The organism is Providencia sp. SP181, from assembly GCF_050446505.1.
Lineage (GTDB): Bacteria > Pseudomonadota > Gammaproteobacteria > Enterobacterales > Enterobacteriaceae > Providencia > Providencia vermicola.
In genome coordinates, this window is record NZ_JBBPXM010000011.1 from 57,672 (window position 1) to 115,342 (window position 57,671).

The window sequence follows — 57,671 nt, forward strand, 5'->3', positions numbered from 1 at the left end:
AAAAATTACACTGACCGCATTCCAATTGGTCGCATGGCTAATCCCGATGAATTTAATGGTGCTATTGTCTTTATGCTTTCTAACGCATCTTGCTATATGACTGGCGCAAACCTTGTTATTGATGGAGGCTGGACAGCATGGTAAATCAACAGCAAGACAAATGGGCTAAATTTCGCGGGATTATGTCTGCCATTGTGACCCCAATGCATGACAACGAAGATATAAATACGACAGCATTAGCCATGCTTGTGGAGCACCAAATCGCCCGTGGTGTTGAAGGGTTTTATTGCTGCGGGTCATCTGGTGAAGGTCCACTGTTACATTTAGATGAACGAAAACAAGTCCTTGAAACCATTATCACTAGCAGTAAGGGAAAAGTGCCTGTCATTAGCCACATTGGAGCCCCGAGAACTCAAGATGCCGTCGAATTAGCAAAACATGCGCAAAGTGTGGGGGCGAGTGCCGTTTCTTTAGTCCCTCCTTACTATTATAAATACAGTAATGAAGCGATCATTCGGTATTACCAACGTATTTTAGATGAAACATCGCTGCCAGTTATTTTGTATAACATTCCTCAGTTTACAGGGGTCGAGCTAGACCTTGAAATGGCAAAGACGTTATTTAGCAATGAACAAACATTGGGGGTGAAGCATACCTCTCACAACCTTTACGCCTTAGAACGTATGGTGGATAAGCACCCTGAAAAAGTTTTCTTTAATGGTTTTGATGAAATTTTTCTTTCCAGTTTGGCGGCAGGGACCACGGCAACAGTGGGGACAACCGTGAATATTCAGCCTGAACTTTTTCTCGCGGTTCGCCACTGTTTTGCTAAAGGGGATTTTTTCACTGCACAAAAACTGCAGCATCAAATCAACGATGTCGTTGAAACCATGGTCAATAACGGTATTTTTCAATCAACAAAATACTTGGCAGGACTAGAGCTCGACTATTTAGGCCCTGTAAGAGAACCGTTTATCCCACTGAATGTACAACAAAAACAAGCACTCGATAGCTTGAATTCCCGTTTACAAGAATATATCCACGCAGCACGTGCCTTAATCTAGTGAATCAATGAGCCCTTATTCTCGGGGCTCAGTCTCCCTTAGATATCCCTAGCGACCGATAAAGGCCGATAAATTAACGTCATTGGCACTGTTATTTTCACATTGCTCTTATCACCTTGAAGCTTATTTTGCATTAGATGAAAGGCATGTTGTGCCCATGCATCTTCATTCTGCCCCATGGACCAAACCGCATTTGGTAAAAAACCGAGCATGTCGCTTTCATCAAAAGTACCTATCGGAATTTCCTGAGGAATAAACCCATAAACCTGACGGAGTGCGCTCAATGTCCCTTCTAAGATAGGCAATGACGAAGTAATGAAAGCGGAGGGTGGTTGCTTATTTTTCTTTAAGAATTCATGCATTAAATGTTGCCCATCTTCTTTACGATTATGGCGCGCAGTTAAAACCCAGCTCTGCCGCTCTGGCATTTCATTTAAATAACCTTGTAAACGGCTCTGAATTGACGGTTGTTGGGTATCACCCGCAATAAAAAATAAAGGCTCAACGTTGACGGCCTTTTTAATGGACTGAACTAATGTTTTACTACCGCTATAGTTGTCACTTAGCACCAAAGGAACGTCCATTTCGCCGAAGTCTCGGTCTAAAAATATAATAGGCCGCTTACGGGCTAATTTTCGATGATGTAGCTGAGTTTCTAAAGAAGAAGGGACAATAAATAACCCATCAACATTGCGTTCTAACAAGCTCCGAACGACTTCTTTTTCGTGTTTAGGGTCACTATAAGAACAAGCAATAATCAGCTGATATCCTGCTTTTTGACAACAGGTTTCAAGTTTTTCAGCTAAAGTTGAGAAAAATAAATTCGATAACCGAGGAACAACAAGAGCAAGCGTGTCAGTTTTGTTTAGTTTCAAACTGCGAGCCGCGTAATTAACCACCAGTCCATGGGTTTCAACATAAGACTGAATCCGTTCTTGGGTCGCTTTGCTAATACGGTATTGCTCCGCTTTTTGACTTAAAACTAACCGAACCGTCGTCACTGATAGGTTTAAATCGTTCGCAATTTGCTCAACAGTTTTTGCCATAAGTTCGCTATAATCATTTATAAATAAATTTAAGTATAAACTAATTCGAGTTAGCAATATAGACTAGGCATACAACTGTTAAACTGAGTGCACGAAAAAACACATAAATGACCACGCACGCTGACACCTTCCTTTTGAGCAAAACAAGTCAATATACTGACGATAACAGCAATTGAGTATAAGGGTGCTTTGGTTGCGTAAAAATCGCATCAACGCTGCCCATTTCCACAATTTTTCCTGACTTCAGTATCACAATGCGGTGGCTAATATGCTGTACCACCCCCAAGTCATGGGAGATAAACACCATCGCCAACCCCAGCTTTTGCTGTAACGAAGACAACAAGTCCAACACTTGAGCTTGCGTCGTCACATCAAGGGCCGAGACAGGCTCATCACAAACGAGGATATCGGGTTCACAGGCCAATGCTTGGGCAATTGAGATACGTTGCCGTTGCCCGCCAGACAATGAGGCGGGCCTACGTTTCAATAGCTGACTATCGAGCGAAACTAAAGATAACAGTTCATTTATTCGCTGTTGTTTCTGCACAGCGGTGAGTGTCGAATGCAGTTCAAGCGGCTGCAACAGCACTTGCTCCACCGTATGTTGCGGATCAAAAGAACTTAATGGGTCTTGCACAATCGTTTGAATTCGCGGACGAAGCGCTCTACGCTGACGCTCTTTTAGCGTACTCCACGGCTGGTTAAGTAACTCAATACGGCCATTATTCGGTGTTTGCAATGCTAAAATCAGTTTGCCTAATGTCGTTTTGCCTGAACCTGATTCGCCAACAATACCGAGTGTTTCCCCCCTTTTAAGGGTCAAGGAAATATTATCAACCGCCTGTAATTTTTGCCCATTTGGTAATCGAAAAGCACGAGAGACCTGCTCAACGGATAACACCGTATCAGGTTCTGCACCCACTGATGATGAGGTCGCGGGTTCTGACCAATTTGCTAGAGGATCACGCCCTGTCAGCCAAGTTCCTCGTGAATGCCGGGTAGGCACAGATGACAATAATTTTATTGTGTAAGGGTCCTGGGGAGATTTAAGCACCTGGTGAACATCCCCACTTTCTCGCGGCCGCCCATGCTGCATCACTATCACTCGGTCGGCGATATCGGCGACGACCGATAAATCGTGAGTGATTAATAAAATGCCAATCCCTAACTGCGCTAATGATTTAAACTCTTCCAATATTTGCTTTTGAATAGTGGCATCCAACGCAGTCGTCGGTTCATCCGCAATTAATACCCGCGGTTGTCCCGCCAATGCAGATGCGATTAGCGCCCTTTGACGCAACCCACCCGATAATTCATGGGGGTACATTTGTGACCGATTAAGGGGGTCAGGTATTACAACCATCTCGAGTAAGGCGTTAACTTTTTGGGGGATTTCGCTACGTGACGCTAATCGATGAGCCAGTAGTGGCTCTGCAATTTCTTGACCTATTTTGCGTAAGGGATCTAAAGACGTCAGAGCATCTTGTAACACAAAACCAATTTCTCGTCCGCGTATCTTTCGCCAGTTAGATTGGCTTTGATGGCGTAAATCAATTTCATGGCTTGCCCCTTGAGGGTCAGTGTGAAGCAGTGCTAAGCGTTTAGCAGAGACCTCTGCGTTATCCCCCGTAAGGCCGACTAACGTGCGAGCTGTTACGGATTTTCCTGAGCCCGATTCCCCAACTAATGCAATAATTTCACCCGCATGTAATGTAAAAGAGACCCCAGAAACTGCGTGAAAATTTTCATTTTGCGATAAAAAACGCACATGCAAGTCTTCAACCTGCAAAACCGCTCGGCCTTGTTCCGTGATGTTAGGATTCATTAAAATTCACCTCGCGCAATCAATCGCTGTATGCGTCTTCCCATCAATGTAATGGTGATCACTGATAATGCAATCACCGTTGCTGGCATTAAACTTATCCATGGCGCACTGTCTAAATAGTTTCGGCCATCCGCAAGTAAAGCCCCCCATTCTGCGGTTGGCGGGGTAACTCCCAACCCTAAGAAACTCAATGCCGAAGCGGCTAACACCGCATGACCAACACCAATGGTGGCTAATATGAGTAACGGGCGCAGTGTATTGGGAATAATATGTCGAAAAATAATACGGTTTGCTGGCATTCCGAGTGCAACAGCATGCTCAACATAACCAGAGGATTTCACCAGTAAGACTTGCGAACGGACTAGGCGCGCATAGCCTGCAATTGCCGCAATCCCAACCGCCAGCAATGTATTTTCGGGCCCACGCCCTAATACCGCTATCACTAATAACGCCAGCAATAAATCTGGAAAAGCCAACATGATATCGAGTAAACGCACCAGTGGTGTACGGATAAACCTCGGGGTCAATACAGCCGCATTGCCTAGTAAGATGCCGCCTAAACATGCAATTAATGTGGCACCTAAACCAATACTGAGTGATAGCGAAGTACCATAAACCACCCGTGTATAAACATCTCGGCCTAATTGGTCTGTGCCAAACCAGTGTTCAGTACTCGGAGGTTGCAAAATAGCCGTTAAATCAACCTCATCCGGTGCATAATGAGTAAACCAAGCTGGGAAAAACATCGCGAGCAACAATATCGTCAACACCATACTTGGTAACAATAGGCCACGATATTTCATTACAAATTGGGAGAGCACCCGCGGCCGCGCCACATTGATTCCATATACATCACTACTCATCAGATAGCCTCCTGTTTACGTAAGCGAGGGTCGATTAACAAATAAAGGCCATCAATCAATAAATTAATCACAACAAATAAAAAAGCAGAAAACATCACGAGCCCAAGTACCAACGGCATATCCCGATTTTCGATGGCGCCTAACATAATTTGACCAATGCCCGCTCGCCCAAAAACCGTCTCCGTTAATACAGAACCTCCTAGCACCGACGCTAGCAATGTGCCGGTTAAGGTTGATATAGCCAATGCCGCATGGCGCAAGACATGACGAGCCCGTAGCATAAGTTCACTGACTCCCCGCATCCTAACCGTCGTGGCAAAAGGCTGAGCTAATGCCTCTTCCATACCATCACGCAGTACCTGACTTAACACGGCAATTAACGGTAGACTCAACGTAATCACCGGCAATACCAGTGATATCACCCCTTGATTGCCAGTGACAGGAAACCACTGCAATGAAAAACTAAAAATACTGAGCAGTAAAATACCAATCCAATACACTGGGGTACTCAGTAAAATGAGTTCTAAACCAACAATCAGGTCTTTCGCTTGATGCCGACGTCCTGCGGTTAAAACGGCATTAATAATCGAAACCAATAACGCAAAACCTAATCCGCCCAATGCTAAAGGCAAGGTCTCTTTTAACCCATTACCAATCACTGAAATAACAGGTTGACGGTATAAATAACTCTGACCTAAATCCCCTATCAATGCATGCCCTGAATAACTTATGTATTGCTGCCACAAGGGCTTGTCTAAACCAAATTGATGAATAATCTCCGCTCTGACGGTTTCATCAACTACCCCTTCGCTACCCGTTATGACACTAACTGGGTCACCCGGTATAAATTTAACCACCGCAAAAGAGAGTGTTGCCGCGCCCCAAAGCACGGCAATAATCATCAATAAGCGATAGCTAACTAACCGGAACTTACGGTTTAATCCATGCATCATAGAAATTCGGCTTCGCATTAGTCGCCCAGTTAATACCCTGAACTTGTTTAGAGACACCAAGCTGATAAGCTGGGATATAAAGTGGTACAACATAAGCTTGGTCAATAATTTCACGTTGGATTTCATGATATAGACGCTCCCGCTCTGCATCATTCGTTCCTACCGCCTCAGATAATTGCTTATCCAATGTATTCACACGAGCGTGGTTGTTACCTTGTGGTGGTGTAAATGCAGAATGGAATGCGGTACGCAAAATATCGGGTTCAGGGCGAACAAAGAAGTTTGATGCAATATCATAATTACTCGTCGCTGTTCGCTCATTGAATACCCCCGCATCAACAGGGTCAAATTGCAGGTTAAAACCCGCTTTTTTGGCCTGCTGCTGAACCGCTTGGAACAAGGTGACGTCTGCGGCTTCTACGTTCGTGGGTACATAGGTAAAGCGCACAAGCAGCTGCTGGCCATCTTTCGTGCGATAGCCCTCTTTATCTCGTTGGCTCCAACCCGCCTCATCTAATAAACGTCCTGCTTTTTCAGGGTCATAACCCCATAAATTACGTACGGATGGGTCGTAATACAGCGTTGCTGGCCCTAACACATTATCGGCGGCACGTAATGAACCAAAAAAAGCCGCATTCACCGCGACAGAAGGGTCAATCGCACTTTGGAATGCCTTACGTAATTTCACATCTGAAAATACGCCCTTACCTGTATTCAAATACAATACGCGGTTAACACCAGGATTTTCATAAGTGATCACATTCAGCTTGGGGTTATTTTTAACTTGTTTAAAATTCACTGGAGGAACTGCATCAATGGCTTGAATTTGACCGCTGTTTAGTGCTCCCAAACGAACCGAGGCTTCTGGCAAATATTTAAATTCAATGTGATCTAAATACGCGGGGCCTTGATGAGTCGCATAACCAGGCCCCCAATTATAGTCAGCACGCTTGGTTAACTTGCTGCCACTTCCCTTCACAAATGAATCTAAGAGGAATGGCCCCGAGCCCACCAAAGTGAAACTGGTATTTGGGGTATTCTTCAAATATGTCGGCGATTGAATGCCAAGGTACGGTAAGCTTAAGCCTTGTAGTAACGGTGCAAATGGTTCGTCATAGCGAATCACCACCGTATACTCATCAGGGGTAGTAATGGAAGTAATGGGACCTAATAATGATTTTGAATAATGGGAAATTGTTTTAGGGTCTAAAATACGCTCAAAATTGTACTTAACCGCCTCTGCATTAAACGGCGTGCCATCACTAAACGTGACATCTTTGCGTAAATGGAATACATATTCTTTATTGTTATCGTTGATTTCCCAGCTGTCCGCTAGCCACGGTGTAAAGCGGTTGTCCTCTGCTTGGCCCACTAATGAATCTAGCACATTTCGTGACACCACAGCGGCAACTGAATACGCTGTCAATGATGGATCAATAATTGGAGTATCACTGCCTAAGCCCACGGTTAGCGTTCCACCACTGACGGGGGTTTCTGCTGCGGCAAAACTTAAAGGTGCTGCCAATAGACTCAGTGCAACGGTGGCCGTTGTTAAAATATTGGCATTGTTTTTTTCAAAATAGGTATGTCGTTTACTCATCCTTTATTCCTTTTCAAATGGTCGCCGCATAAATTGCGTTAGCTCTACTCTATGAATAGGAATTTAAAGAGAGAAAGAATAAAAAAAACTGAGTTATTTATTTTAATTATAAGGCAATTAAAAAACCGAACTAATTAATCACAATCAAAAACTCATTTAATACAATAAAATCATGTAAACTCAACTTATATCCATTAATTATAGCTAACTAAAAATAGTTATATATCATTTTCATCATTGATTAAATTTGTATTTTCTATTTTAAACGTCTATTCCCCCATAACCAGAAGAAATTATCAATCAACGATAAAACCCAAACAACAAATTGATAAGTAAACATTTTTATATTTTATAAAGATTCAATAACCCTCAATGAATTATATTACCTCAATTAACATTCACACTTTCAATATAACTTATATTTTTTAATTCTTATCGTTTTATAACCACGGTGATATTTTATGAAAAAATCATCTTGTTAAATAAATTTAGTTATAAGGCAGAACAAAATGGCCTCACATCTTATCGACTTTATATTAATTGGTAATAACTTTGGCACTGAAGAAATGCGTCATGTTTGGTCGGAACATAACCGATTAAAAAGCCAAGTAGCGGTTGAAGTGGCACTGGCGAAAGCCGAAGGCGAACTCGGTTTGATCCCTACAGAGGCGGCGCAATATATCGAACAACACGCAGATGCAGATAAACTGAATATTGAAGAAATTGCAAGCCAAGGCGCGCAAATGAAGCATTCCTTAATGCCAACATTGATCGCGCTGCAAAAACAATGTGGTGAGGCGGGTGAGTACATTCATTATGGTGCAACCACGCAAGATATTGTGGATACCGCCACCATGCTACAGTTAAAGAGCGCATTTAATATCATCGAGCGTGATGCAAAAGCACTCGTTACCGCTCTAGCCAATAGCGCCAAACGCTACCAAAACACGCCGATGGTTGGCAGAACCCATGGTATGCAAGCACTTCCAACAACCTTTGGTTTTAAAGTTGCCGTTTGGTTAGATGAATTTTTACGCCATCACCAACGCCTAAATGAAATTAAATCACGCGTATTAACCGGAAATATCAGTGGCGCCATCTGTACTTATGCCGCATTTGGCGAAACAGGCCCCGCTGTCGAAAAACGCACATTGGATATTTTAGGGCTAAGCACCCCGACTATCGGGTGGCAATCTGCGCGCGACAGGTTTAGTGAGTTTGCCTCTGTTTGTGCCTTAATCAGCGGCACGTTAGGGAAAATCGGGAACGAACTATACAACCTAATGCGTACTGAAATTAATGAAATTGAAGAGCCATTCTCTGCGGGGAAAATTGGTTCTACTACCATGCCTCATAAGCGTAATCCAGCAGCATTGGAAGGCTTGGCGAGCTTGACGCATCCGCTATTAAAGAGCGTCTCCCTCATTTATGAATCCATGCATGTTGAACATGAAAGAGATGCCATGAGCTGGCGCGCAGAGTGGATAGCCTTACCTGAAATTTGTATCTACCTCTCCGCTCAGTTGAAAAATGCCCTTGCGGTTATTGAAGGTGTCACCGTCAACGAAAAGCAAATGCGCCGTAACCTTGACCTACAAGGTGGCTTATTACTGTCGGAAAAAGTGATGTTCGAATTAGGCACCAAAATTGGTAAACAAACCGCACACCACATTGTGTATGAGTGCGCGATGCAAGCCTATGAAGAGCAACGTACATTTAAAGACGTATTACAGGCCAATGAGCAGCTAGCTGGATTCATTTCTGAGCAAGAACTCGATGCATGGTTAGACCCGATTAACTATTTGGGTTCAGCACCTCAAAAGGTTGACCAAGTGATTGCCCACGCGAAAACACTTGGTTTATTAGCGGATTAAGAACGAGGTCGTTATGTACCAATACCGTCAATTACTGGCTACCGATGCAACTGCGTTTTACCAATTACTTCATCATGCTTACGCAGAAATTAAGCATCTGGGTATTCGTTTTGATGCGGCGACCGCTGATTTAGCCGCGATGACTCAACACCTCAATAACCACGCCGTTTATGGGATGTTTGAAGACGGTATTTTAATTGCCTCCGTCACCTTGCGTTACCCATGGAGCAAGCAACCCGGCCCATTTGGTTTACCTCATATTGGCTGGTTTGCAACCGCACCAACACATCGAGGCCAACAACTGGGTAAAAAAATATTGGCTTGGTTTGAAGATAACATTTTATCACAACAACTGCGTGCGCCAGCTTATTCACTGGGTACGGCACAAAGCCACCCGTGGTTAGTGGATTACTACCAATCTTTGGGCTTTCAGACTGTTGAAAAAAGGGACTTAGGCAAAGGCCACATCACTATTTTTATGCGAAAAATCATTGATCAACAACGTTATACACAATGGTTAGCAATTTCTAATCAACCGGAGAAAACACGATGAAAAAATATATTACGCTGATCGCAGGTCTCGTCGCGGCAACGACTTTGCTGACCGCTTGTGATAACAAAACAGAAAAAACGTCTGAAACACAATCTAGCCAAGAACTACGTATTGGTGCCACGGGGCTCAGCTTCCCCAGTGCCTATAAAAAGGATGGTAAGCTCACGGGTTTTGACGTTGAACTGGCAGAAACCATTGCGAAAGATCTCAATTATAACATTGTTTGGGTCACCTCTGACTTTAGCGGCTTAATGGGTCAACTTGAGGCGAAAAAGCTCGATACTGTCGCGAATGTAGTGTCAATTACACCTGCTCGCCAAGAAAAATACGACTTCACCGCACCTTATAGTTATTACGGCAGCCAGCTCGTGACCAATAAATCAAATGAAGACATTAACACTGTCGATGATTTAAAGGGGAAAACGATCGCTGGGGTTTTAGGTTCTAACCACCTTGTGAACTTGAAAAAAACCTTTGGTGACAATGGTGTCACGATCCGCACCTATGAAAGCCGTGACGCAGCTATGAATGATGCGATTAACAACCGCGTTCAAGCTTACGTCAACTCTCGCCCTATCTTATTAGCCGAAATCAAAGAGAACAACCTGCCATTAAAACTGGTCGGGGAGCCTTTAGTGATTGAAGCCGTCGGTTTCCCTTTCCAAAAAGATGAAAAAGGGAAAGAGCTGAAGGCGGCATTTGATAAAGAGCTAGAGGTATTACGCCAAGATGGCCGTTTAAAAGCACTGTCAGAAAAATACTTTGGTGAAGATATCACCGCTAAAGCAGCCAACTAATTAGTCTAGGCGCTGACCGGCCTTTGGGAACTCAGGCCGGCCAATATTGTAAGGCATGAATGATGAATTTAGATTTCGACTATATTGTGCGGATCTTTCCGCAAATTTTAAGCTACCTACCTGTCACGCTATTTCTTGCTATTGTTTCAATGGTTTGTGCGATGACATTAGGGTTGACGCTTGCACTACTGCGGATTACGGGTATCAAGGCGGTTGTTAAAATCGTCGATTTATACGTCTCCATATTTCGTGGAATTCCAACGCTGGTACAGCTGTTTATTATTTATTTCGGCTTACCTCAAGCCTTTCCCATTTTTAATGGGATGGATGCGTTTACAGCGGCAATTATTGGCTTTAGCCTGAAAAACTCTGCCTATATGGCCGAAATTTATCGTGCTGGATTGACCTCCGTCGACTTTGGGCAGATGGAAGCAGGCTTATCGATTGGTATGCAAAAGCGCCAAATTTACCGTCGCATTATTTTGCCTCAAGCAATGCTGAACACACTGCCTGCAACGGGTAATACCTTTATTTCATTGATTAAAGATACCTCTGTGGCCTTTGCGCTTGGTGTCACAGAACTGTTCGCAGAAGGCAAAATGATCGCCGCTGAATCATTACGTTACTTCGAAACATTCATTGTTGTTGGGCTCATTTACTGGCTCACCGTGCTTATCTATAGCCGTTTACAAACGGTGCTAGAAAAACGCTTAAGCCAATCATTACAACGGTAAGGAATGATGATGATCCGTGTATCGCAACTGAATAAAAGCTTCGGCACCAATACGGTTTTAAATAATATTTCCCTCGATATCCAAGAAGGGGAAGTGGTCGCCATTATCGGCCCTTCTGGCTCTGGGAAGTCCACCTTATTACGCTGCCTAAACCTGTTAGAACACCCTGAATCCGGCATTATACAAATCGGCGATGTCACCTTAGATACGCATAAACATAGCGTAAATGATGCCTATGCATTACGCCGTCAAACCGCCATGGTGTTTCAAAATTACAACCTGTTTAAAAATAAAACAGCACTTGAAAATGTGACGGAAGGATTAATCACCGTTAAAAAAATGGCGAAAAGCGAAGCCGATAAAATCGGTTTAGCGCTGTTGGATACTGTCGGCCTAGCTGAACATAGCCACAAATACCCAGTCACGTTATCGGGCGGGCAACAACAGCGAGTGAGTATCGCCCGTGCCCTTGCCGTCAACCCTTTAGCCATTTTATTTGATGAGCCAACCTCGGCTCTCGACCCAGAAAGAGTATTTGAGGTGCTTCAGGTGATTAAATCCCTTGCTCAGCAAAAAACCACCATGGTGATAGTGACCCATGAAATGGAATTTGCCAAAGAAGTGGCTGACCGCGTGATTTTTATGGCGGATGGACAGATTGTTGAACAAGGCCCCGCAGAGCAAGTTATTCGCTTCTCTGAAAACCCACAAACACGCCGTTTTTTACGTCAATTGACTAATATCGAGCCAATCGACGAATTCAATATATAACCAAAAAAATCCGTAGGCACCTGCGCCTCAATGGGGAGAAACTTAATGAACATTAGCAGCCATGAGCAAGCACTTGCAGATAAAATTCAAGCATTTCGCCACGAAATGCACCGTTTTCCTGAATTATCGAATCAAGAACACCAAACAACGCAGCGTATTCGCGATGCGTTAACGGAAGCTGGGATTACTATTTTACCCCTTCCGTTAGCAACTGGGTTAGTCGCAGAGATTAAAGGCCAACAAGACGGCCCCTTAATCGTGTTACGTTCCGATATTGATGCGCTACCTATTGAAGAGGAGTCTGGTGTTGATTTTGTCTCTGAAAACAAAGGGGTAATGCACGCTTGTGGTCATGATTTTCATGCTTCCGCCGCACTGGGTGCCGCGATTTTGCTGCAACAAAATATCGCCAATTTAAAAGGTACCGTGCGAGTTCTCTTCCAAGCCGCAGAAGAAACTGGCCAAGGTGCACCAGATCTACTTGCTACAGGGGCATTAGATGGTGCTCTGGCGATATTTGGTATTCATAATGACCCTACTTTGCCAGTCGGTGTAATAGGCAGTAAAGAAGGCGCGCTTACCGCTGGGGTTGATCGCTTCGAAATTAAAATTGCCGCGAAAGGGGCTCATGCTGCGAAGCCACATGAAGGCAATGACCCACTAATTATCATTGCTCAGATTATCAATGCGACGCAATCCATTATCAGTAGAAATGTTTCTTCTGATCAAAACGCCGTGGTGTCGATTACACAAGTTCACAGTGGCAGTACATGGAATGTGATCCCTGATACCGCTTATTTAGAAGGCACGGTGCGTACCTTCAAACAAGCCACCCGAGAGCAAATTGAACAGCGATTACGCCAAATTATCGCGGGGATCGCTGCCACATTTAATGCACAAATCGAATTAATATGGCATCCTGGCCCACCTTCGGTGGTTAACACTGGGGAATGGGTCGATTTAGCCCTGATCCAAGCTGAAAAATCTGGTTTTGAGGCTATCAGAGTCGAAGCAAGCCCGATTGGTGAAGACTTTGCTTTCTACCAACAAAAAATACCAGGCGCATTTATGATGATTGGCTCAGGTGGCCCCTATGCTTTACATCATCCAAAATTCCGTGTCGATGATAAAGCCTTATACCCAACCGCACGTTACCTCGCTCAATTAGCGGAAACAGTACTCAATGAATATCATGGTAAGGCGCAATGATTAGCGAACTAACCACGAGTTTGGCGGAGAAAATCCTTGGGGCCTCTCCGCCTCCTTCAGCCCAGCTCGCCGCAAAAAACGGCATTAAGGATTACCTCGCCGTCACACTCTCCGTGACGGAAGGCCATATTAATGATGCGGGGTGGCAACAACTGAGCGCTCTTTGGCCTGAGCGCGATCCCCGCAGTGTCGCGCTATTACTTGGGTATGCAGGGCATGCTCTCGACTTTGACGATTTTCACGCTAATTTTCGCGGCCACCCATCAACGGTTATTTTACCCGCACTATTCGCTTTAACACCGCAGCAAAATGAGCTTGATAACATACGGTTCTTAAATGCTTACTGTGTTGGTGTCGAAGTTGCGGGTCGATTAGGGCTAGCCATCACGAATCAGCATTACCAACTTGGTTTTCACTCAACAGGAAGTTTAGGTGCCATCGCCGCCACCGCGGCGCTATGTTATTTATTTGCCGCCGATTTAGAAACCACTACCTGCGCACTCGGCCTTGCCGCGACACAATCAACCGCATTGCGTGCCCAATTTGGTTCTGCGGTAAAGCCACTTCATGCGGGACTGGCTGCACAATCCGCGGTCATCTCATTTCAATTAGCGTCGAGCGGTTTTTCTTCCCGCCCACATGGTGTGATTGATGCTTTTTTAGAAGCAATGAGCCAGCGACAAGCCATGCCTGAACTGCTTATCAAAGATTGGGGAAACCCTTGGCGTATTGAGTCACCGGGGCTTGAATTTAAGCCTTATCCAACGTGTGCAGGTACGCACTCCGCTGTCGCAGTGACTCAGGTGTTACGTGAACGCTGGTTAAGTAGCGGAAAGCCATTAACCGCTCTTCTCGATAACCTTCAACGTATCGATATCGCTTTCCCATTGGGGGGAGATATTGCAGCCAATATCAGGGTGCCAGAAAATGGTATCGAAGCACGTTTTTGCCTTGAATACATTATTGCTGCCATGCTGATTAAAGGGGAGCTGCATTTATGTGATTTTACCGAGCCTGAGCTAGACCCACACATTATGGCGTTAGCTCAACGTGTTAACCGTAACCCTGATAGAAGTGTTCCCCCTGATGTGCTTGCCCCTGAAAAACGTTTTCATCAAGTCACACTGTTTCTTGCGGGTTCAACCCAGTTAAGCCACCGCTTAGACCGCCAGCAGTTTCTCAAATTACCCGTTGATTTAAGGCAAAAATGGCAAAACTGCCTGACAAATGCCACTTACCAAGAAATCGAAGCATGGCTAGAGCTCTGCCTTTTTAATACCCCGCAAAGTACGTCATCGATTAGAAACAAACTCATTGCAAGTTTGAATTAACTTTTTATATCAGGAATACGGCTTAGCATTCCTGATATTAAAGCAAATGATTAGCAAATGCGTGGTAAAGGCTCGCTGTGAGGTAAATCTAATAGCCTTGATGTCCCGAAGATCCCAACTAATTTGACTTGTTTTTGCTCTGTCACACAGCCAATGGTTGCGGCATTTTGGCCTAGAGGATGGCTGTGCAATGCGGCTAACACTGCGCTTTCCGCTTCAGGTTTTACCACAATCACTAGTTTACCTTCATTGGCAAAATTCAGTGGTTCAAGGCCGAGCAATTCACATACGCCCCTAACCGCTGAGGCAACGGGTAAGTCAGCCTCGTTAATCGCCATTCCGCAGCCGCTTGCCTGCGCAAACTCATGCAAAATCGCCGTCACACCGCCCCGAGTGGCATCCCGTAATGCACGTACGCCCTCAATATTACGCAGTGGCTCAATTAATGGCGTCAATACCGCGCAATCGCTACTGAGTTGCGCCTCTAAACCAAGCTGCTCGCGCAGGTTTAAGATGGTCGCACCGTGATCACCTAACGTACCACTGACGATCACTTTGTCACCTGCTTGAATTTGCTGAGCTCCCCACTGAATTTCGCTTGGGATAACCCCGATACCCGCTGTGTTGATAAACACTTTGTCCGCAGCACCACGCTGCACCACTTTGGTGTCCCCCGTGACAATCTGCACCCCAGCCGCTGCAGCCGTTGCTGCCATTGATTCGACGATGGTGGCGAGCTCGGCTAACGGAAAGCCTTCCTCTAAAATAAACCCGCAAGACAGATATTTAGGGACTGCACCACTAACGGCAACGTCATTCACCGTACCGCAAACCGCTAATTTACCGATATTTCCACCGGGGAAAAAAATCGGGTCAATCACATAACTGTCGGTGCTGAACGCAAGGCGATCCCCTAATGTGGTGAGTTCCGCCAGCGAAAGTCGCGCTTGGTCTTCGCGCTCATTCAACGCTTGGTTAGCGAATGCTTTTAAAAATAGTTGTTCAATTAACTGTTGCATGGCCTGCCCACCGCTGCCGTGGGCCATCAATACCACATTGTTCGCATCATTGCTCATCTATGCCTCCCGACGATATTGATAATAAGCCGCACAAGCCCCTTCCGAAGACACCATTAAGGCACCAAAAGCGGTTTGTGGTGTACAGCGAGTGCCAAATAGTGGGCATTCATTGGGTTTACAGCGCCCCGTCAACACATTGCCACACCGTGCTTGCGGGTCATCCGCCACTTGGTGTGGTTGTACGTGAAAACGGCGCTCGGCGTCAAAGGATTGATAAGCGGCGCTAAGCTGCACACCTGAGCCTGCAATCTCCCCTAAACCGCGCCATTCGCTGGTTTCTTTTAACTCAAACACTTCATCTAATGCCTTGAGTGCTAACGTGTTGCCTTGGTCAGCGACAATACGCTTATATTGGTTTTCCACCTCACAACGTCCATCCGCTATCTGATTCACTAGCATAGATATAGACTGCAAAATATCCAACGGTTCAAACCCCGTTACCACCAGCGGTTTATGGAAGTCGTCAGTAATAAACTGGTAAGGGTGTGCCCCAATCACCATACTGACATGCCCTGGAGCTAAAAAGCCGTCGATGCGAACATCTGGCTGTTCTAATAGGCTTTTTAAGGTTGGGATGATGGTAATGTGCTGGCAAAATACCGTGAAATTGTTCAGTTGACGGCGTTTAGCTTGTTGCAAGGTAATCGCCGTGCTTGGCATCGTAGTTTCAAACCCCAAACCAAAGAAAACGATTTGTTTATCAGGATGTTGCTCTGCTATCCCGAGGGCATCCAAAGGAGAGTAGACAATCCGCACATCTGCCCCACGGCGTTTTGCATCAAGTAAAGAGCCATTTTTACCAGGGACACGCATCGCATCCCCATAGGTACAAAAAATCACATTTGGCTGCTCAGCAATTTCGATACAACCGTCGATTCGCCCCATTGGTAAGACACAAACGGGGCAACCTGGGCCATGAACAAATTCGATTTCTGGCGGTAAAAGTTGGTCGATACCAAATTTAAAAATCGCATGAGTGTGCCCGCCGCACACTTCCATTAACTGCAATGGGCGCTGCTTAGCCCGTGGAATGTCATTCACACGTTGGCGGATATTCGCCAATAATACTTTTGCTAAAGCAGGGTCACGAAATTCATCGACGTACTGCATCTGTAGCCCCTGCATTTAAACCACTAAAATCGCCAACCTCATGGTCAAGCTGGCTCATCGCCGCTAAGGCATCTAATGTCGACTGCGCTTCTTCTTCGTTGATGATACTCATGGCGAAGCCCACGTGAACCAGCACCCATTGGCCTAATAACTCACTGGTTTCCCCTTCACAAATCAGGCCAATGTTAACGTCTCGCTTCACGCCACAGACATCCACTTGTGCCAGTTGGTGAATATCTTCACCCACCGCCACGATTTTTCCTGGAATGCCTAAGCACATAGCTGAGTCTCCAGCCATGCGAGCCATGCATCCATACCGTCTCCTTGTGTCGCTGAGACTTTAATCACTTGGATGTTTGGATTGACTTGTTTGGCATTAGCAATGCAGGCGTCCACGTCAAAATGCAGGTACGGCAGTAAGTCGATTTTATTGAGCAACATAATGTCTGCCGCGGCAAACATATGCGGGTATTTTAAGGGTTTGTCTTCCCCTTCGGTCACGGACAAAACAGCCACTTTATGGCGCTCGCCTAAATCAAAGCTTGCAGGGCACACTAAGTTCCCCACATTTTCGATGAATAACAAGCTATTATCATCCAAACCTAAGCGTGAGACCGCATCGTGTATCATCTGTGCATCCAAGTGGCAGCCTTTACCTGTGTTCACTTGGATAGCAGGCACCCCCGTTTCGCGAATACGCTGGGCATCGTTGGTGGTTTGCTGGTCGCCTTCCACCACCGCACAGTTAATTTTATCGCGCAGACGTAGCAAGGTTTCCGTTAATAGCGTGGTTTTCCCAGAGCCTGGGCTGGAAACCAGGTTTAACGCTAAAATATTCTTTTCTGCAAACGCTTCACGGTTATGTTCTGCTAAGTGATTGTTTTTATCTAAAACGTCCATCTCAATTTGCAGCATACGCTTTTGGCTGATCCCCGGTGCGTGTGTGCCAGCTTCACCCTGCCCGTAATCCAAATCATGGTGTTCGCCCGCAGGTTTAAAGCTATTTTCCGCCATGGCGTAAACGTGCTTATGCTTATGCTTGTGTTTCTGTTTTTTGGTTTTACCCTCAACAAGCGCAGGATCATATTGGTGATAATGGTTATGCACATCGCCTTGGTGGTAATAATGGTGATGAATAATGACGGTTTGGCCTTGGTTTTCATGGTCATGATGGTCATGATCGTGGTGGTGATCGTGCCCATGATGATGGTCATGCGCCTTTTCATGATCGTGATGATGATCATGGCCGTGATGGTGGTCATGGTCGTGATGATGGTCATGGTGATGATGACTGTGCTCATCACCCTCGATTCTGCGCTCTCCCGATGCGCATCCACATGTACTACACATAAGTTTCACTCCCAACCGCTAAATAGTTAAATTAGATTAATACATAATCAAAATCGCAAGGTTGATGCACCTCAAAGTCACTTTGAAAACTATTCGACCTCTAATTCTTTGATGCGCAAGCTATCGCCACTTTCCACTTTTAAATTCAAACTTTGGCATTGTGGGCAAACGGATTGGTGGCTATCAATTTCCACCATTTCACTGCAATCCCAGCACCAAGCTTGTGCGGGACGATGCACCATATGCAATTGGCAACCTTGCGCGACAGTACCGCGACAAGCGATATCAAAACAAAAGCGAAATGCGCTTTCTTCAACACAGGAAAGCGCACCTATTTCTAACCAAACTGCCGTGACTTTTTTCACGGCGTTTTGCTTGACTTGCTGTTCAATTATTTCGAGTGTGCTTTGGCACAATGAAACTTCATGCATTATGCTTCCTTCAAGTGGCGTGCAAATAACGCGCGGCGTGCTGGCGATTGAGGTACATTTGGGTCACTTACTGGCAGCGACAGCAAAATACGGCGGCAATCATCCGCAAGGTGAATACCTTGCTCAGGACTCAAACTTTTATCTAATGGCGACATTAACGAACAGGCTAAATATTGTGTTAGTCCGTCAAGTTCCCCAACGGTATAGGTCATTTCCCCATACGGTAAAATCAAGCCAATTTTGTCGCCGACAGTACGCTGCTCCCAATACTGGTCAGGCCCAGGTAAAATGAGGGCGCTGAGCATCCACGGGGTGATAACCGCACCAACCCATTGATTTTCAAACAAAGCGAACTCACTGGCGTAGACGGGCATCGAGGGGTGGAGAAAAGACAAATCGTGCATCGATTGCTCCGCCACCCGTTGAAATGCGGCCTCAACGAGAGGCCGTGGGTTACTTTGATAACCGTTAATGTCATCAGGCATGTAAACTCTCTTCTTTTGCCGTAATTTCCAAACCTTCACTTCGCAGCACGTCTACCACTTTTTGCAATGCAGGCTCTAACGCAGCTTGCCCTGTTGCGGTTAAACCAATGTGTGGCTCTAAGGACTCAGGTACGACGCCCACTAAGGTCAAACGTTGTGGAAATTCATCCGTTAAATGCAGAGCAGATAACACATCAGATAATCCTAGCTGGTGAGGGGAGATTTTACGGGTAAACAACGCAGGCACCTCGCCATCACGTAACACTAATAACGAGCCAGGTTGCTGGCTCGATAACACCACATCTGCAATAATTAAGTGGTCACGGGAGGCCATTGGGCCGATCAATTCCATTCCCGCAGTACCGCCATCAAGCACTTCCACACATTCAGGCAAGTGATAACGTTCTTCCAATGCTTCAACAATGCGCACGCCAATCCCTTCGTCGCTCAGCAAAATATTGCCAACGCCTAAGACTAAAATTCGCATTACAGCACCTTAACCTTAGTGACTTCCCCACCCTCAGGATCCACAATGTGCACCGCACAAGACATACATGGGTCAAATGAGTGGATGGTTCTCACTACCTCAAGTGGTTTAGTTGGGTCAGCAACAGGCGTTCCTACCAACGCTTGCTCATAAGGGCCTGGTTCGTCATTGAAATTACGTGGGCCAGAGTTCCATGTAGATGGCACAACAGCCTGATAGTTTTCAATTTTACCGTCTTTGATAACTACCCAGTGTGAAAGCAGCCCGCGAGGTACTTCCCCAAATCCAACCCCTTTAATCGTTGCGTTTTCTGGGAAATTTGGTTTTACAAAGGTAGTAAAGTCGCCTTTGCCAATGTTATCCACCAGTGCTTGCCACTGAATTGACAGTGTTTCATTCAGCACACAGCAACGCACGCTACGACCAATAATACGGCCTAGGGTGGAGTGCAGCTGATCGATACCAATGCTGTTACCCGTCAGTGTTTGATACAGGTTCACCACATCGTTAAAATGTTTTTCCGTTGGCTCGTGTTTTGCCGCCAGCTTGCACAGTAAGTCCGCTAATGGCCCCACTTCGACGGTTTTGTCATAGAAGGTCGGCGCTTTCACCCATGAATATTTACCGTCATCGTCCCAACCTGTGTAGTCAGGGTTTGTAGTGCCTTCCCACGGTGCTTGTGGCTCGTTTTCTTTGTACCACGCATGCTTGCTACTTTCTTTGATACCGTTGATCAAATACTCGTCCATGTGGCTGGTAATTGGGCGATAGGTACTGAAATCGCTATTTTCGAGGTAGCCACCTGGCAATAAGAAACTGCCATTTTTGCCGTCCATCGGCATTTCAGGCATACACATGTAATGCTTCGCCCCTTGGCCGACTTCTAACCATTCTGGGTAACCCGCTGCAATCACTGCTGCATCGATTTTGTATACTTGCTCGATAAAATCCCCTAAACGGTCGATAAAGGATTTCACATACATTAAACGCTCAAGGTTAAGAACACCCACGCCATCAAGGTTAATCGGGTTCGCGACACCGCCCACGGCGAGGTTTTGGATGTGTGGTGTTTTACCCCCAAGCAATGCCACAATGCGGTTTGCATCCCGTTGGCATTCAAGGGCTTGCAAATAGTGCGCAACCGCAATCAAGTTCACTTCAGGCGACAATTTCATCGCTGGGTGACCCCAGTAACCATTCGCAAAAATCCCTAATTGCCCGCTCGCCACCAGTTTTTTGATTTTGTCTTGTACGCGAGTAAATTCTTCTGCGCTATTGAGTGGCCATGTGGAAACCCCTTTGAGGATTTCTGCTGCTTTGTTTGGGTCTGCATTTAACGCGGAGGTGATATCTACCCAATCTAGCGCCGATAATTGATAAAAATGGACAATATGGTCTTGAATGGTATGCGCCGCTAAAATCATATTACGGATGTATTGCGCATTAACGGGCACATCAATATTCAAAGCGCTTTCAATGGTACGTACAGATACAATGCCGTGAACAGTGGTACAAACCCCACAAATACGCTGCATAATCATCCATGCATCACGAGGGTCTTTCCCTTTGACGATTTCTTCCATACCGCGCCACATGGTGCCTGAAGCCCAAGCCTTGGTGACCTTTCCATCTTCAATTTCACAATCAATGCGTAAGTGACCTTCGATACGAGTGACTGGATCTATTGTTATACGTTGGCTCATGCTTTACCTCGGGCCTCTGAATGGCTCATCGTTGTTTTTTTCAATGCTGGAATAACGGGTAGTAGGCGGATCAGCAAGATATACGCGCAGACCTCAATTGCCACAAAACCCATTGAAATTAAAAGTTCTTCTGATGTTGGGAAGTAGTCGTAACCGCCCCCAGGATTAAACGCGACAAGGGAATAGCTCATTCGCCACATTGCCGCCCCGATTAACATGCTTAATCCGCTGATATATAACCAACGCGAATCATTTCGTAGCGATGGCATGCGGAAAATAATTAATGGGATCACCATTAACACGGTTTCTATCCAGAACATCATGGCGTAGAAGTCGCCATTAAAGATGTGGTGCAGTTTTTCGCGATAAATCAACTCGCCAAATCGACACACTAAGAACAACACTAAAAGCACTTGCAGAATTTGCGTTAGCCGCACAAACAGTGGCCGTTCATCTGCCCCCTGCCCTTTTAAGGCAGCTTGCAACAATGAGCCTTCGAAAATGACAATCGAGAAACCCATAATAAACGCGGTCAACAGCGAGAGCAGCGGCAACATTTCATAACTTTGCCAAATTGGATGTACCTTGTATCCCGCTGAAATCATTAATGATCCCATTGAGGATTGGTGCATCATTGGTAACAATGCCCCTAATGCGATGATAAAAAACATCGCTTTATTCAAGCGTTTTAATGAGACTTTCCAGCCAAAACGTTCACACAAGGCTGGGGCAAATTCTAACGCCATCACACCAATGTAAATCGTCATACACACGGCGGTTTCGAACAGCACCGAATTGGTGTTGAAGAAGCCTGGAATATAAAAATACGGCAAATTCCAGTAACGCCCCACGTCGATAGTGATGGATAAACCACCTAGGGAGTAACCAAATAAACTGGCCAGTAATGCAGGGCGAACCAGTGGGTGATATTCCCCGCGGTTAAACACATACACCGCCCACGCCAGTGCCCAGCCACCACAGGCAAAACCTGTCCCTATCAGCAAGTCAAAGGCGATCCAAATCCCCCACGGATAACCGCCGTTAAGATCAGAAACCGAACCTAAGCCGAAAACTAAACGTTTGATAATCAGAATGACGCAAAGCAACACCAATGGCCCAAAGACCATAATTGGCCAACTGACTAAACGCCCGCCTAGCGGCTTTTCTTTATGATGCGTCGTCATTTGAGTCATCTCCTTCGTGTTTGTCATTCTTGGTATTGCGATACACCAAGAAGCTCAGCCCTGCTAGCGCCGCTAACGGCAACACCATGCCTTTGTATAGCGTGTGTTGAACATATTCAGAGCGCGCACCTGTCGAAAGCTGCTCTAATTCAGGCAAGCCAAGATGTTGATATGGCACGCCAGAGAGCACAATGACCTGCGTTCCACCGCCTTCAAGCTCGCCATACACATGGTTTTCATACTTCGGCACTTTGATGACATTTGGATCATTACTATGCAGGGTTTGACGTGGGAAGCCATATTCATCCCCCACTTTGAGTGTTAAGCGTTTTTTTGCTTCGGCGAGCAACTCTTCCCGCGTACCGAAAATCACCGCCCCAGTTGGGCACACTTCCACACAGCCAGGTAAACCGCCTTTATCTAAACGCTCAACACCTTTTTGATTACATAGCTCGCACTTATGGATAGCACCAAACTTATCATCGTAAGCATATTTTGGAATGTTGAACGGACACGCCACCATGCAGTAACGGCAACCCGTACACACACTTGCATCGTAATGAACGATGCCCGTTTTCGGGTCTTTTTTCAGTGCTTGAACAGGGCAAACAGAGACGCAATTTGGGTCAACGCAATGCATACACTGCTTTTTAATGTAGGCGTAGCCGTCTTTTTCCTGATCTTTATTCACCCCCGTGCCGCTACTCCAGACCTGAATAATGTTGTTGGTGTATGGGGTAAGCTTGTCGTTGTTCGACCATGTTTGCTCCCCGACAGGATTACGCTCTGGGTGGTTGATATCTTGGCATTTTGTCACGCAGGCCTGGCACCCAACACACAAAGTTGAGTCGTACAGCATGCCAAGGGAGTTTGGAATTGGCGGTCGGTTTTCCGCTCCCGCCAAGCTTGGTGAGCTGCCCGCAAGGAGCGCTCCCCCTGCGGAGAGTTTAAGAAAATTTCGTCTATTCACGGTTATTCTCCCCGTGAGTCATGGTCTTGCTGGCGTTTTTGGCGACCTAATTCACGTACCGCCATCACACTCACCCCAGCGACTAACCCCACAACACCACCAATTAAGCCAACGGCGGTTGATGATATTTGCCCGCCTTCACGGTTATTTAAATCAGGTTTATCCGCCCGTGGCGTTGGATTTTCCACACTCGCAAGTTGGTGAATCGCTTTGTGGAAGCCGACGTTTTCTTCGTTACAGCCATAACAAGGGTGGCCAATCGCCACAGGCCATACACCGCCAACATCGCAGAACTGCAATGTTGAACAGTTGCCGTAAGTTTCAGGGCCCTTACAGCCTAAGTGATATAAACACCAACCTTCACGGTGACCATCATCGCCAAACTCTTTGGCAAAACGGCCTGCGTCAAAATGAGGGCGGCGCTCGCAGTGCTCGTGAATTAATCGACCATAAGCAAACATTGGACGGTTTTTGCTGTCCAGTGCTGGCGGGCGATTAAACGTAATTAAGTGTGCAACGGTCGCAAGGAAGTTATGTGGATTTGGCGGGCAACCTGGGATATTAATCACCGGCTTATCTTTGATAACTTGGTTTAGCCCAACAGCGCCCGTTGGGTTATCACCCGCCGCTGCAACACCGCCCCAAGAGGCACAAGAACCGATTGCAATCACGGCAGCGGCATGTTCAGCCACTTCACGGATATGCTCAACAATCGGTTTTCCTGCAACCATGCAGTAAATACCGTTGTCTTTCAGCGGGATAGAACCATCAACGACAAGAACATATTTTCCTTTGTATTTTTCTATCGCATTATGCTTATTCTGTTCAACTTGTTCACCAAAAGCGGCAGATAACACCTCATGGTATTCCAGTGAAATTGTATCCAGAATTAAGTTTTCGAGGGTTGGATGGGTAGAACACAGCAGGGACTCGGTACAACCCGTACACTCTTGTGCGCCAATCCAGATGACAGGCGGACGAGCTGGGTCGCTAATAGATTCAGCAATTTGGGCCGCTGCTTTCCCGCTTAGCCCCATCGTTGCTGCCAACGCTGTACATAACTTCATAAAATCACGGCGGTTAATACCGTGAGGAGAATTAATAGAGTTATCTCCTATCATTCTTTTTTCCTATTATTATGGGTGGCTTAGAACCTATTCATTAAACAAATTTCGTTGATTATCCTTGCGTTAGAGATGCCACAAAACCCGACGTGCTAAATACGCTTACGCCTTACGCTTGTATCATTGCAATTCAAATTGACAACAAAACTTAGCTTAATGAAATAAATTCTTATTTAAGTAACCTGGTGCATATATATAAAATAGGATCCTATTCCTACCGATTTTTAATCACTTGATCTTCATCAAGAGGAAATAAGAAATTTCATCTTTTTTATATATTTGTTAGAAAAATCGATTCAGTTACTGGGAGGTAAAAGTGATACCTAAAATAAAACTCCATCGTTTATTATTCAATAATGCGCTATATATCACATTAATTTAAATATAAATTTCATTAATTATCATTGATATATAGGAATTCATTATTTGTTTATCATTTAATTAAACGAAATTAGAGTATTATTAATAACCAATCCATTAATATAATTATTAATTATCTAAATAAGAATCAATATCAAAAAAAGAATATTTTAATTAAAAATTAAAATATACAAAAATCAGCCTAATATACACTCTAAAGGCCTTGTAATATTCCTCATTGGCTAACGCTTTAATTTTGCTGAGGCTATCGCCACATGCCCTAATGCCAATCCACCATCCCCCATCGGGAACTGCCTTGCCGTTAATACCTCAAATTCATTTAAATTATTCATTAATAAATTTCGTAATAATTTATTGTGCATCACGCCCCCCGATAGCACGATTGTCTTAATGCCATATTGCTGGGCAGATGTTTTCGCAAGCTGCGCAAACCCATTTGCTAATGCGACATGAAACGCATGGGCGCGTTGCGCTTTAGGCGCTTGATAAGCACACCATTCACGCCAAAACGTTGCTAAGTCAAGGCGTTGATTAATTAATGGCATCGTCACTGGGTGTGTCATAACCTCAGAGTTCATCGCCAGCGCTTCAAGCTGACACGCGGCCTCACCTTCCCAACTCGTTTGTACCGTACAAATACCCAGGGCAGCAGCAACAGCATCAAATAACCGCCCCGCGGAAGACGCCGTTGGGCAGTTGAGCCCGCGTTCGATAGCCTTTTCCAGTCCTTGCCAAGGGAACTCAAGAAGTTGAATTGCATCTGATTGCTGTTGCCAGTTGGGAACAAACTGTAACCAATGAGCCAATAAATTACGCCAAGGTTGCCTTGCCGCCATTTCGCCTCCAGGTAAAGCGACCGCGGGCAACCCACCTAAATATTGGCTGGATGTATAATCTACGAGTAAACATTCCCCACCCCAGAGACGTTGGTCATCACCAAAACCTAACCCATCAAGTGCTAAACCAATCACCTTATCTGTATTTCTTGGCAAACCGTGTTCCACCATAACGGCCGCAATATGGGCGTGATGGTGCTGAACTTGCACAAAGGGAATATCTAACTGTGCAGATAGTTGATTAGCAAAGCGATGGCTGACATAGTTTGGGTGCATATCCCCAACCAATGCAGTTGGTGTAAAACGGTAAATTGACTCAAACAAATCAATCGAACTTTGGTATTGCTCAAAAATATCTAAGTCGTCCAAATCCCCAAGGTGCTGGCTTAATACCGCGCTTTTATCGCGCAGTAAACAAAACGTATTTTTCAGGTCAGCCCCTAACCCTAATATAGAGGGGGAGTTTTCAAACCCTTCAGGTAAATCTACAGAATCAGGTACATACCCACGAGCACGGCGTAACATTTCAGCCTCGCCTTGGTGATAACGAACTAAAGAATCATCAGCACGTTGCACAATATCGCGGTTATGCGTCAGGTAAAAATCGGCAATATTAGCTAAATCCTTAAACGCATTTTGCTCTGTAAGAACAGGGGGCTTCCCAGATGCATTCCCTGACGTCATGATTAACGGTTTTTTTACTTCCGCCATTAATAAATGCTGTAAGGGATTTGAAGGCAGCATCACCCCTAACTCAGTCAAATGGGGGGCGACAAACTGGCTTAGACCGCTGTTTTTCCACTGCTTGATTAAAACGATCGGCGCTGCGGGGCTTTTTAGCAATGAGGCTAGCCCATCACTCACTCTCACCCCTTGGTTTTTTAACCAATCTAAAGACGGGATCATCACCGCAAATGGTTTTGTTGGGCGATGTTTACGCATGCGTAGCGCTTGCACTGCATGGTCATCCGTTGCGTCGCAAGCAAGATGAAAACCACCTAACCCCTTAATGGCAATAATTTTACCCATGAGTAAATATTGCGATGCCGATATTAGCGCCCCTTCCTTCTCCGCCACCGTCAGCCCGAAAGCATCACTGAGCTTAATTTTAGGTCCACATACAGCACACGCATTGGGCTGCGCATGAAAACGCCTATCCGCGGGGGATTGATATTCCACCAAACACTCAGGACATAACGGGAAATCAGCCATCGCGGTATTTGGGCGATCATAAGGCATATGGCGAATAATCGTAAAGCGCGGCCCGCAATGAGTACAATTGGCAAATGGATAATGAAAACGGCGATTAGTAGGGTCAAAAATCTCTTGCTGACAAGCATCACAAGTTGCCGCATCGGGGATCACTTGCGTATCCATCTTCCCTTCGCCACTACGGCGAATGGTAAATTCATCGGGAAAAACATCCCACTGAAAAGACTGTGATTGAATACTCTCTATATGCGCTAAAGGAGGGCAGTGTTGTTGTAATAATTGGCTAAATTTAGTGATATCTGCATTTGCGAGTAGGCGGATTAATACCCCTTCACCATCATTACAGACATCCCCATACAGCTGCTGCTGATGTGCCAACTGCCAAACATAGGGACGAAAACCCACCCCTTGTACTTTACCTTTAACCCGAAGCTGTATTCCGTTGCTCACTTGCACACCCTCTTATTTCAATAGAAGCTATTTTCCCGCTAACAGCCTCAAAAAACTTCACGTGAGATCAAAAAAAGGTGGGATACACATAAGAAAATATGGGGAATTACATCGCTAAATTCGTTGATTCATTATATTTCCAATAACTCTAATTAATAAAACTTAATAAACTCATTCCTATTAGTTTTTAAATCTAATTTAAATTGCATTATTAAATAAACTCTCTTTCTTAATTAAATAATAAAGTCAGTTTATATAACCGTAGAATTCCAATGTCATTTAACTCACTGTTATTAATAGGTTAAATAAAAAACCTTATAATTAATCCTAAAGAACGATAGTCACATCACCCAAACAAAAGTAAGCTCATTCACATGTTAACAATTTAGCAACATATAGATTTTAATTACAATTATTCAATACCAGTGTAAATTCATTAATAATAAAAAGAGGTACTATTTTGAAAATCAAACCACTGTTTATCTCTCTATCTCTCGCGGCGGCATTATTCGGTTCAAGTTCTTTAGCTAATGCCGATGAAATTATTACCCTTGGAACAAAAGGTGGGCCATCCATATTAAGTGAAGCTCGCTTACCGCAATCGACAGCATTTATTAAAGGGGATAAAACCTATCTTTTTGATGCAGGATACGGCGCAACTTTGCGCTTAGTTCAATCCAAAGCCCCGCTAAAAAATATCGACTCAATTTTTATTACTCACCTGCACAGTGACCACGTTGCCGATTACCCTGCGTTATTATTAAATGCATGGAACAGTGGGCTAAACCACCCTGTTACGGTGTATGGTCCAGTGGGTACAGAGAGCATGACCAAAGGTGTTTGGGACACCTTTAAGCGCGATATTGATTTACGTATTAAAGATGAAGGCAAACCTGATTTACGTAATATGGTCACCGCCAAAGATATTTCTGAAGGTGTTGTTGTTGATAAAGACGGTGTGAAAATCAGTGCGTTGTTTGTGCCCCATCCCCCTTTTAATTCCGATGAAGCCCTGGCCTATAAAATCCAATCAGAGGGGAAAACCGTCGTTATCACGGGTGATATGATTGATAATAAACAAATTACTGAATTTGCCAAAGATGCCGACCTTTTAGTCAGTGAAGTCGTGCTGGTTTCTGGCGTTGAAAACTTAGCAAACCGAATTGGCAATGGCTCGACCCTTGCAAAAGCGATTATTTCCCATCACACCACCGCAGAAGAGGTCGGTAGAATCGCGAAGGAAGCCAATGTAAAACATTTGGTGCTCACCCACCTTGTTCCCGCAGATGACCCATCGATTACTGATGAAGTTTGGATCAAGGAGGTTAGAAAGCAATACTCTGGCCCAGTCACCGTAAGTAAAGACTTACAACGGTTTGAATTAAAATAATGTAACCAAAATAGCCACAGGCTACCTTGTGGCTATGATTGGCTCTGATATTAACTCACACAATCGCTGATAAATCCCCTTCTGTTTCTTATATGAAACTAAACAACGCAATAAGCTCGACACACCCCACATTTTGAAACGAATATTTTACATATAGTCAACATTCGATTGACTATTAATCACCCCTACATTTAATCTGGTTTTAAATAATAAACAACGTTTCGTATATGAAACAAAATGTTACTGCGTATTAAGAGGAGAAAAAAATGAGCTGGATTGCTGTGTGCGATGTTTCACAAGTTCAAGAAGAATTTCCCTTTTCAGCCAAAGTTAATAACAACGAAATCGGTATTTTTTTGGTTGAAGACCAATATTACGCTTTAGAAGATGTATGTCCTCACGCTTATGCCCTACTCAGCCAAGGGTTTGTTGAAGATGGAAAAGTTGAGTGTCCCCTACATGAAGCCATCTTTGATATCAAAACAGGAAAATGTCTGCGAGAACCTGGTGGTCGAGATTTAAAAACCTATCAAACTCGCATTCATGAAAACCAAATCGAAATTAGCTTAATTGAGGAGTAAACATGGAACCGATTCAAAATATTAATCCTTACCTCCCCGCAAATAACCAAATTACTCCTGCTCGAGAAGGTGGAAAAGGGAGTATTCAAGCACCTGGAAGTGCGCCAAATATTGTCTGGCAAACACGATCGCGACTTCCAGATGAATACGAAACAGCGTTGATCGCCGCATTAGAAAATTTATTTGCATCAGGAACGGAAACTCTCGAAGCCCTCGTTGAAGCTTTAAACCAACAACAATTATTTGACCGGCAAGGTCACGCATGGACATCCAGCAGTTTCCGCGAATTTTTGCTCGTTAATGGATATTAATACTTTGTAATTTATACAAAAATAAAAATAACCTTTGATAATCGGAAGCAAATTATGACAACGAATACACAACCTCAAAACTATCAAGCGTATTTAGATGTGGGGCTACGAGGACAGTGGTACCCCGTATTATCAAGCTGGGAAGTCAGCAGTAATCCCATCGGCATCACTCGCCTTGAAGAGCAAATTGTCTTATGGCGCGATGATAAAGGCCAAATTCATGCCTTAGAAGATAGATGCCCTCACCGCGGTGCACGTTTATCCATGGGCTGGAACCTTGGTGAGCGCATTGCTTGTTGGTACCACGGCGTTGAAGTAGGCGGAGATGGTATTGTCAAGGACGTTCCAGCGGTTAGCCAATGCCCTCTTGAAGGCCAAAAATGCTTAAAAACCTACCCAGTTCAGGAAGTTCACGGTGCGATTTTCCTCTATTTTGCTGTGATTGAAGGGGAAACGCCGCCAGCGCTTGAATTCCCTGAAGAATTAGCCGATAACGAAAACCACAGCCACTTCCTCTGCACTGCATCTTGGAAATGCAACTATCAGTATGCCCTTGAAAACGTGATGGATCCGATGCATGGCACCTATTTACACTCTTCGTCACACTCCATGGCTGAAGGGGATAAACAGTCTGAGATGATCCTTGAAGCCACTCAAACGGGTTTTATTTTTCGTAAGAATGATCAAATTGGTGTCAACTTCGACTGGGTGGAGTTTGCCAGCACAGGTGCAAACTGGCTTCGTTTATCCATCCCATATCAAAAACGTTTTGGACCAGGTGGGCACTTTTGGATCATCGGCATGGTCGTTCCAGAAGATAAAGATCACTGCCGCGTATTCTTCTGGCGAATTCGTAAAGTCAAAGACTGGCAACGCGATCTCTGGCGCTTTATGTACCGTAACCGCTTAGAGGGGCTGCATTGGGATGTGTTAGAGCAAGACCGCATTATTTTAGAAAACCTCGCACCAAATGCGCGTAACCATGAGTTTCTCTATCAACACGATGTCGGTTTATCCCGTCTTCGTCGCATCATGCAGCGTGAAGCCAAAAAACAGTTTGAACTGATTTACAGTAAGGAAACTGAAAATGCATAACCTATTGGCGGGAAAACGTATTGTGGTCACTGGCGCGGCAAGGGGGCTGGGTTTTAGCTTTGCCCAAGCCGTCGCAGAACAAGGCGCTAAGGTCATTCTGTGCGACATTCTTGAAGAACGTTTGCAAGAAAGTACCGAAACATTGCGCCGCCAAGGGTTTGATGCACAAAGTTACTGTATCGATCTTGCTGATCCCGCCTCTATTCGCCGAGCCTTTGAACACATCTCCCAACAAGGTGCCATTGATGGGTTGATCAACAATGCGGCTCTTGCGACTGGCGTGGGGGGTAAAGCCTTAGATGAATACGATCTTGAGCTTTGGGATCGCGTCATGACTGTAAATGTCAAAGGAACATGGCTGGTAACAAAAGCGGCGTTACCGCTATTAAAGCAAAGCCAACATGGAAAAATCGTCAATATTGCGTCTGATACTGCCCTTTGGGGGGCGCCAAGGCTAATGGCCTATGTCGCCAGTAAAGGGGCAATTATCAGTATGACTCGCTCAATGGCCCGTGAGTTAGGCCAACACCGCATTTGCGTTAATGCGATCGCGCCAGGGCTGACAAAAGTTGAAGCCACTGAATATGTCCCTGAAGAACGCCACCAGCTTTATGAAAATGGTCGCGCCTTACAAGGGGAGCAATTACCTGAAGATGTCACTGGTACTGCATTGTACTTGCTTTCTGATATGGCTAATTTTGTGACGGGGCAGCTCATCCCCGTCAACGGCGGCTTTGTATTTAACTAATTGATGACCGCGTGGGCGGCGAGGTTAAGGCATTGAATTCAACATGTAAGTACTTGATACCTGGTCTGGAAAAAGGATTGCAACTTCTTCTCTTGCTCGCACAGCAGCACCGCGAGCTCACGTTTGCCGAAATCCTACGCTTAGTCGATATGCCTAAAGCCACGGCTTATCGCGCGATACAAACCTTGGTACATTTGGATTTCCTTGTCCAACACCCGAGAACAGGGGCATTTTCACTTGGTCGCAAAGTACTTAGCCTTGGTCTCGGTTATATCGCCTCTCTTGATTTAACCCAATTAGGCCAACCGATTATTGAACATTTGCGAGACCGAAGCCAGTGCAATAGCCATCTTGTAATTCGCGATGGCCGAGACATTATTTACATCGCTCGCGTCAGCGGTGCGGAATCAAAAATTAACCATGTCAGCGTCGGCACACGCTTATTAGCTCATCGAACATCTTTAGGGCGAATGCTATTAAGCGGGCTTTCTTCTACAGAATTTGATGCTCTTTACCCTGATGAAGAGCTACCTGATAACGCGGGCAGCAAACACGAATTCTGGAACATGATCCAAGCTGACAAACTGCGGGGTTATGTTATCGGTGAATCATTTTATCGCCGTGGCATCTCCTCCATTGTTTATCCTGTTTACAACCAAGACAACGGGGTCGAAGCGGCAATCAGTATCATGGTTCCCATGGACAGCATCCCTGTGCAGGAGCGCCAATATTTGCAAAATGAAGTGCGCAGTGCAGCACAAAAGCTAACTGAATTTATTGGCGGCATCATCCCAGCCAAAGTGATTTAGCGTTAGCGAAAAACTTACCCATTTTTCGGTTTATTGCCATAAGCCTCGGCTTTCCTTTGCCCAAAAAACGTATCAGGCAATAACACCAACCTACAGAGGATTAAGCTATGTCAGTGATTGGAATAGAAAAATTAGAATTTGGCGTTGAAGACCTTAAAGCCTGCCAAAAATTTTTACATGACTTTGGCTTACATGTTTCTAACAATAATCCAAACGTGTTTACCACTCTATCAGGCGCCGAGCTGGCATTATTCCCCCTTGATGATGCTTCCCTTCCTGCACCTTTTGAAACGGGATCAACCTTAAGGCGCATTACATGGGGCGTTGAGAACCTCACTAACCTAAATCAAATTATTGATAATATTCAGGAATGTGATGGATTTGAGCGAACATCTTCTGGCGCACAATGCCGCGATCCTAATGGCATGACTGTCGCTTTTTGCCTTTCACAACAAAAAGACGTCCAACTCGACGTCACAGGTATCAATCAATGGGGAGACATTCGCCGCATTGATGAACCTAGCCCAATTTATGAAAAAGCTACACCTATTAACGTGGGTCATGTTGTTTTCTTTGTTGATAACCTCCTTGAAACAGAAGCATTTTATTGCCAAAAGCTAGGTTTCCAAGTTTCGGATCGCTACATCGATCGCGCCGTTTTCCTACGCGCTCAAATTAATGGCTGCCACCATAATTTGTTCTTACTCAAGTTACCGCATCGCGGCAGTGGCTTGAACCACGTTGCCTTTACTGTTCGGGATATTCACGAGGTGATTGGTGGGGGCTTAGCTATGAACCGCCATCATTGGAGTACCTTTATTGGTCCAGGTCGCCACCCGATTTCGTCCGCTTATTTTTGGTACGTCAATAGCCCAACGGGCGGCGCATTCGAATACTACACCAACGACGACTACCTCACGGAAAAATGGCAGCCAAGGGAACTGGAACACTCACTGGTTTCATTTACCGAATGGGCGGTTGAAGGTGGCTTAGATTATGAAACACGCCGCCAAGTTAAACCCGCCAAGGAGTCATAAGATGAGCACTCTAATTCAAGGCGGTATTGTCATTATTGGCGGTGGCCAAGCTGGTGGCTGGGCTGCAAAAACGCTCAGAGAACAAGGCTATCAAGGCACTATTTCGGTGATCAGTGATGAAAACCACGATTTTTACGAACGTCCTCCACTGTCAAAAGCAGTTCTCACGCAAGAAGACGCTGTTTTATCGCGTTTATTTAGTGAAGATGATACCCGAGCATTGAACCTGCAGTGGTTTCGACCCATTCGAGCCGAGCGAATTGATGCGCAAGCTAAGTGTGTTTATCTCAATGATGGGCGGTTAGTTAGCTTTGATAAACTGCTTATTGCAACAGGTGGCCGTCCTCGTTATCTATCAAAAGCATGGCAACAACACCCTAACGTATTTGCCCTACGCTCATGGGATGATGCCCAAGCACTACGCTCCAGCCTCTTATCCGCAAAAAAAATTGCCATCATTGGCGGTGGATGGATTGGCTTAGAAGTCGCAGCTTCTGCACGGGAAATGGGTCTTGATGTGACGATTTTTGAACGCCAAAACCGTCTGTGTGAGCGCAGTGTTCCGCAAAGTGTCTCCGACGCATTAGCGCAGCGCCATCATGAGGCTGGCGTACAGGTCATTACAGATTGTGGCGATATTCAATTGGTTGATGACAACGACGCTTTACAAATCGGTTGTCAAAAATACCCAACTCAGTCCTTTGACCTTGCCGTTATGGGGATTGGTGTTGAGCTCAACCTTGAGCTCGCAAAAGATGCGGGGTTAACGGTCACACATGGCATCGTGATCGACGCTCAAGGGCAAACCTCCCACCCTGACATCTACGCCGCGGGGGACGTTGCATGCCACCCAACACTTTCTTTATGTTTGCAATCTTGGGCTTATGCGCAAAACCAAGCCATCACCACAGCAAAAGCGATGCTTAACCCGCAATCCGCAGGGTTTAATGAACCCGCTTGGCTTTGGTCTGATCAATACCAAGACAACATACAAATTTTAGGAGTCCCGAGCACACAGACTCTGCAACACATCCAACGCCACAGCGAAAATTCAGAGGTTCACTTTGCATTAAATGAAGCTAACGAATTGGTTCAAATGGTGGCGTTTAATGATGCTCGCGCGATCAAACTGGGTAAACGTTGGTTGCAAAGCCAGCGTAAATTGGTTCCCTCAGAGCTTGCCGACCCCACATTTTCACTAATGTCACTTAAATAGTGCCAGCGAGGAAAAAACATGGCAAATCAAAGTATCACGATACCCGCCAATGAAAATGCACAAAGTACGCAGGATACACCAGAAAAAGTGAACTGGCTGATCCCAATCGGCCTATTTTCCTGCGTTTTACTGGCATTTTTCGACAAAATTAGCATCGCTGCACTGTTTTCAGACGAAAAGTTCCAACAAGCGCTGGGGATCGATTTTGATCCCACTCGTTTAGGCTTATTGATGAGCGCTTTCTTATTCGCGTATGGCGTTTCATCCATGTTACTGAGTGGGATTGGTGACCGCTTTCACCCCACAAAAATGTTGTTATTTATGATCAGCAGTTGGTGCTTCTTAATGATCTTTATGGGATTTACCCACCATTATGGCACCATGGTTTTCCTACGCGTATTACTCGGCATAGCCGAAGGGCCATTGTTAGCCATCGCCTATGCCATTATCCGCCGCACCTTCCCGCCCAAAATGCAGGCTCGAGCCACGATGCTCTGGTTGCTGGGCACTCCGCTAGGTGCAGCACTAGGTTTCCCTATTTCGTTGTATCTATTAAATAATTTTGGCTGGCAAAGCACCTTCTTCGTCATGGCAGCCTTTACCGTGCCCGTGTGGTGGTTGGTGGTCTTCGGAATTCGCCACCCAAATTTGGTCAATCGGAGTGCTCAGTTAAAAACAGCATCAGGGGAAAAACGACCTGAAGAACAAATTGCAGAAATGAAAGCTCATAAAAAACGCCTATTTCAAAATAGCCATTTTTGGATTATCTGCATATTCAACATTGCGTTTTTAGTCTATCTCTGGGGCATGAATGGCTGGTTACCAAGCTACTTAATTAAAGGGAAATCCATTCACTTGGAACACGCAGGGATCCTCTCTTCCCTCCCATTCATTGCCATGCTGTTTGGTGAAGCAATTGGCGCGTGGCTTTCTGACCGCTACGACCGCAGAGCCTTAGTGTGTTTTATCTCGTTGTTGGGTGCCGTGCTTGGTTTGGCGGGCGTGCTGTTCCTCACTGAGACCTACAGCATCATTTTAATGATGGCATTCAGCATGTTTATGTGGGGAGCTGGTGCTCCTAACATTTTCGCATTACTCGCTAAAGCAACACAAAAACAAGTCAGTGCCCTTGCTGGTGGGATATTCAATGGCCTTGGAAACCTTGCTGGCGCTGCCGCACCGCTATTAATGGGTGTGTTGATTACCGTTACCCACACTATGGATAGTGGGCTGTTATTTATCGTCATTATTGGTTTAGTGGGTAGCTTGTTATTGCTCCCCTTACTGAAAAAATACTAAACACTGCCTTTTTAGGAGATAACGCCATGTCACAACCTCAAATCAAACCACAAGGGATCCCAATGGCACAGTGGATTGAATCCCGAGTAGCCCGCCTTGAAGGGCGCAAATACGATTGGAACGCATTGAAATTCCAAGCCGATTACGACCCGAAATATCGCCGCGCACAAATGCGTTATATCGGCACTGGCGCAACAGGAGTCGCAAGCGATGTAAATACTGTTCCTGCAGAAAACTTCACCTTTTCCACCATGGTCTTACCCGCTAAGTGTGAAGGGCCGCTGCACTTGCACCCTGACGTTGAAGAAGTTTTTTTCATGCTAAAAGGCACCATCACGCTGTTTATCAAAGACGGTGATGAAGAATATGAAACGGTATTAAAAGAACGTGATTTGATTTCTGTCCCTGCGGGAATTTACCGCGGCTTATTCAATCACGGGGAAGAGGAGGCCTTAATGTGTGTGATGATTGGGACACAAAAACCCGCTATCCCAACATACCCAGAAGACCACCCACTATCAAAAGTGAAACGCGGATAACAGGAGTAATCAGTGATGAATCTGCCAATTGAAAATTTACCCGAGTTACAGCTTGCCAACTTTGGTCAATATCGCCTTAATTGGCGGGAGGCAGGCCAAGGTGAACCAGTGATCCTCCTCCATGGTATCAGTTCAGGATCGGCCTCATGGATTTCTCAACTGACGGCGTCATCACTGACTCATCACTATCATCTCTATTGTTGGGATGCACCTGGCTATATGAATAGCCTTGAATTGACGACAAAAACACCTGTAGCACTGGATTACGCCGATGCGTTAGAAGCCTTTCTTGATGGACTGGGTTTACAGCAAGTGACCCTCGTTGGCCACTCGCTGGGGGCTTTAATGGCCTGTGCTTTTGCCTCTTTACATCCTCAGCGCGTCAATGGCTTATTTCTCGCTAACCCCGCACAAGGTTATGGAACAAAAAGCCTTGAAGAACGCAACCGCGTGTATGACCAAAGGCACGATATTGTGTTTAGCTCAGGCATCGAGGCTTATGCACAAAACCGCGCGGCAGCCTTACTTGCACCCACTGCTTCACAAGAAAAAATCGAGTGGGTGCAGCAAAATATGAGAAAACTCAACCCACCAGGTTTTTTATCCGCCGCTTGGATGCTGGCTCATGACGATATCAGCCTGTATTTAAAGGCCTATACTGGTGCGCTCGAAATGCTAGTTGGTGAAGAGGACACCATCACTCCGCCTTCGCAAGTCAGCCGATTAGCGCAGCAGAAGCAGTGTCCGCTGTTTTATGTTCCACAAGCGGGTCATGCGAGCTACCTTGACCAACCCGCTGAATTTAACCAGCACCTAACTCACTTTCTATCGGCCGCTTTGCAAAGGAAAAACGCATGAATTTACAATTAGATAACCGAGTGGCTGTCGTGACTGGCGGAAGCTCTGGCATTGGCTTTGCGACCGTCAAATTATTACTCGACGAAGGGTGCAAAGTGGCCTTTTGTGGTCGAAATAAAGATAAATTACAGGCTGCAACAACAAAATTAATGGCCTTATACCCACAAGGAAATTTTACCGCTGTAATCTGCGATGTATTAGATAAAACCCAAACAGAGGCCTTTGCTGAACAAGTTCGCCAGCAATATGGGCACGTTGATTTACTGATTAACAACGCAGGTCAAGGTTATGTCGCCAGCTTTTCAGATACCCCTGAAGAAGCTTGGCTACATGAAGCCCAACTGAAATTATTTGGGGTGATAAACCCAGTGAATGCATTCTTACCACTCTTAGAACAGTCCAATATCGCATCAATTACCTGCGTGAATTCATTGCTAGCATTGCAACCTGAGCCACACATGGTCGCAACCTCCGCTGCAAGAGCCGCATTATTAAACATGACACTGAATTTATCTAAGACATTGTTACCTAAAGGTATCCGTGTCAATTCCATCTTACTTGGCATGGTGGAATCAGACCAATGGCGACGCCGTTTCGAAAATCGCAGCGATACTGACCTCACATGGGAACAATGGATAGGCAACATCGCCAAAAACCGCGGCATTCCCATGCAGCGCTTGGGTAAACCTGAAGAACCTGCTCGTGCACTGGTTTTCTTAGCATCCCCGATGGCGTCGTTTACCTCAGGTGCCGCTTTGGATGTCTCTGGTGGCTTTGCCCATCAAATTTAAAGGATTGAAATATGAAAACGTTAATGCTAATTGGCTATGGCGCGATGGCAGAAGAGGTGATTACTCGCTTACCTCGTGGAATAACGCTGCGCTGGATTGTGGCACGCGCGCATCACCACGAAGCTATTCTTAAGCGCTTTCATGGGGAAGTCACCCCGATTGAGGATATCAACCAAGTTAATGAAAAACCCTCTCTTGTGTTGGAATGTGCCAGCCATCAAGCCGTTAAACAGTACGCCCCCCTCGTTTTACAAAAGGGCTGGCGACTAGCAATTATTTCAACGGGTGCACTCGCTGACACCACAACGGCACAACATTTAACCGCGTTAGCCAAACAACATCATGGGCAATTAATTCCGCTAACCGGAGCAATTGCAGGGCTTGATGGGCTGCGTGCAGCGAAAGAGGCCAATATTACGCAGGTAACTTATCAATCACGCAAAAGCCCAGCGAGTTGGCGTAATGGCCCCGCCGAACAATTTATCGACTTATCCCAAGTAACTGAAGCAACTGTATTTTTTACGGGTAGTGCTCGGGAGGCCGCACTTAACTTCCCAGCGAATGCCAATGTTGCTGCAACCGTTGCCCTTTACGGAATCGGTATGGATGACACACAAGTACAGTTAATTGTTGACCCAAACACGAGAAAAAATACCCATCGCATTGAAGTACAAGGTGATTTTGGGCAATTTTGCATCGAACTCAATGGCAACCCACTTCCCTCTAACCCTAAAACATCCATGTTGTCAGCACTGAGTGCGGTGGCGATTTGCCGCCATGTTGCTGAACAGGATGCCATTTGACGGAGTACATCATGAATAAAATGGATATTTTTGTCGGCGGAAAATGGCAATTGGGCCGTGGCAAAGAGATGCAATCGCGTTTTCCTGGCGACAACCATATTGTCGCAACCCTAAATAGCGCTAGCCTTGAAGATGTCGAGGATGCGATTGTAGCCGCAGAAGCCGCATGGCGAGAGCCTTCATGGCGAAATATGCCCGCCCACCAGCGTGCGGCTATTTTATATAAAGTCAGCACCTTAATTGACGAACAGCGCGAAGAATTAACCCACTTACAAACATTAGATAACGGGAAACCCTGGGCTGAAGCCCGTGGCCTTGTGATAAGTGCAGCGGCTACCGCACGTTATTTTGCTGCGGTTTGTGAAGTGTTGGGTGGAGAGCTTCCCCCTCGCCGCCAGACGGATATCATGACAATAAGTACTTACCAACCTATTGGCGTTATTGCAGCGATCACGCCGTGGAACTCACCGATTGCCAGTGATATGCAAAAAATTGCCCCTGCAATTGCCGCAGGAAACGCCGTTATTTTGAAACCTGCGGAGGCAACGCCACTAATTTCGTTAAAACTCGCTGAAATCTTTGAGCAAGCGGGCTTACCTAGCGGCTTGTTAAGCGTACTGCCTGGAAAAGGCTCAATTATCGGGGATGCCCTCGTACGCCACCCTTTAGTACGAAAAATATCCTTCACAGGGGGCACCAATACAGGGCGACAACTGGCGCATATTGCGGCAGATAAACTGATCACCACCTCGTTAGAATTAGGCGGAAAATCCCCGACGATCGTGTTATCCGATGCCGACCTTGACCTTGCTGCTCACGGTGTTTGCTACGGCATTTTTAGTTCGATGGGGCAAGCGTGCATTGCAGGTTCACGTTTATTTGTCGCCCGTGATATCTACGATAAATTTATGGAAAAACTCACCGTATTAACCCAAAACCTAATTATCGGTGACCCTCGCCAAGAACGCGTACACATTGGCCCATTAATTTCCCCTGCTCACCGCGATAGCGTTCAGGCGTACGTTGATCTGGCCATTCAAGAAGGTGGAGAAATTCGTCTTGGCGGGAAAATCCCTTCAGACCCAGCCCTGCAATCGGGGAACTATTATTGCCCCACCATTATTGAAGGCTTAAATAACCAAACACGTGTTTGCCAAGAAGAAATCTTTGGCCCTGTTTTGGTTGTTATCCCCTTTGATAACGAAGATGAACTCATTCAAGAAGCCAATGACTCCGTGTATGGCCTCGCGGCAGGGATTTGGACGCGTGATTATACCCGCGCCTTTAAACTTGCTGATGCTCTTGAAACAGGCACCGTTTGGATCAACACCTACAAAGTTTTTTCTATTTCAACCCCATTTGGTGGCTTCAAGGAAAGTGGTCTTGGTCGCGAAAAAGGTATCGAAAGCCTCAAGGCCTATATGCAACAAAAAAGTCTGTTTCTGGCACTTAACCCACAACCAAACCGTTGGTGTGAATAACCAATCCGTTAAAGGATTATTCAAGCATTTAGGAGAATATAATGTCTGACATGATTACGGTTGGCGAAGCCGTCGCCAGAACATTAGAGCAATACCAAGTCACCACGGTTTACGGTGTCATTTCGATTCATAATTTACCCATTGCTGATGCAATTGGCCGCCGCGGGATCATCGACTTTACCCCAAGCCGTGGCGAAGCGGGCGCGGTGACAATGGCTGATGCCCATAGCCGTTTTCGCGGGTTAGGTGTGGCATTAACCAGTACAGGAGCGGGCGCAGGGAATGCCGTTGGTTCAATGATTGAAGCGATGAATGCGTGTTCACCGATGATCCATATTACGGGTCAGGTGGAAAAAGCCTATTTAGATATGGATGCAGGGTTTATCCATGAAACCCTGGATCAACTCAGCTTCCTGCGAGCAAGTTCCAAGCAAGCTTTTCGCGTACACAGTGCAGAGCAAGCGATCTCCGTCTTACACAAAGCTATCCAAGTCGCTCAAACTGTGCCTTGCGGCCCCGTATCTATTGAAATCCCAATCGATATTCAAAGTGCTCAAGTGCCTATTTCCGTATTAAGCCCCCCCGTTGTTCCCTCGGTATTGCCTGCATGCAACGCATCTCACGTCGACACTATTTGGGAGAAACTTCAACAAGCCAAACAGCCATTATTGTGGATTGGCGCAGGGGCATTACAAGCCACTGATGCCGTAAAACGTTTAGCAAATCAAGGTATTGCCGTGATTAGTAGTACCCACGGACGCGGGATTCTGCCCGATGACCACCCTTTTAGCTTACGCGCCTTTCATAATGCAGATTCCATCGATGCCTTAATGCGCAGCTGTGATTTGTCCTTAGTAGTTGGTTCCCGTTTGCGCAGCAATGAAACCAAAACATGGTCATTGCCCTTACCGCGCCCGCTGATCCAACTTGATATTGACCCTCAAGCTGCCAATCGAAATTATATTGCTGATATCAATATTACTGGCGATGCTAAAGCCTTACTGGAAGCACTGGCAGACAAAATGGAGCTCGCCAAGCGCCCTGTTTCTGATTCTTGGAAAAAACAGGTACAAGACGCCGTTCAGCAAGCTGAGCAACAACTACGTGAACAATGCGGTGCTTATAGTGGCCTCAGTGATGCTGTCGAACAAGTTCTACCAAAAGACGGTATTTTTGTGCGCGATATTACGGTCTCAGGGAGCTTATGGGGCAGTCGGTTATTAAAAGCCACTGAGCCAATGCACAATATTCACTCCCTTGCTGGCGCAATTGGCTTGGGTCTCGCAATGTCGATTGGCAGCGCAAAAGCCAACCCAGACACCTCGGTTATTGGCCTTGTCGGTGATGGCGGTTTGATGTTAGGGATTGGCGAACTGGCCACCATGGCACAAGAACAACTTCCTATCGTATTGATTATTATGAATGATAATGGATATGGCGTGATGCGAGGCATTCAGGAAAAATATTTCTCAGGTAGGCAATATTACAATGAATTACTGACGCCTTCATTCAATCAATTAGCTCAATCGATGGGTATTACTGCATTTACCATCGACAAAGCCACTGATTTTAAACCCACTCTCCAGCAAGCTATTGATTTAAAAAAACCTGTCGTGGTCGAGGTTCTCATGGATAAAATCGGCAAAATGAATTTCTCAGGCCCACCACAGAAAAAGTTGTTTTAATTGATTTAGACCCAACCAGAGCAGCTAAAGGCTGCTCTTTTTGTTTGTATGCCAACTCATCAGATACAAAAAAGCCACTTACTAAGAAGTGGCTTAATGCGCTGATTTAACAGCTAAAATTTGGTGGCCCCTACTGGACTTGAACCAGTGACCAATCGATTATGAGTCGACTGCTCTAACCAACTGAGCTAAGGGGCCAAAGTGGGATGGATTATACGTGCAGTTTTATCGTAGGTCTAGTATTTCAAAACCGTATGGCGAAATTGTGTGCAAAACCGTTATCACACTTATATTTCAACGTAATAGCATTCCCCAAACATATCAATCGAACCATGATATTCCTTTTTTTTGCGCCACTGCCAATTTTTATTAAACTGGCTTTTATATATTTTATTTATATTTAGCACTGTTTTATATCAAATTCACTCTATAAATGGCCACATAAAGGCAATCAATTTTATTAAACATCCTTTATTCAATTAATTGATATAGAACAATAATTTTATACCTTAGATCTCTCAATATGATTCATAGATAATTCGCATATAGGACAAAAATGATGAAAAAAGTACGTGCAGTTCAATATGGTTGCGGAAAAATGGGCAAATTTTTAATCCGTTACTTGCAAGAGCATGGCGCTGAAGTTGTCGCGGCTTTTGATATCAACGATGCGGTCATTGGCAAAGATATCGGCGAAATTGCAGGTACTAAGCCGACAGGTGTAAAAGTTCAGCCTCTCCATGAAGCAGATGAGGCCCTTGAAACCTTAAAACCTGATGTCGGAATTATTGCAACCCTCAGTACCATGGCTGACTTAGAAGACGCATTCTCATTGTTCGCTCGTCACGGCGTTAACGCAATCTCTACGGGTGAAGAAGCGCTTTATCCTTGGAATTCATCCCCAGAGATCACTCAAAAACTTGATGCATTAGCTAAAGCAAATAATTGTACTTTAGCGGGAAGCGGCTATCCAGATATGTATTGGGGTGTGTTAATTGATACACTGGCAGGATCAATGCACAAACTGGTGAAAATAAAAGGTTCTAGCTGTTATAACGTAGAAGATTACGGGATAGCATTAGCAGTCGGCCACGGTGCAGGGCTCACCGTCGATGAATTTAACCAACAAATTGGTAATTACAATGACTTGCCTTATGACGTCATTTCCCAAAAAATTGAGAGTGGAGAATATGCACCACCTTACATGTGGACACAAAATGGCTGGCTATGCAGTCGCCTTGGTTTAACCATCATCAGCCAAACACAGCGCTGCGTTCCACAAATCGCACAAGCCGATATTTATTCTGACACACTGAAAATGACGGTGAAAAAAGGTGATGTCCTTGGATTATCCGCAGTTGTCATCACACAAACGGCCGAAGGTGTGACCCTCGAAACTGAATGTATTGGTAAAATTTTAACTGCTGATGAGTGTGACAAAAATAGCTGGCAATTAATCGGTGAACCAGATACTGCCATCGAGGTGAATAACCCAGCAACGGTTGAGCTAACCTGTGCGAATTTGGTTAACCGTATCCCAGCGCTGATTAATAGTCCCGCGGGCTATACCACCACGGAAAAAATGCCAAATAATGTCTATATGACTAAACCGATGCATGAATACTTATAGTTAAACGGTAAAGCCCACTTCGACATGTACGAATGAAGTGGGCTTTTTACTCACAAGCGACTTAGCGCGGTTTTACCATCTGCCATTCTAAATGGTGTTTAATGGCAGGCCATTCAGATGCAATAATGCTGTAAACACAGCTATCACGCAGTTCACCCGTTTTGGTTCTCATATGACTACGCAAAATACCATCCAGTTTTGCGCCTAGACGCTCAATGGCTTTACGGCTCTGATGATTTAAAAAATGAGTGCGAAACTCCACCGCAACGCACCCTAACTCTTCAAAGGCATGCTTTAACAATAAGTATTTAGCCTCTGTATTAATTGCAGTGCGCTGAACCTCAACACCGTACCACGTTGCTCCCAGTTCAACCCGTTGCACGGCATTATCCACTTTATTATACGACGTGATGCCAACAGGTTTCCCCGTGCGTTTGTCGATAACCACAAATGGCAAACACTCTTTTTGTGCAAAACGTACAAGACGGCTTTCAACATCTTGAGGGAAATTATCAGGATCGGGAACTAAGGCATACCATAAATTATGCAGCCCATCACGACGGATAATCGCCGCAAGTTCTGCATCATATTGATGAGATAAAGGCTCAAGGCGAACACATTCACCTTCTAAAGTAATAGCTTGGCAAATCTCTTTCATCATGGTTTCCCTATGTGGCTTTTTTGCGATGTGTTTCTACTTTTTTAATCTTTTTATATGACATAAAAATAAAAGGACGTCACTTAACTGTGTTGACTTAGCAATTTAACCTAAAACATATGATAAAAATCACAAAATTTTAACATCTTTACCAATTTACGAGATCATTACGCTACAGTTAACTCATCTGATCTGTTAAATAAATCCCGAATGGGAGCATCATATGAGCAATTTTCCACACCTTTTTACCCCCCTTGATTTGGGGCATACGGTTCTTAAAAATCGGATATTAATGGGCTCTATGCATACTGGGCTCGAAGAACATCCAGAGGGTAGCGAGCGCCTTGCCCATTTTTATCGTTTACGTGCTGAAAATGGTGTCAGTCTGATTATTACAGGAGGCATCGCACCTAACCCTGCAGGTGCGCTAACCGCCCATGGTGCTGTATTGAATAACTCAGCTCAGCTGCCATTTCATCGCACAATTACCGATGCAGTACACCAAGCGGATGGCAAAATCGCCCTACAAATATTACATGCAGGTCGATATGGATTACACCCATTATTAGTGGCTCCAAGTGCTATTCAAGCCGAAATTATTCCATTTGCACCTAGAGCGCTTTCAGAGGATGAGGTTCAAAATACCATTGATGATTTCGTGAATACCGCAAAATTAGCCCAACAAGCAGGCTATGATGGTGTCGAAGTGATGGGCTCTGAAGGGTATTTAATTAATCAATTCATTGCAAAACGCACAAATCATAGAACTGATGAATGGGGTGGCAGCTACGTAAATCGTATTCGTTTTCCTATTGAAATTGTACGGCGCATTCGTGAAGCTGTTGGGGCTAACTTTATTATTATATATCGACTTTCGATGTTAGATTTAGTGGAGGACGGTTCAACGTGGGAAGAAATAGAATACCTTGCTAACGAAATTGAAAAAGCAGGTGCATGTATGATCAATACGGGTATTGGTTGGCATGAAGCCCGCGTCCCAACCATCGCAACACAAGTCCCTCGCCACGCATTCAGTTGGGTCACCCAAAAATTAATGGGCAAAGTGAATATTCCATTGATTACCACAAACCGTATCAATGACCCATTTGTTGCCGAACAAATTCTAGCTAATGGGCAAGCAAATATGGTGTCAATGGCCCGTCCATTCCTTGCAGATGAAGCTTTTGTCCGTAAAGCCGCCGAAAACCGTGCTGACGAAATCAATACCTGCATCGGCTGCAATCAAGCTTGCCTTGATTTGATTTTTAGTGGAAAGCTTGCCAGTTGCCTAGTTAACCCCCAAGCTGTCAGGGAAATGGATTATCCCAATGAAAAAGCAGCTAAAAGTAAGTCTGTTGCAATTGTTGGTGCAGGCCCTGCAGGGCTTTCATGTGCCATTTATGCGGCCAAACGCGGTCATAAAGTGACTTTATTTGAAAAATCGAACCAGATTGGCGGGCAATTTAATTTAGCCAAACAAATTCCTGGCAAAGAAGAGTTCCATGAAACCATCCGCTATTTTTGCCGCCAATTACAGCTGCTAAATGTAGATGTTCGCCTTGAGCAATACGCTGATGCACAAAGCCTCTCAGGGTTTGACGAAGTCATTATTGCCACTGGCGTCACTCCACGTAAAATTCAGCTAGAAGGCGTTGAGCATCACAAAGTGGTTTCCTATATTGACGTTATCACCCACCAGAAAACAGTTGGTAAAAATGTGGCCATTATTGGTGCTGGGGGAATTGGTTTTGACGTAGCAGAACTCTTAACGCAAGAAGGTAAAAGTAGCAGCCTAGATACTTCACTGTTTAATCAAGAGTGGAACATTGACCCAACTATTCATTCAACAGGGGGAATTTACCCGAAGAATAAAAATACCGTAGGGTCGCCTCGCCAGCTCTATTTATTGCAACGAAAAAATAGCAAGGTAGGGGCAGGACTAGGAAAAACAACGGGTTGGGTTCACCGATTGTCACTGATGAAGCGCGGTGTAAAAATGCTCAATGGCGTGGAATACATGCGTGTTGACGATGAGGGGTTGCATATTCGTTATCAAGATAAAACGCAGTGTTTGCCTGTCGATAACGTGGTGTTATGTGCCGGGCAAGAGCCTTATCGCCCATTAAAAATTCAGCTCGCTGAACATGGAATTGATGCCCATGTCATTGGTGGAGCAGATGTGGCCGCAGAGCTGGATGCGCGTAGGGCTATCGAACAAGGCATGAAAATCGCTTATCAGCTTTAACTCTCCCTCCCCCTTTTCCCTCTTGGTTGAATGTATTGAGCAAGAGGGAAAATTTAATACCTATCTCAAAGACCCAGTGCTATTTATATGTTTACCTCACTTTAACGCCACCAATTGTTATGTTATAACATATCCTTCGCATTCTAAATTACTGAGGCTCTATGTCATTGACTACCGAAACACTCACCACCCCACTCGCAGATGCACAACTACAAAGTGATACTCACAGCCAAATAGGGCTTGATTGGGTGGGTATGACAGGGATTGCCTTACCCATCGAGTTAGCAGGTCGCCCTGTTAATGCAAATGTCGATATTGGGATTAATTTCCAAGGGCAAAAAGGCATTCATATGTCTCGTCTTTACCAATCCCTAGATGCACTTACCCAAAGTGAATTAACTTGTGATTTGCTAAGGCAAACGTTAGAACAGGCGTTGTCTTCTCATATTCAAACATCCTCTAAAGCTTATCTTCGTATTTATGGTGATATATTGCTATCTCGCCGCTCTTTAGTCTCTAATCAGTTTGGTTGGAAGTCTTATCCTATTGAAATAGATGTTAATTTTAAAAATTCATTCCCTATTATGTTAAAGGTTGGCGTGCCTTATTCTTCTACCTGCCCCAGTTCAACCGCGCTTTGTGCCCAAGTGATGCAACAGCAATTTGCACTGGATTTTGATAACCAAGCGCCCCTATTACCGCAAGCTCAAGTCCTTGATTGGCTGGTTAAGCAAGGCTTGCCTGCAACACCTCATAGCCAAAGAAGCTGGGCGTGGGTTACTGTAACCTTAAACGTCGAGGGGAAAGAACTGCCCGTTATTGAATTGATAAACCGCATCGAAAACATCCTTCTCACACCTGTTCAAACCGTGGTGAAACGCAGTGATGAGCAAGCATTTGCCATCACTAATGGGCAAAACTTAATGTTCTGTGAAGATGCGGCAAGAAGGTTAATCAATGCGTTTAGTCACCAATGCCAATTTGACGAAGTTACCGTTGAAATAGACCACCAAGAAAGTTTGCATGCACACAATGCAGCTGCACGCACAAGCTGGAAACGAGGTGACCATGCTGCGTAAAAACCCATCAGGCCATGTGCCTGTTGTTTCTGAAAAGGCTTACATTGACCCAACAGCGATTATTTGTGGCAAAGTCATTATTGAAGATTACGTGTATGTGGGGCCTTATGCGGTGATCCGCGCAGATGAACTGAATGAAGACGGAGATATGTCACCCATAGTGATAGGCTCGCACTCAAATATTCAAGATGGCGTAGTGATCCACTCCAAGAGTGGTGCTGGCGTACATATCGGGTCACACACGTCTATCGCTCATCGTGCCATTGTCCATGGGCCTTGCGAGATTGCACAGCGAGTTTTTATCGGCTTCAATAGCGTTTTATTTAATTGTGTGATTGGCGAAAACTGTGTAATCCGCTACAACGCGGTGGTTGACGGCCTAACACTTCCCCCTGCTCGCTATATTCCCTCTTGTGTACATGTTAACGGGCACAGTGATTTATCGGGTTTCAAACAAGTTGATCGCGCTTCATTGCAATTTTCGGAGGAAGTCGCGGCAACCAATGTTCAGTTAGTTGAAGGCTATCGCCGATTACGTAATGAATTTTAATTCAAAAACAAAAAAGGCAGAATATCTATTCTGCCTTCTCGTTTATCACATAAAACTATTAGTCGTTATGGGAGAACTGAGCCTCTGAATTTGCGAGTTTTTCATCTTCTGCCAAACAAACTGCTGCCGTAAATAAAACATCAGTGGAAGAGTTTACTGCAGTTTCCGCTGAATCTTGCAGTACACCAATCATCACACCAACAGCAACGACTTGCATCGCAACATCATTTGGAATACCAAACATATTACACGCTAATGGGATCAATAATAATGAACCACCCGCGACACCTGATGCACCACAAGCACACACTGCAGCCACGACACTTAACAATAATGCAGTCGGGATATCCACTGGAATACCTTTGGTGTAAACCGCAGCTAACGTCAGAACAGTAATCGTTACCGCAGCCCCTGCCATATTAATGGCTGCGCCTAATGGAATAGAAACAGAATAAGTGTCTTCATGGAGATTCATGCGACGGCACATTGCCATGTTCACAGGAATATTCGCTGCTGAGCTACGAGTAAAGAATGCGGTAACACCACTTTCACGTAAACACGCGAACACTAATGGATAGGGATTACGCTTTAATTTCCAATATACAATCAACGGGTTGACAACTAAAGCGACAATAATCATACAGCCTAATAAAACAGCTAATACATGGAAATAGCCTTTTAACGCTTCAAAACCCGTTGTCGCAATTGTTGATGACACTAAACCAAAAATACCTAATGGTGCCAATCTAATAATGACTCGAACTAATTGAGTCACACCATTAGAGAAATCAAGTAACAGTGTTTTTGTCGTATCCGTTGCATGTCGAAATGCAATACCTAAACCGATAGCCCACGCTAAGATACCGATATAGTTACCATTAATCAGCGCATCAACGGGGTTAGTAAATACATTGTTTAATAGGCCACTTAAAACTTCAGCAATGTTTCCTGGTGGATTCATTTCTGTTTCACTGCCCGCCAAGGCAAGTGTTGATGGGAATATAAATGAGGCAATTACCGCCACTAATGCAGCGAAGAATGTCCCTAAAATATACAGAACCAAAATCGGTTTAATACTGGTTTTTTGCCCTTGACGATGGTTAGCAATGGAAGACATTACCAATACCCACACCAAGACTGGTGCAACCGCTTTTAACGCGCTCACGAATAAATGACCTAACAGCCCTACGTTTTTTGCTGCCGATGGCCATAACCATGCCAATAAAATACCTGCAACTAAGCCAACCAATATTTGCTTGACCAAGCTACCGTGAGTGATCACTCGCCATAACCCTGTTTTATTTGTATCCATAGTAGACCTATATTATTTATCTTTATTAGGAATTAAATGTGTTTGCAGAGCCAGTATAAGGAATAAATACCTTGTGAAAAGGCTATTATTCAAAATATACACAATGATTGATTTTACTTAACAAATATTTTACATAACTGTGATCGCAATAGAGTTTTGTTTCTTATAGTAGAATGGCATAAAGAAGAATGGTTGAGTCTTTTCAGAGGGTTAAAACAAAAATCCCCTACCTCATCGGTAAGGGATTTAAATTTTGAAGGGAATTATTTGCTTTTTGCTTCGTTACGTTTGTTAACAATTGTATTAATGATTAATGTTACCACCAATATTGCGGCAATCGTTCCCAACGAAATCGGCGTTGGAATATGGTAGATGTCAATAAGCAGCATTTTTATACCAATAAAGCTTAAAATTACCGCTAAGCCATATTTTAACATTGAGAACTTCTCTGCGACCCCTGACAGCAAGAAATACATCGCACGTAACCCTAAAATAGCAAACAAGTTAGACGTTAAAACAATAAACGGGTCAGTGGTAACTGCGAAAATAGCAGGAATACTATCCACTGCAAATATGACGTCGCTGATTTCAACTAAGATCAACACTAAAATCAGTGGCGTTGCAAACAACACGCCATTACGTTTAATAAAGAATTTTTCGCCATGCAGCTCATCCGTCATCCGAAGATGTGAACGCACCCACTTCACTAACGGTTTATCATTAATTGGCGAGTCATCTTCTTTGGCAAAAGCCATTTTAAGCCCCGTAAACAGTAAAAATAGGCCGAAGATATATAAAATCCAACTAAACTGTGTAACCAACCAGCTACCAGCAAAAATCATGATAGTTCTTAATACGATAGCGCCCAAAACACCATAAACTAAGACTCGGCGCTGTAAACTGGCTGGAATGGCGAAATAGCTAAATAACATCAACCAAACAAAAACGTTATCCACTGCCAAGGCTTTTTCTAACAAGTAACCCGTTAAAAATGCCATCGTTTGGCTATCAGCAAATTCACGGCTTACATTATCATTGAGATACCACCAAAAACCTGCCGCAAAAATTAGCGAAAGCGTGACCCACACAATACTCCAAGCTGCAGCTTGCTTCATCGACATGGCTTGGCCTTTGTGTTTACCCTGCCAAAACAAATCGATAAGTAACATAAGTAAAATAATAACTGCAAAACTACCCCATAAAACAGGGTTACCGACTGAGTGCATTTTCCTATCCCTTAAAAAACAAAAAACGGCTGATATCCAGAAGACATCAGCCGCTTAAAATTCTTTAACCTCAAGGAGTTATCTATTGGTTGTAAATTATGAGCAAACCTCGCCTTCTGGCAAGGTCTCACTTACAACACAATTAACCCAAGGACAGGCACTGTGGTGCTCGGCTACCGGGTGTAATGTGTACACCGTAATGACGATAAACCGACAAGAAGAAGTTACTCCCCTTTGCTATGCGCAAAATATACGGTAAATAATCTTAAAATGCAATAATTAGCTATCTTAGATTTAACGATGTTTTTTTGTGTTAAAAAACAAATTAACTTCAAATTTTTGCATTTTATAGCGAGAAACCTCTACTAACGTGCGTTTCTAGCCAGTTTCCCTTGTTACAATTGGTATGATTAATTGTAAAAATACGGCTCAACTTAAATGAATTCTAAAAATATGCTTAAAATTTGCTGTTTAGTTATTTTCTGTTTTGTTAAAGTGGGCGTGCTTTACACTAACAGCCTGAGGAAACAACGCTTTCACTCAGGTATTCACTTAATCCATTTCTCCCTGCCCAACAACAAGTTTGTTGCTGTTATTGCCGTTTAGGAAACATTAATGGAATTAGTTAAAGAACTTTTTTTTGCCCTTTGGCACCAAGATTATGTCACGCTCTCTAACCCATCATTGATGTGGGCTATCTACCTTATGCTGTTTGCTATCCTGTTTCTTGAAAATGGGGTTTTACCCGCAGCCTTTTTGCCTGGTGATAGCTTATTGATTTTAGTGGGTGTTCTGATTGCGAAAGGCACCTTGAGCTACCCTCTAACCATCGTGATTTTAACAGCAGGCGCAAGCTTAGGTTGCTGGGTAGGTTATATACAAGGTCGCTGGCTAGGAAATACAAAGATAGTCAAAGGCTGGCTCGCACATCTCCCTGAACATTATCACCAACGGGCTCATGGCTTATTCCACCGCCATGGTCTTGCTGCTCTGTTAATAGGTCGTTTTCTCGCCTTCGTAAGAACATTACTGCCGACCATTGCAGGTTTAGCAGGCTTGAAAAATGCTCGCTTCCAAGTGTTTAACTGGTTGAGTGGCTTATTGTGGGTGCTTATTTTAACCGCTATAGGTTATGGTTTTGGTAAAAGCCCGATTTTCCAGCAATATGAACATCGTATTATGAATGTATTGATGTTAATCCCTGTTTGTCTGTTAGTTATCGGTTTAGTCGGCAGTATTGCTGTCGTTGTAAAGAAAAAACTGTCAGGCAAAAAAGCAAACTAATTCAATTTGCGGGGGCGTTTTGCTTCCCCGCATTTTCACTTTTACTCATTTTTACTTTTCTGTTTATTCTCTGTAAAAAACTTCATTAATCTACTGATTAAACCGCTATTTTTTAGAATACTCTATTTGTCATTTTTTGTTTATTACACATAACAATTCCGAATATTTGATTGCACTTAGTGTAAAAATCGCTATTGTTAATACTACGAATGCGCTTTTTCTATTGATAGGAGGTTGTATATGTCATCGAATCATTCATCAGACGAACTACGTGCGGAGCTCCGTGCTTTAGCCGATTCTCTGGAAGCGATGCTTAGTGATACCGGCGAAAAATCGAAAGAAGAGATCGAAAGCTTAAAATCAAAAGCACAAGAAGCACTGTGCTCATCTCGCGCAAAACTCGGTCAAACCACCGAAAGGATCACCGAGCAAACCAAAGAAATTGCGGGGCGCGCAGATAACTACGTAAAAGAAAACCCATGGACAGGCGTCGGTATTGGCGCAGCAGTGGGTGTTGTTCTTGGCGTGTTACTCGCTAAACGTTAATTGCTTATGGAACCAAACCAGCAACGCCAGGGCCCCGGTAAAGGGGTCCTTGAAACTTTACGGCGCATTGCCAATATTTCAGTGGGTATGGTGCAAACGCGTCTAGAGTTAATCGCCGTTGAGCTAGAAGAAGAAAAGCTCAACCTTATCCAACTTCTTTTATTGGTTGGTTTAACGCTACTCTTCACCGCATTTGGTTTGATGTGCTTACTCGGCTTAATTTTTTGGTCTGTTGACCCAATTTACCGTTACCAAGCACTGGCGATGACAACAGGTGCATTAATCCTGCTTGCCATTATTTTTGCCATTTGGGCGTTAAAAAAGGCAAAACAATCAACCTTACTAGGTGCAACACGGGAGCAACTCGCTCAAGATGCCAACGCGTTAGCGAGAAAGGATGATGAACAAAAATAAGCAGCAATTACTGGTAGCCAAAAAGCAGCGCTTAATTAGAAGAATTGAGCGCCAACGCCAAGAGTTGGCTGAAACGTCCTCTGACTGGCTACACACTACCGCACCTTATGACCGTGCTTGGCAAACGCTCATGACCTTTCGCCCTTTAGTCATTGCCGCCACAGGCTTGCTCTCTGTCTACTCCCTTCGCAAACCACAAAAAATTCTATTATTAGGTCGAAAAGCCATCACTATTTGGGGCTTAGTTCGTTCAATTCAAAGCGCAATTCAAACCAGCAAAAAATAACCGCCCCTCCATCTGAGAATAATTCATTATTATTCAATAGGATAAATAACATATCTTTCTAGTTTTTATTTCCCCAATAAGTTCATTCAATTTTTTTGTCTATCTTTGTTAATAACCTTAGCTTTTTATTGAATGAGCAAATAGCTACTATAAGCCCATCAAATGATTTCTAGCCAATTTGTGCTAAAAATAACTTTATAAAGCGACATATATCGCAATTAACTCATATTTAATGACTTATTAGTCTGGAGAATCTCGATGAAAAATTTAGAAAGTGGTGCGATATTATTGGCCCGTATCATGATGCCAATCCTGTTTATTGTCGCTGGATATGGAAAATTGGGTGATGCTTATGCAGGCACACAACAATATATGCAAGCCATGGGTGTTCCTAGCTTCTTATTACCTTTAACAATTTTATTAGAATTAGGCGGCGGATTAGCGGTTCTGTTTGGTTTCTTAACTCGTACCGTTGCTTTGTTCACTGCAGGTTTCACTGTATTAACAGCATTGCTGTTCCACATCGACTTTAGTGTGGCACCAAACAGCTTGATGTTTATGAAGAACTTTACTATCGCGGGCGGTTTCTTACTGTTAGCGGTTACAGGCCCAGGTAAATTTAGTATCGATCATTTACTCGGCAAAAAATGGTAATACGCGTTTCATATCACCCTTATTGATTTCTGATTTGTCTTCATTTGTTTGTCCAACTTACACCTCCCTCGGGAGGTGTTTTTTTATTCAAAATAATTGTTTTGAAGTTAATAGAAACTAAATCATCGTTATCAGTAAATGAAAATTAATCTGAGCAGCTTTATTTATTCTTGTTGAATCACCACTAATATCACGCGGCTCGTAAACTCTAAATAGTTTGGAGTTGTAGGTAGGCGGCAAATTGAGTCATCCCGTGAGCATACATATGTGACTCGGGTGACTCAATGAAGCCAACACCCCTACGACTCAAAATATGACGAGTTTACACCCTAAATAATTTAGGGATCTCACGCAAACACCACGACTTCGCCTCCCCCATACTATCCCTCCGCCACGCCATAATAATTGTCGTCTCATGGCTAAACTCGGCCCCGACAACTTTCAAGCGCCCTTCGCGAATATCTTGCTCCACCAACGGATACGGCATTGTCGCTACACCAAGTCCAGCTAATAATGCATTACGCTTATCTTCGATACTAGAAACCGTCAAACGCTGCTGTTTATCCAACAATTGTACGGTGATCACAGGACGTTCACGAGCTGTATCAGCAACGGCAATCCCACGGTATTTCACTCTCGTCACATCAGAAAGTGGCTCTGGCTCTTGATGGATGGGATGATCTGGACTCGCTACGTAAATATGGTTAATGGTGTATAACGGCTTCGAGTTAATTTCTGACGATGAACGAAAGTGCATATCGGGCGCAATCACAATATCTGCCTTACCACTTTCAAGACGCTCCCATGCGCCTGCCAGCACTTCTGTAATCAATGATAATTGCGTTTCTGACTTTTCAGCCAAACGCTCCACTAATGGGAACAACGACTGGGCTGGCACCAATGCCTCACAAACAATTGTTAAATGGGTCTCCCAACCTTTAGCAAGTGCTTCAGCATCTGATGTCAGCTTATCCGCCGCTTCGAGTAAAATACGGCCTCTATCCAGCAGCATTCTGCCGACATTGGTAAATTTAGTTCTATGTCCTGAACGGTCAAACAAAATTACATCGAGCTCTTCTTCTAACTTTTGCATGGTATAGCTTAGCGCGGATGGCACTCGACCTAACTCCTCTGCTGCCGCTGCAAAACTGCCACGTCGGTCGATTGCATCCATCACCCTTAATGATTCAAGCGTTAATGCTCTCTCTTTACTCATGATGTATCTCTTTCAGGAAATTTGAACAAGGGAAACAGATTAACTGGCTAACAATTCAACGTCCAGCTATTTATTATAACAATAGATTATTAACTTATTATTTGGATGAGGGTTAACCATTATGATGACATTAAGACCCGTTAACCATTGCGGAAAAGCAGACTATGGTTGGCTACAAGCTCGCTATGCTTTTTCTTTCGGCCACTATTTTGACCCAGACTTTATGGGATTCAAAACATTAAGAGTACTGAACCAAGAGGTTATAGCGCCGCAAAACTCATTACAGCCAAGAATGTATCCCCATGTCGATATATTAAACATCGTGCTAAAAGGGCATGCGCAATACCGTGATAGCTTAGGGAATACCATTGATGCAAACGAAGGTGATTGCGTACGATTTTCACCCCGCCCAGACCTGAGTTACAGCGAGCAGAATATCTGCCCACAGACGCCATTAACACGCCTACAACTTTGGTTAAATGCATGTCCACAGCAAGAGTCATTACCGTTGCAGAAAGTGACGATTTCTGAAAATGAAAATTGCCTTGTGGCATCGCCAGATGGCGAAAAAAACAGTATTCAGTTACGTCAACAAATTTGGATAAACCAAATTCACTTAGCGCCGAAGTCATCATCCATGATACCTATAAAAGGCCAAAATGCCTTTTTGCAATCAATACATGGTGGCGCCACTTTGCGCAATAAACACGGTGAGACTTTAACCATGAATTGTAATGATGGGGTCTTTTTACAAAATGAAGACGAGTTTGAAATTACTGCTGATAAAGATTTTCGCGGTTTATTGATTGACCTAGGTGAACAAAACTAAGTTTACTGGCAACTTCCTGTCACCATTAATCCAGAATCCCTCATATTTAGTCGAGTATGAGGGAAAATTTGCGAACCGTTTCGCAAATTTAATCATTTACATATCCTATATATTGACAAGCCTGTGATAGAGTCCAGCCATTAGCGAGTGATAAATTTAACTATTTTTTACTCAATGGCTTTTTTCGTTTTGATTTTAAAGGTGTTTTCGTGGCGCTATTCACTCAACAACGGCACAATCAAATTTTTGCCCAAATTCTCAATGAGGTTGTTCCTCAAGATGAACTTGCTAAGCGTTTTTCCGTTTCAACGCGGACAATCCGTTCTGATATCAATGAAATCAATGAATTGATTGAAGAATATCACGCACATATCGTGTATGAACGGGGGCGTGGTTACCGTTTAAAAGTTGAAGATGAAACCCTATTTGCCACCTTTACACAACGTAGCGAAGAAGACAGCGTTATCCCTCGCACCAGCAAAGAACGTATTGATGCGTTATTATTGAAATTATTAATGTTGTCCCTTCCCGTCAAGCTTGATGACATTGCGGAAGAGTGGTTCGTCAGTCGCGGTACGCTGCAACAAGATATGGGTGCAGTCAGGGAACAGCTACAAAAATACCAAATTGCGCTGGAAAGTATTCCACATCAAGGTATTCGCCTCAATGGCAGCGAATGGGCGATTCGTGCTTGCATGACAGAAACCTTATGGCGCCGTTATTCGGAGCAAATCACGCCTGATTTAACCACATTCCGCCCAGATAGCTTGGATAATTTGGATTTAACCTATATTGATAAAGTGCTTCATAACAGTATGAATCGCTTTGATATTCGTATTAGCAATGAGGGGCATCTCTACCTCGTTTTTAACTGCGCCGTGACCATTTTACGCATCACTCGGGGCCATGAACTCACCACCCCCGTCAAAAATGATGAAGCGGAAGAAGTGATCCGCAAAGCCAGTGATGAAATATCAAAAGGGCTAATTTACTTTCTGGGGAATGACCTCTCTAATGCGGAACTCTGCTATTTACATGACCAAATTATTGCCCAGCGCATTAGCCACCAAGACTCATCCACACAAAAAAGTGGCAGCCACAATGAGCTTTCAGAATATATCTTGAATTATATTAACGAGTTATATAACTATGATTTACGAAACGATGAAAAGCTTAAAAAAGATCTCAACACGCATCTTGCCGCGCTGATCACGCGCTTGCAGTACCATATTTCCACACCAAATCCGCTTTTATCTGATATTAAACAGTATTATCCGTTTGCCTATGATGTCACGCTCAGTGCGTTAACTAGTGCGAGTAAGCAATTACTTCCTCACCCCATCAGTGAAGACGAACTAGGCTACCTTGCAGTTCATATTGGTGTGAGCCTTGAGCGTAACTATGGTGCTGGCTCGATACGCCAAACCGAGGTGCTCGTTGTTACGGATGCGGGGAACTCAACGTTCCGTGTGGTTGAGTCAAAAATTATGCGCGAATTTCCACAATTGAAATTTAGCCGCGGGCTAACCTTGCAAGAATATGAATCGCTGAGTGAAGTGAGTGAAGATTTTGTGATCACGACAGTGAGAATTTCTGAAAAAAATAAACCTGTTATCAAAATCGCGCCCTTTCCAACGCCTTACCAATTAGAGCAAGTTGGGCGACTCGCGATGGTGG

55 protein-coding genes, 1 tRNA gene and 1 pseudogene (2 of these 57 cut by a window edge) are annotated in these 57,671 nt (G+C 44.5%); 35 read left to right on the forward strand and 22 right to left on the reverse strand.

Features of this window, described 5'->3' with window-relative positions; genetic code table 11:
* Both AABS66_RS16865 and AABS66_RS16870 read left to right on the forward strand, forming a co-directional pair.
* Window positions 1–144: the end of an SDR family oxidoreductase gene (locus AABS66_RS16865; protein ID WP_430225202.1), read on the forward strand. 684 nt of this gene lie to the left of the window's left edge; only the last 144 of its 828 coding nucleotides appear in the window; its start codon lies beyond the left edge, outside the window; the stop codon is at window positions 142–144.
* Window positions 138–1,064: a dihydrodipicolinate synthase family protein gene (locus AABS66_RS16870; RefSeq protein ID WP_272539282.1), complete on the forward strand. Its 927-nt coding sequence runs from the start codon at window positions 138–140 to the stop codon at window positions 1,062–1,064. The genes AABS66_RS16865 and AABS66_RS16870 overlap by 7 nt, the downstream gene beginning before the upstream one ends.
* Window positions 1,065–1,102: 38 nt before the next feature.
* Here the strand turns inward: AABS66_RS16870 and AABS66_RS16875 are convergent, their stop codons facing one another.
* The 5 genes from AABS66_RS16875 to AABS66_RS16895 form a co-directional block, all read right to left on the reverse strand.
* The gene (locus AABS66_RS16875; RefSeq protein WP_206083652.1) at window positions 1,103–2,110 is read right to left on the reverse strand and encodes a substrate-binding domain-containing protein; all 1,008 of its coding nucleotides are present in this window, start codon (window positions 2,108–2,110) and stop codon (window positions 1,103–1,105) included.
* Between the two features lie 148 nt (window positions 2,111–2,258).
* Complete coding sequence (locus tag AABS66_RS16880) at window positions 2,259–3,935, reverse strand: dipeptide ABC transporter ATP-binding protein (RefSeq protein ID WP_430225203.1); 1,677 nt, start codon at window positions 3,933–3,935, stop codon at window positions 2,259–2,261.
* Complete coding sequence (locus tag AABS66_RS16885) at window positions 3,935–4,738, reverse strand: ABC transporter permease (RefSeq protein WP_241016817.1); 804 nt, start codon at window positions 4,736–4,738, stop codon at window positions 3,935–3,937. The genes AABS66_RS16880 and AABS66_RS16885 overlap by 1 nt, the downstream gene beginning before the upstream one ends.
* 59 nt (window positions 4,739–4,797) lie before the next feature.
* On the reverse strand, window positions 4,798–5,751 hold the full coding sequence (locus AABS66_RS16890; protein WP_206083805.1) for an ABC transporter permease: 954 nt from the start codon (window positions 5,749–5,751) through the stop codon (window positions 4,798–4,800).
* The gene (locus AABS66_RS16895; RefSeq protein ID WP_206083649.1) at window positions 5,729–7,351 is read right to left on the reverse strand and encodes an ABC transporter substrate-binding protein; all 1,623 of its coding nucleotides are present in this window, start codon (window positions 7,349–7,351) and stop codon (window positions 5,729–5,731) included. Before AABS66_RS16895 ends, AABS66_RS16890 begins: the two co-directional genes overlap by 23 nt.
* Window positions 7,352–7,860: 509 nt before the next feature.
* Between AABS66_RS16895 and purB the strand changes: the two genes are divergently transcribed.
* The 7 genes from purB to AABS66_RS16930 all read left to right on the forward strand — a co-directional run bounded on the left by purB (window position 7,861) and on the right by AABS66_RS16930 (window position 14,620).
* Complete coding sequence (gene purB, locus AABS66_RS16900; RefSeq protein WP_206083648.1) at window positions 7,861–9,225, forward strand: adenylosuccinate lyase; 1,365 nt, start codon at window positions 7,861–7,863, stop codon at window positions 9,223–9,225.
* A 13-nt stretch (window positions 9,226–9,238) separates the two neighbouring features.
* A complete protein-coding gene (locus tag AABS66_RS16905; RefSeq protein ID WP_206083647.1) occupies window positions 9,239–9,778 on the forward strand; it encodes a GNAT family N-acetyltransferase in 540 nt (179 codons plus the stop codon).
* Entirely contained in the window at window positions 9,775–10,575 is an 801-nt protein-coding gene (locus AABS66_RS16910) for an amino acid ABC transporter substrate-binding protein (protein ID WP_272574048.1), read from the forward strand. Before AABS66_RS16905 ends, AABS66_RS16910 begins: the two co-directional genes overlap by 4 nt.
* A gap of 62 nt (window positions 10,576–10,637) precedes the next feature.
* Complete coding sequence (locus AABS66_RS16915) at window positions 10,638–11,309, forward strand: amino acid ABC transporter permease (protein ID WP_349415578.1); 672 nt, start codon at window positions 10,638–10,640, stop codon at window positions 11,307–11,309.
* A 9-nt stretch (window positions 11,310–11,318) separates the two neighbouring features.
* Window positions 11,319–12,080, forward strand: coding sequence for an amino acid ABC transporter ATP-binding protein (locus AABS66_RS16920; RefSeq protein ID WP_206083644.1), 762 nt, complete (start codon window positions 11,319–11,321; stop codon window positions 12,078–12,080).
* A gap of 45 nt (window positions 12,081–12,125) precedes the next feature.
* Window positions 12,126–13,289: an amidohydrolase gene (locus AABS66_RS16925; protein ID WP_272574047.1), complete on the forward strand. Its 1,164-nt coding sequence runs from the start codon at window positions 12,126–12,128 to the stop codon at window positions 13,287–13,289.
* The gene (locus AABS66_RS16930; protein WP_272574046.1) at window positions 13,286–14,620 is read left to right on the forward strand and encodes an MmgE/PrpD family protein; all 1,335 of its coding nucleotides are present in this window, start codon (window positions 13,286–13,288) and stop codon (window positions 14,618–14,620) included. The genes AABS66_RS16925 and AABS66_RS16930 overlap by 4 nt, the downstream gene beginning before the upstream one ends.
* Before the next feature lie 50 nt (window positions 14,621–14,670).
* On the opposite strand, the gene hypE is transcribed toward AABS66_RS16930, so the two are convergent.
* The 12 genes from hypE to hypF all read right to left on the reverse strand — a co-directional run bounded on the left by hypE (window position 14,671) and on the right by hypF (window position 27,422).
* On the reverse strand, window positions 14,671–15,696 hold the full coding sequence (hypE, locus tag AABS66_RS16935) for a hydrogenase expression/formation protein HypE (protein WP_349415575.1): 1,026 nt from the start codon (window positions 15,694–15,696) through the stop codon (window positions 14,671–14,673).
* Window positions 15,697–16,809 (reverse strand): hydrogenase formation protein HypD, encoded by a 1,113-nt coding sequence (gene hypD, locus AABS66_RS16940; RefSeq protein WP_430225204.1) that lies wholly within the window; start codon window positions 16,807–16,809, stop codon window positions 15,697–15,699.
* Window positions 16,793–17,089 carry a hydrogenase maturation factor HybG gene (gene hybG / locus AABS66_RS16945; protein ID WP_206083804.1) on the reverse strand — a complete coding sequence of 99 codons (297 nt, stop codon included), beginning with the start codon at window positions 17,087–17,089 and terminating at the stop codon, window positions 16,793–16,795. Before hybG ends, hypD begins: the two co-directional genes overlap by 17 nt.
* Entirely contained in the window at window positions 17,080–18,159 is a 1,080-nt protein-coding gene (hypB, locus tag AABS66_RS16950) for a hydrogenase nickel incorporation protein HypB (protein WP_349422061.1), read from the reverse strand. The genes hybG and hypB overlap by 10 nt, the downstream gene beginning before the upstream one ends.
* Window positions 18,160–18,248: 89 nt before the next feature.
* The gene (gene hypA, locus AABS66_RS16955; RefSeq protein ID WP_206083638.1) at window positions 18,249–18,590 is read right to left on the reverse strand and encodes a hydrogenase maturation nickel metallochaperone HypA; all 342 of its coding nucleotides are present in this window, start codon (window positions 18,588–18,590) and stop codon (window positions 18,249–18,251) included.
* Entirely contained in the window at window positions 18,590–19,075 is a 486-nt protein-coding gene (hybE, locus tag AABS66_RS16960) for a hydrogenase-2 assembly chaperone (protein ID WP_272574043.1), read from the reverse strand. Before hybE ends, hypA begins: the two co-directional genes overlap by 1 nt.
* A complete protein-coding gene (locus tag AABS66_RS16965) occupies window positions 19,068–19,562 on the reverse strand; it encodes a HyaD/HybD family hydrogenase maturation endopeptidase (RefSeq protein WP_206083636.1) in 495 nt (164 codons plus the stop codon). Before AABS66_RS16965 ends, hybE begins: the two co-directional genes overlap by 8 nt.
* Entirely contained in the window at window positions 19,562–21,265 is a 1,704-nt protein-coding gene (gene hybC / locus AABS66_RS16970) for a hydrogenase 2 large subunit (RefSeq protein ID WP_206083635.1), read from the reverse strand. Before hybC ends, AABS66_RS16965 begins: the two co-directional genes overlap by 1 nt.
* Window positions 21,262–22,449, reverse strand: a complete 1,188-nt coding sequence (gene hybB, locus AABS66_RS16975) for a Ni/Fe-hydrogenase cytochrome b subunit (protein ID WP_206083634.1) — start codon at window positions 22,447–22,449, stop codon at window positions 21,262–21,264. Before hybB ends, hybC begins: the two co-directional genes overlap by 4 nt.
* Complete coding sequence (gene hybA / locus AABS66_RS16980) at window positions 22,433–23,419, reverse strand: hydrogenase 2 operon protein HybA (protein ID WP_206083633.1); 987 nt, start codon at window positions 23,417–23,419, stop codon at window positions 22,433–22,435. Before hybA ends, hybB begins: the two co-directional genes overlap by 17 nt.
* Before the next feature lie 2 nt (window positions 23,420–23,421).
* Entirely contained in the window at window positions 23,422–24,540 is a 1,119-nt protein-coding gene (gene hybO, locus AABS66_RS16985) for a hydrogenase 2 small subunit (RefSeq protein ID WP_206083631.1), read from the reverse strand.
* A gap of 605 nt (window positions 24,541–25,145) precedes the next feature.
* Entirely contained in the window at window positions 25,146–27,422 is a 2,277-nt protein-coding gene (gene hypF / locus AABS66_RS16990) for a carbamoyltransferase HypF (protein ID WP_430225205.1), read from the reverse strand.
* Between the two features lie 460 nt (window positions 27,423–27,882).
* Between hypF and AABS66_RS16995 the strand changes: the two genes are divergently transcribed.
* The 15 genes from AABS66_RS16995 to AABS66_RS17065 all read left to right on the forward strand — a co-directional run bounded on the left by AABS66_RS16995 (window position 27,883) and on the right by AABS66_RS17065 (window position 42,065).
* Window positions 27,883–28,812, forward strand: a complete 930-nt coding sequence (locus AABS66_RS16995; RefSeq protein WP_206083627.1) for an MBL fold metallo-hydrolase — start codon at window positions 27,883–27,885, stop codon at window positions 28,810–28,812.
* 266 nt (window positions 28,813–29,078) lie between these two features.
* A complete protein-coding gene (locus tag AABS66_RS17000) occupies window positions 29,079–29,393 on the forward strand; it encodes a non-heme iron oxygenase ferredoxin subunit (RefSeq protein WP_206083626.1) in 315 nt (104 codons plus the stop codon).
* Between the two features lie 2 nt (window positions 29,394–29,395).
* Window positions 29,396–29,704, forward strand: a complete 309-nt coding sequence (locus AABS66_RS17005; protein ID WP_430225206.1) for a recombinase-like helix-turn-helix domain-containing protein — start codon at window positions 29,396–29,398, stop codon at window positions 29,702–29,704.
* 54 nt (window positions 29,705–29,758) lie between these two features.
* A complete protein-coding gene (locus tag AABS66_RS17010; RefSeq protein ID WP_206083624.1) occupies window positions 29,759–30,799 on the forward strand; it encodes an aromatic ring-hydroxylating oxygenase subunit alpha in 1,041 nt (346 codons plus the stop codon).
* On the forward strand, window positions 30,792–31,547 hold the full coding sequence (locus AABS66_RS17015; RefSeq protein WP_206083623.1) for an SDR family oxidoreductase: 756 nt from the start codon (window positions 30,792–30,794) through the stop codon (window positions 31,545–31,547). The genes AABS66_RS17010 and AABS66_RS17015 overlap by 8 nt, the downstream gene beginning before the upstream one ends.
* A gap of 32 nt (window positions 31,548–31,579) precedes the next feature.
* On the forward strand, window positions 31,580–32,356 hold the full coding sequence (locus tag AABS66_RS17020; protein ID WP_206083622.1) for an IclR family transcriptional regulator: 777 nt from the start codon (window positions 31,580–31,582) through the stop codon (window positions 32,354–32,356).
* Window positions 32,357–32,463: 107 nt separating this feature from the next.
* Window positions 32,464–33,393, forward strand: coding sequence for a VOC family protein (locus AABS66_RS17025; protein ID WP_272539271.1), 930 nt, complete (start codon window positions 32,464–32,466; stop codon window positions 33,391–33,393).
* A gap of 1 nt (window position 33,394) precedes the next feature.
* Window positions 33,395–34,609, forward strand: coding sequence for an NAD(P)/FAD-dependent oxidoreductase (locus AABS66_RS17030; RefSeq protein ID WP_404461278.1), 1,215 nt, complete (start codon window positions 33,395–33,397; stop codon window positions 34,607–34,609).
* An 18-nt stretch (window positions 34,610–34,627) separates the two neighbouring features.
* Entirely contained in the window at window positions 34,628–35,908 is a 1,281-nt protein-coding gene (locus tag AABS66_RS17035; protein ID WP_206083619.1) for an MFS transporter, read from the forward strand.
* Between the two features lie 26 nt (window positions 35,909–35,934).
* Window positions 35,935–36,447, forward strand: coding sequence for a cupin domain-containing protein (locus tag AABS66_RS17040; protein ID WP_206083618.1), 513 nt, complete (start codon window positions 35,935–35,937; stop codon window positions 36,445–36,447).
* Window positions 36,448–36,462: 15 nt separating this feature from the next.
* Entirely contained in the window at window positions 36,463–37,305 is an 843-nt protein-coding gene (locus AABS66_RS17045; RefSeq protein ID WP_430225214.1) for an alpha/beta fold hydrolase, read from the forward strand.
* Window positions 37,302–38,096 (forward strand): SDR family oxidoreductase, encoded by a 795-nt coding sequence (locus AABS66_RS17050; protein ID WP_206083614.1) that lies wholly within the window; start codon window positions 37,302–37,304, stop codon window positions 38,094–38,096. Before AABS66_RS17045 ends, AABS66_RS17050 begins: the two co-directional genes overlap by 4 nt.
* 11 nt (window positions 38,097–38,107) lie before the next feature.
* Window positions 38,108–38,899, forward strand: a complete 792-nt coding sequence (locus tag AABS66_RS17055; protein ID WP_206083613.1) for an aspartate dehydrogenase — start codon at window positions 38,108–38,110, stop codon at window positions 38,897–38,899.
* Window positions 38,900–38,910: 11 nt separating this feature from the next.
* Window positions 38,911–40,380 (forward strand): aldehyde dehydrogenase, encoded by a 1,470-nt coding sequence (locus AABS66_RS17060; protein WP_430225207.1) that lies wholly within the window; start codon window positions 38,911–38,913, stop codon window positions 40,378–40,380.
* Window positions 40,381–40,421: 41 nt separating this feature from the next.
* The gene (locus AABS66_RS17065) at window positions 40,422–42,065 is read left to right on the forward strand and encodes a thiamine pyrophosphate-binding protein (protein WP_430225208.1); all 1,644 of its coding nucleotides are present in this window, start codon (window positions 40,422–40,424) and stop codon (window positions 42,063–42,065) included.
* A gap of 121 nt (window positions 42,066–42,186) precedes the next feature.
* On the opposite strand, the gene AABS66_RS17070 is transcribed toward AABS66_RS17065, so the two are convergent.
* A tRNA-Ile gene (locus AABS66_RS17070) sits at window positions 42,187–42,263 on the reverse strand.
* Between the two features lie 358 nt (window positions 42,264–42,621).
* On the opposite strand from AABS66_RS17070, the gene AABS66_RS17075 reads away from it, so the two are divergent.
* A complete protein-coding gene (locus AABS66_RS17075) occupies window positions 42,622–43,695 on the forward strand; it encodes an NAD(P)H-dependent amine dehydrogenase family protein (protein ID WP_430225209.1) in 1,074 nt (357 codons plus the stop codon).
* Window positions 43,696–43,756: 61 nt separating this feature from the next.
* Here AABS66_RS17075 and AABS66_RS17080 read toward each other — a convergent pair whose 3' ends face one another.
* Window positions 43,757–44,353 carry a GNAT family N-acetyltransferase gene (locus AABS66_RS17080; RefSeq protein WP_206083803.1) on the reverse strand — a complete coding sequence of 199 codons (597 nt, stop codon included), beginning with the start codon at window positions 44,351–44,353 and terminating at the stop codon, window positions 43,757–43,759.
* Window positions 44,354–44,576: 223 nt separating this feature from the next.
* Here AABS66_RS17080 and AABS66_RS17085 point away from each other — a divergent pair, with 223 nt between their 5' ends.
* The 3 genes from AABS66_RS17085 to AABS66_RS17095 all read left to right on the forward strand — a co-directional run bounded on the left by AABS66_RS17085 (window position 44,577) and on the right by AABS66_RS17095 (window position 48,227).
* On the forward strand, window positions 44,577–46,598 hold the full coding sequence (locus tag AABS66_RS17085; protein WP_206083609.1) for an NADPH-dependent 2,4-dienoyl-CoA reductase: 2,022 nt from the start codon (window positions 44,577–44,579) through the stop codon (window positions 46,596–46,598).
* A 161-nt stretch (window positions 46,599–46,759) separates the two neighbouring features.
* Window positions 46,760–47,677 (forward strand): GTP cyclohydrolase FolE2, encoded by a 918-nt coding sequence (folE2, locus tag AABS66_RS17090; RefSeq protein ID WP_404461288.1) that lies wholly within the window; start codon window positions 46,760–46,762, stop codon window positions 47,675–47,677.
* Window positions 47,667–48,227, forward strand: a complete 561-nt coding sequence (locus AABS66_RS17095; protein ID WP_206083802.1) for a carbonate dehydratase — start codon at window positions 47,667–47,669, stop codon at window positions 48,225–48,227. Before folE2 ends, AABS66_RS17095 begins: the two co-directional genes overlap by 11 nt.
* Window positions 48,228–48,285: 58 nt before the next feature.
* On the opposite strand, the gene sstT is transcribed toward AABS66_RS17095, so the two are convergent.
* Complete coding sequence (gene sstT, locus AABS66_RS17100) at window positions 48,286–49,539, reverse strand: serine/threonine transporter SstT (protein ID WP_206083607.1); 1,254 nt, start codon at window positions 49,537–49,539, stop codon at window positions 48,286–48,288.
* Window positions 49,540–49,802: 263 nt separating this feature from the next.
* Window positions 49,803–50,765, reverse strand: coding sequence for a TerC family protein (locus AABS66_RS17105; RefSeq protein WP_206083590.1), 963 nt, complete (start codon window positions 50,763–50,765; stop codon window positions 49,803–49,805).
* Between the two features lie 615 nt (window positions 50,766–51,380).
* Here AABS66_RS17105 and AABS66_RS17110 point away from each other — a divergent pair.
* The 5 genes from AABS66_RS17110 (at window position 51,381) to AABS66_RS17130 (ending at window position 53,949) form a co-directional block, all read left to right on the forward strand.
* Complete coding sequence (locus tag AABS66_RS17110) at window positions 51,381–52,049, forward strand: DedA family protein (protein WP_206083589.1); 669 nt, start codon at window positions 51,381–51,383, stop codon at window positions 52,047–52,049.
* Between the two features lie 240 nt (window positions 52,050–52,289).
* A complete protein-coding gene (locus AABS66_RS17115; RefSeq protein ID WP_206083588.1) occupies window positions 52,290–52,595 on the forward strand; it encodes a DUF883 family protein in 306 nt (101 codons plus the stop codon).
* A 6-nt stretch (window positions 52,596–52,601) separates the two neighbouring features.
* Window positions 52,602–53,009, forward strand: coding sequence for a phage holin family protein (locus tag AABS66_RS17120; protein WP_206083587.1), 408 nt, complete (start codon window positions 52,602–52,604; stop codon window positions 53,007–53,009).
* Complete coding sequence (locus AABS66_RS17125) at window positions 52,993–53,295, forward strand: YqjK-like family protein (protein ID WP_430225211.1); 303 nt, start codon at window positions 52,993–52,995, stop codon at window positions 53,293–53,295. Before AABS66_RS17120 ends, AABS66_RS17125 begins: the two co-directional genes overlap by 17 nt.
* A gap of 258 nt (window positions 53,296–53,553) precedes the next feature.
* The gene (locus tag AABS66_RS17130; RefSeq protein WP_206083585.1) at window positions 53,554–53,949 is read left to right on the forward strand and encodes a DoxX family protein; all 396 of its coding nucleotides are present in this window, start codon (window positions 53,554–53,556) and stop codon (window positions 53,947–53,949) included.
* 322 nt (window positions 53,950–54,271) lie between these two features.
* Here the strand turns inward: AABS66_RS17130 and AABS66_RS17135 are convergent, their stop codons facing one another.
* Entirely contained in the window at window positions 54,272–55,165 is an 894-nt protein-coding gene (locus AABS66_RS17135; protein WP_206083584.1) for a LysR family transcriptional regulator, read from the reverse strand.
* A 121-nt stretch (window positions 55,166–55,286) separates the two neighbouring features.
* Here AABS66_RS17135 and AABS66_RS17140 point away from each other — a divergent pair, with 121 nt between their 5' ends.
* Window positions 55,287–55,994, forward strand: a complete 708-nt coding sequence (locus tag AABS66_RS17140) for a pirin family protein (protein WP_430225212.1) — start codon at window positions 55,287–55,289, stop codon at window positions 55,992–55,994.
* Window positions 55,995–56,191: 197 nt separating this feature from the next.
* A pseudogene (locus AABS66_RS17145) lies at window positions 56,192–57,671 on the forward strand (BglG family transcription antiterminator); its annotated part runs 470 nt beyond the window's last position; the annotation flags it as partial.

Excerpts from the sequence above, each read along its gene's own strand:
- AABS66_RS16870 (WP_272539282.1), top strand. The coding sequence starts at position 138 with ATGGTAAATCAACAGCAAGACAAATGGGCTAAATTTCGCGGGATTATG.
- AABS66_RS16875 (WP_206083652.1), bottom strand. The coding sequence starts at position 2,110 with ATGGCAAAAACTGTTGAGCAAATTGCGAACGATTTAAACCTATCAGTG.
- AABS66_RS16880 (WP_430225203.1), bottom strand. The coding sequence starts at position 3,935 with ATGAATCCTAACATCACGGAACAAGGCCGAGCGGTTTTGCAGGTTGAA.
- AABS66_RS16885 (WP_241016817.1), bottom strand. The coding sequence starts at position 4,738 with ATGAAATATCGTGGCCTATTGTTACCAAGTATGGTGTTGACGATATTG.
- AABS66_RS16890 (WP_206083805.1), bottom strand. The coding sequence starts at position 5,751 with ATGATGCATGGATTAAACCGTAAGTTCCGGTTAGTTAGCTATCGCTTA.
- AABS66_RS16895 (WP_206083649.1), bottom strand. The coding sequence starts at position 7,351 with ATGAGTAAACGACATACCTATTTTGAAAAAAACAATGCCAATATTTTA.
- purB (WP_206083648.1), top strand. The coding sequence starts at position 7,861 with ATGGCCTCACATCTTATCGACTTTATATTAATTGGTAATAACTTTGGC.
- AABS66_RS16905 (WP_206083647.1), top strand. The coding sequence starts at position 9,239 with ATGTACCAATACCGTCAATTACTGGCTACCGATGCAACTGCGTTTTAC.
- AABS66_RS16910 (WP_272574048.1), top strand. The coding sequence starts at position 9,775 with ATGAAAAAATATATTACGCTGATCGCAGGTCTCGTCGCGGCAACGACT.
- AABS66_RS16915 (WP_349415578.1), top strand. The coding sequence starts at position 10,638 with ATGAATTTAGATTTCGACTATATTGTGCGGATCTTTCCGCAAATTTTA.
- AABS66_RS16920 (WP_206083644.1), top strand. The coding sequence starts at position 11,319 with ATGATCCGTGTATCGCAACTGAATAAAAGCTTCGGCACCAATACGGTT.
- AABS66_RS16925 (WP_272574047.1), top strand. The coding sequence starts at position 12,126 with ATGAACATTAGCAGCCATGAGCAAGCACTTGCAGATAAAATTCAAGCA.
- AABS66_RS16930 (WP_272574046.1), top strand. The coding sequence starts at position 13,286 with ATGATTAGCGAACTAACCACGAGTTTGGCGGAGAAAATCCTTGGGGCC.
- hypE (WP_349415575.1), bottom strand. The coding sequence starts at position 15,696 with ATGAGCAATGATGCGAACAATGTGGTATTGATGGCCCACGGCAGCGGT.
- hypD (WP_430225204.1), bottom strand. The coding sequence starts at position 16,809 with ATGCAGTACGTCGATGAATTTCGTGACCCTGCTTTAGCAAAAGTATTA.
- hybG (WP_206083804.1), bottom strand. The coding sequence starts at position 17,089 with ATGTGCTTAGGCATTCCAGGAAAAATCGTGGCGGTGGGTGAAGATATT.
- hypB (WP_349422061.1), bottom strand. The coding sequence starts at position 18,159 with ATGTGTAGTACATGTGGATGCGCATCGGGAGAGCGCAGAATCGAGGGT.
- hypA (WP_206083638.1), bottom strand. The coding sequence starts at position 18,590 with ATGCATGAAGTTTCATTGTGCCAAAGCACACTCGAAATAATTGAACAG.
- hybE (WP_272574043.1), bottom strand. The coding sequence starts at position 19,075 with ATGCCTGATGACATTAACGGTTATCAAAGTAACCCACGGCCTCTCGTT.
- AABS66_RS16965 (WP_206083636.1), bottom strand. The coding sequence starts at position 19,562 with ATGCGAATTTTAGTCTTAGGCGTTGGCAATATTTTGCTGAGCGACGAA.
- hybC (WP_206083635.1), bottom strand. The coding sequence starts at position 21,265 with ATGAGCCAACGTATAACAATAGATCCAGTCACTCGTATCGAAGGTCAC.
- hybB (WP_206083634.1), bottom strand. The coding sequence starts at position 22,449 with ATGACGACGCATCATAAAGAAAAGCCGCTAGGCGGGCGTTTAGTCAGT.
- hybO (WP_206083631.1), bottom strand. The coding sequence starts at position 24,540 with ATGATAGGAGATAACTCTATTAATTCTCCTCACGGTATTAACCGCCGT.
- AABS66_RS17000 (WP_206083626.1), top strand. The coding sequence starts at position 29,079 with ATGAGCTGGATTGCTGTGTGCGATGTTTCACAAGTTCAAGAAGAATTT.
- AABS66_RS17005 (WP_430225206.1), top strand. The coding sequence starts at position 29,396 with ATGGAACCGATTCAAAATATTAATCCTTACCTCCCCGCAAATAACCAA.
- AABS66_RS17010 (WP_206083624.1), top strand. The coding sequence starts at position 29,759 with ATGACAACGAATACACAACCTCAAAACTATCAAGCGTATTTAGATGTG.
- AABS66_RS17015 (WP_206083623.1), top strand. The coding sequence starts at position 30,792 with ATGCATAACCTATTGGCGGGAAAACGTATTGTGGTCACTGGCGCGGCA.
- AABS66_RS17025 (WP_272539271.1), top strand. The coding sequence starts at position 32,464 with ATGTCAGTGATTGGAATAGAAAAATTAGAATTTGGCGTTGAAGACCTT.
- AABS66_RS17030 (WP_404461278.1), top strand. The coding sequence starts at position 33,395 with ATGAGCACTCTAATTCAAGGCGGTATTGTCATTATTGGCGGTGGCCAA.
- AABS66_RS17035 (WP_206083619.1), top strand. The coding sequence starts at position 34,628 with ATGGCAAATCAAAGTATCACGATACCCGCCAATGAAAATGCACAAAGT.
- AABS66_RS17040 (WP_206083618.1), top strand. The coding sequence starts at position 35,935 with ATGTCACAACCTCAAATCAAACCACAAGGGATCCCAATGGCACAGTGG.
- AABS66_RS17045 (WP_430225214.1), top strand. The coding sequence starts at position 36,463 with ATGAATCTGCCAATTGAAAATTTACCCGAGTTACAGCTTGCCAACTTT.
- AABS66_RS17050 (WP_206083614.1), top strand. The coding sequence starts at position 37,302 with ATGAATTTACAATTAGATAACCGAGTGGCTGTCGTGACTGGCGGAAGC.
- AABS66_RS17055 (WP_206083613.1), top strand. The coding sequence starts at position 38,108 with ATGAAAACGTTAATGCTAATTGGCTATGGCGCGATGGCAGAAGAGGTG.
- AABS66_RS17060 (WP_430225207.1), top strand. The coding sequence starts at position 38,911 with ATGAATAAAATGGATATTTTTGTCGGCGGAAAATGGCAATTGGGCCGT.
- AABS66_RS17065 (WP_430225208.1), top strand. The coding sequence starts at position 40,422 with ATGTCTGACATGATTACGGTTGGCGAAGCCGTCGCCAGAACATTAGAG.
- AABS66_RS17075 (WP_430225209.1), top strand. The coding sequence starts at position 42,622 with ATGATGAAAAAAGTACGTGCAGTTCAATATGGTTGCGGAAAAATGGGC.
- AABS66_RS17080 (WP_206083803.1), bottom strand. The coding sequence starts at position 44,353 with ATGAAAGAGATTTGCCAAGCTATTACTTTAGAAGGTGAATGTGTTCGC.
- AABS66_RS17085 (WP_206083609.1), top strand. The coding sequence starts at position 44,577 with ATGAGCAATTTTCCACACCTTTTTACCCCCCTTGATTTGGGGCATACG.
- folE2 (WP_404461288.1), top strand. The coding sequence starts at position 46,760 with ATGTCATTGACTACCGAAACACTCACCACCCCACTCGCAGATGCACAA.
- AABS66_RS17095 (WP_206083802.1), top strand. The coding sequence starts at position 47,667 with ATGCTGCGTAAAAACCCATCAGGCCATGTGCCTGTTGTTTCTGAAAAG.
- sstT (WP_206083607.1), bottom strand. The coding sequence starts at position 49,539 with ATGGATACAAATAAAACAGGGTTATGGCGAGTGATCACTCACGGTAGC.
- AABS66_RS17105 (WP_206083590.1), bottom strand. The coding sequence starts at position 50,765 with ATGCACTCAGTCGGTAACCCTGTTTTATGGGGTAGTTTTGCAGTTATT.
- AABS66_RS17110 (WP_206083589.1), top strand. The coding sequence starts at position 51,381 with ATGGAATTAGTTAAAGAACTTTTTTTTGCCCTTTGGCACCAAGATTAT.
- AABS66_RS17115 (WP_206083588.1), top strand. The coding sequence starts at position 52,290 with ATGTCATCGAATCATTCATCAGACGAACTACGTGCGGAGCTCCGTGCT.
- AABS66_RS17120 (WP_206083587.1), top strand. The coding sequence starts at position 52,602 with ATGGAACCAAACCAGCAACGCCAGGGCCCCGGTAAAGGGGTCCTTGAA.
- AABS66_RS17125 (WP_430225211.1), top strand. The coding sequence starts at position 52,993 with ATGATGAACAAAAATAAGCAGCAATTACTGGTAGCCAAAAAGCAGCGC.
- AABS66_RS17130 (WP_206083585.1), top strand. The coding sequence starts at position 53,554 with ATGAAAAATTTAGAAAGTGGTGCGATATTATTGGCCCGTATCATGATG.
- AABS66_RS17135 (WP_206083584.1), bottom strand. The coding sequence starts at position 55,165 with ATGAGTAAAGAGAGAGCATTAACGCTTGAATCATTAAGGGTGATGGAT.
- AABS66_RS17140 (WP_430225212.1), top strand. The coding sequence starts at position 55,287 with ATGATGACATTAAGACCCGTTAACCATTGCGGAAAAGCAGACTATGGT.